Origin of the sequence: Streptomyces sp. CA-249302 (assembly GCF_050936785.1) — a bacterium.
Lineage (GTDB): Bacteria > Actinomycetota > Actinomycetes > Streptomycetales > Streptomycetaceae > Streptomyces.
In genome coordinates this window covers 10470040-10525409 of the sequence record NZ_JBNJMG010000001.1, presented here as the reverse complement: position 1 = coordinate 10525409, position 55370 = coordinate 10470040, and the positions used below count along the sequence as shown (strand labels likewise).

Below are 55370 nucleotides of genomic sequence, written 5' to 3'. Positions count from 1 at the left end.
TCGCCCTCACCGAGGTGCTCGGCTACGCCACCGCCCGCTCCCGGCCCGACGAACCCACGACGGCGGTGATCGTGGCCGGCCAGGGCCACGGCGACGCCGAGGCCCTGCGCGCCGCCCTCGACGCGGGTGTCCCCCACATCGCCCTGGTCGCCAGCCGCCGCCGAGGCTCCGCGCTCCTGGACGAACTCGGCCTCGACGAGGCTGAACGCGCCCGCGTGCACACACCGGCCGGCCTCGACATCGGTGCCCGCACAGCACCCGAGATCGCGCTGTCGATCCTGGCGCAGGTGGTGGAGGCCGTGCACGCGCGGCCGGCGCTCCGCTCCGATCGACCGGTCGAGGCGGTCGACCCGGTGTGCGGCATGACGGTGACCGTCCGGCCCGACACCCCTCATCTGGTCACCGACGAGGGCGAGTTGTGGTTCTGCGGCACCGGCTGCCGGGACCGCCGCGCCGCGGAACCGGTGGGCTAGCGCGTGAGCGAGCTGTTCACCGACGCCGACGACGTACGCGGGCGCCTCGACGCCGTCGGCCACCTGGTCGACGAGGGCACCGCGACCGCCCTCTTCCTGGCCACCGTCCTCGACCGGCCACTCCTGGTGGAGGGCGAGCCGGGTGTCGGCAAGACGAGCCTCGCCAAGGCCCTCGCCCAGGTGCTGGACACACCGCTGATCCGCTTGCAGTGCTACGAGGGGCTCGCGCCCGGCGAGGCCCTGTACGAGTGGAACTACCAGCGCCAGCTGCTCGCCATCCGGCTGGCCGAGGCGCGCGGCGGGCAGCTCGCCGACGCCGACGTGTTCACCGAGGAGTTCCTGCACGACCGGCCGCTGTTGCGGGCGGTGCGTCATCCGGGCCCGGTGCCGCCCGTCCTGCTGATCGACGAGATCGACCGGGCCGACGACGAGTTCGAGGCGCTGCTCTTCGAGTTCCTCGGCGAACGGTCCATCACCGTACCCGAGTTGGGCACCTTCGCCGCCGTACGGCCACCCGTCGTCGTGCTCACCTCCAACCGCAGCCGCGAACTCCACGACGCCCTGCGCCGCCGCTGCCTGTACCACTGGATCGACTTCCCCTCCCCCGACCTCGCGGCGCGGATCCTGCGCCGTTCGGTACCGGCCGCCAACGAGCCGCTCATCGCCTCGGCGACCCAGTTCATCGGCCGGGTACGGGAGTTGGACCTGGACAAGGCACCCGGGATGGCGGAGGCGATCGACTGGGTCTCGGCGCTCGCCGCGCTGCGGGTGGCACGGCTGGCCCGCGCGGACGTCATCGGCACGCTCAGCGCCGTCGCCAAGAGCCCCGACGACCGGACCACCATCACCGATGCCCTCGAGGAACTCGGCTTTCCCGGACAGGCGAGGAGACCATGAAGATCGACCAGGAGTTCGGCGTCGACGTACCCGTGGAACGCGCCTGGCAGGCGCTCACCGATCTGGAGGCCCTTGCCCCGTGCATGCCCGGCGCCGAGCTCACCGGCGTGGAGGACGACGTCTACAAGGGCCGGGTGAAGGTCAAAGTGGGCCCCGTGGTGAGTCAGTTCGCGGGCACGGCCCGTTTCGTGAAACGGGACGACGACGCCCACATCGCCGTCATCAGCGCGGCCGGAAAGGACACGCGCGGGGCGGGAACGCCTCCGCGACGATCCACGCGCGGCTGCGCCCCGAGGGCGTGGGCACGGTCGTGACGGTCAGTACGGATCTCAACATCAGCGGGCGGCTGGCTCAGTTCGGCAGCGGCATGATCAAGGAGATCTCGGAGAAGCTGTTCACGCAGTTCGTCGAGAACGTGGAGAGCCGGCTGCTGGGTCCCGCCACCGCCCCCGAGGAAGAGGAGGAGGAGACACCACCTGCTCCAGAGCCCGAGGAGGCGCCGGCGGGCGAGCCGCTGGATCTGATGCGGCTGGCCGGCGGGTCCGTGTACCGGCGGCTGGTCCCGGCGCTCGTGGTGGTCGTCGTGGTCGTGGCCGTCGTAGTCCTGCTGCTGGCCCTGTGAGCCGGGCCGGGCCACTGCTCCCGGCCGTCGACCGGGCCGCCTTCGCCGTGGCGTTCGCCGGCCGGCTCCGGGAGCGGGGCGTGGGCGTGGGGCTGACCGCCACGCAGGACTTCGTGCGGGCGCTGGTCGCGGTGCCGCCCCTGTCGCGCACGGCGTTGTACTGGGCGGCGCGGGTCACCCTCGTACGCCGGCAGCCGGATCTGGCGCGGTTCGACGAACTCTTCGACGCCGTGTTCGGGGAAGCGCTGCTCTCGGTCGATCCGAACGCCCGGCGCGGCGGCGACCGTTCGGCGGTGCGCGGGGGCGGTTCCGGCGCGCCCGCGCTGCCGTACGACGGCGACTCCTCCGTCAACGGTCGCCAGGGTCTGCCCTGGGTGACACTGGCGCCCGTCATCGCGGCGGCCGGCCGGCACGACGAGGAGACGCTGTCCGTGCCGGAGCGGCTGCCGAGTGATCTCGCCGGGACGTTGGAGACGCCGTTCGAGCAACTGGACGCGCGGGAGGCGGAGTTGCTGGGCCGGTGGCTGGAGGGGGCTCTGCGGGAGTGGCCCACGCGCCGGTCGCGCCGGTACGCGGTGCGGCCGGGTGGGCGCCGGGTGACGCTGCGGGAGACGGCGGCGCGGGCCCGGCGTACCGGCTGGGATCCGGTCCAACTGGTGCGAACGGGGCCGGTGGCGCGGCCGCGCCGGGTGGTGGTGCTGTGTGACGTGAGCCGGTCGATGCAGGCGCAGGCGGTGGCGTATCTGCATCTGATGCGGGCGCTCACGCTGGCCACGCATGCCGAGGCCTTCGCGTTCGCGACACAGCTGACCCGGCTCACCGCGGCGCTCGGACACCGTTCCGCGCAGACCGCGCTGGAGGAGGCGACGGAGCGGGTCGGCGACCGTTTCGGCGGTACACGGATCGCGCACTGTCTGTCGACGCTGCTCGCCTCGCACCACGGCGGCGCTCTGCGGGGCGCGGTCGTGCTGATCGGTTCGGACGGCTGGGACGGTGATCCGCCGGAGCGGCTCGCCGCCGCGATGGCCCGGCTGCGGCGCCGGGCACACACCGTGATCTGGCTCAACCCCCGGGCCGGGACGCCCGGTTACGTCCCCCGCACGACGACGATGGCCGCCGCGCTGCCTTACGTCGATCTGCTGCTGCCGGCGGACACCTTCGGGGCGCTGCTGCGGGTGCCGGACGAGGTGGCACGGCTTGCCCGGCGCGGCTGAACGGCCCGGAGCCGGTCCGGGCCGTGTCCGCACTCGGAGGTGCTCGGCGTCAGCCGAACATGCCCGGCCGGTAGTCGCCGGCGGGCTGCTGCACGAGGACGTTGAACCGGTTGTACATGTTGATCAGGGCGATGGTGGTCACGAGGGCGGCGAGCTGGTCCTCGTCGAAGTGCTTGGCGGCGTTCTCCCAGACCTCGTCCGGGACCCCGCCCGCGGCGTCCGCGATCCGGGTGCCCTCCTCGGTCAGTGCCAGGGCGGCGCGCTCGGCCTCGGTGAACACCGTGGCCTCCCGCCAGGCCGAGACCAGGAGGAGCCGCTGCACGTCCTCGCCCGCGGCCAGGGCGTCCTTGGTGTGCATGTCGGTGCACATCCCACAGCCGTTGATCTGGCTGGCGCGGAGCTTCACCAGCTCCTGCGTGGCGTGCGGCAGCGTCGAGTCCGAAACGGCCTTGCCCGCCGAGTTGATGTGCCGGAAGACCTTGGTCGCGACCGCGTTCTCGAAGAGGTTCAGACGCGCTTCCATGATGTGCTCCTGTGTCGTCGTCGTTGGCTACACCTCATTGACGGGACGGCACGACGGGTTGTGACACTCACGAATGTGACCTGCGTCTCCCCAGCAGCCTGCGAGCGGCCCGGCCCTAGCTCCACAGGGTCACATGGATGGCCGGCCGGAAGCGGCCCGCGGTCACGCCCGCGCCGCGGAGCATCGCCTGGGTGGCCCGGGGTGTGGTGACGAAGCGGCGCAGCTCCGCGGCGGCGGGCGGTGCCTCGCGGTCGGCGAGGGCGAGCAGGTTCCAGGAACCGCGGGCGGGCAGGTGCGGGCCCTGGAGCCGGCACAGGTCCCCGTCCGTAAGGTCCTTCGCGACCGCGAACGCCACGGCCAGCGCGATCCCCTTGCCGCGCTTGGCCTCCTCCAGGGCGGCGGCATGGCTCTGGAAGATGCGCTGGTTGTGCTCGGGGACGCTCAGCCGGCGCAGCACCGCGGGCACGAGGCCGGTGCGGCCCGCCGCGGAGGGGCCGAGCAGCCAGGTCTGTTCGCGCAGTTCGGCAGGACCGGCACCGCCTGCTGCCATGGGGTGGTCGGGGCCGACGACGGCGATCACCTGGTAGTTGAGGAAGTGGGTGCAGGTCATGGACTCCTCAAGCGTCGCGGGCCGGGGGCCGATGGCCACGTCGACCGCGCGGTTGACCAGCAGTGAGGCGAAGTCCTGCGGGTCGTGGACGCTGAGTTCGACGTCCAGGTCGTCGGCGCGCCCGGCGAAGAGTTCGATGAGGCCGGGTGCCGCGTGCTCGGCGAACAGGCTCGACGCGGCGACGCGCAGCAGCCGGCGTCCGGACCCGGCCCCTCGAACCTCGAGAATCGTGCGGTCCTGCAGGCCCAGCATCTCGGTCGCCCGGCTCGCGAGGCGCAGCCCGCCCGGGGTGAACGCGAGCCCGTGCGCGGTCCGGGTGAACAGCTTGTCGCCGAGTTCCCTGCGCAGATGGGCGATGTGGATCGAGACGGCGGCCTCGGTGACGGCGAGATCCGCCGCGGCCGCCTTCACCGAACCGAGTCGGACGGTCGCCGAGAAGGCCCGCAGTTGTGCCGGGGTCAACGAGAACCTCCCGCGCTCCCCACGGGTGCCCATCACCTGTGAGCTGCACCTCAAATTAGCGCACCAGTTCCCCGAGAGCCACTGTCACGCACGGGGCTTCGGGAGGCTCAAGTGACCCTGGGGACAAGGGAGTTCGGAGACCTCAAGGAGGTTCGGGTCAGTCCAGCAGTCCAGCGGCGAGCGTCGCGCCCAGCTCCCAGCAGGCCTCGGCATCGGCCTTCGTCGGCTCGCCCGTGACGGTCACCGGCTTCGCCGCGAGTCGCCAGCCCAGGCCGGTGGTGATCGTCTCGATGCCGCGCACCGCGCCCGTGACGTCGCTGCCGCCGTGCACGTAGTACCCGAAGGGCCTGCCCTGCGTCGCGTCCAGGCAGGGGTAGTAGATCTGGTCGAAGAAGTGCTTGAGGGCGCCCGACATGTAGCCGATGTTGGCCGGGGTGCCGAGCAGACAGGCGTCGGCGGCCAGCACGTCGGAGGCGGTGGCGGCGAGCGCGGGGCGCCGTACGACCTCGACGCCCTCGATCTCCGGCGCGGTCGCCCCCGCGACGACGGCCTCCAGCATGGCCTGGCAGTTGGGCGAGGGCGTGTGATGCACGATCAGCAAGGTGGGCACACCCGCACCCTAGTTCAGCCCTCACTCGGCCCTCATTCAGAAGAGACGGCACTGAATCCGATGAAAGGGAGTTGTTGGACTTCAGAATCGTCCGCGAGCACAGTGAACCCCATGAACCACCTCGCAGATCCCGCCCGCTACGACGGCACCATGCGGTACCGGCGCACCGGGCGATCCGGCCTCGACCTCCCCCTCCTCTCCCTGGGCTACTGGCACAACTTCGGGGACGACCGGCCCTTCGAGACGCAGCGCGAGATCGCCCTGCGCGCCTTCGACCTCGGGATCACCCACCACGACCTGGCGAACAACTACGGCCCGCCGTACGGCTCCGCGGAGAGCAACTTCGGCCGGCTGATGAAGCGGGACCTCGCCCCGTACCGCGACGAGCTGGTGGTCTCCACCAAGGCCGGCTGGGACATGTGGCCCGGCCCGTACGGCCAGGGCGGCGGCTCCCGCAAGTACGTGCTCGCCTCGCTCGACCAGTCCCTCGATCGCATGGGCCTGGACTACGTGGACATCTTCTACTCCCACCGTCTGGACGCGAGCACCCCGCTCGAGGAGACGATGGGTGCGCTCGACACGGCGGTGCGCCAGGGCAAGGCCCTCTACGTCGGGATCTCCTCGTACGACGCCGAGCGCAGCCGGGAGGCCGCGGCGATCCTGCGCGAGCTGGGTACTCCGCTCCTGATCCACCAGCCGTCGTACAGCATGCTGAACCGCTGGATCGAGACCGACGGTCTGCTGGACGCCGCCCAGGAGGAGGGCTTCGGGGTCATCGGCTTCACGGCGCTCGCGCAGGGGCTGCTGACCGGGCGCTATCTGAACGGTGTGCCGGAGGGTTCGCGGGCCGCCGCCGGGACGTCGTTCGACACGTCGTGGCTGTCGGAGGACATGCTGGTCAGGCTGCGCGCGCTGAACGACATCGCGGCCCGGCGCGGGCAGACCCTGGCCCAGATGGCGCTCGCCTGGGCGCTGCGGGACGAGCGGGTCACCTCGCTGGTCATCGGCGCGTCGCGCACCGAGCAGCTGGAGCAGAACGTGGCCGCGCTGGAGAACCTCGACTTCAGCGCCGAGGAGCTGGCCGAGATCGACAAGTACGCCACCGACGGCGGCGTCGACCTGTGGCGGGACGCCCGGACCGGCAACCTCGGCTGACCTCGCGGTTCAGCACAGCACGCGCAGCGCTCCGGGCAGGACCCTGACCGTGACGGGCAGCACGGCCTCGACCTCGCCGTCGGCGCCGTAGGGCACGTCGCGGTCGGCGGAGATGCTGATCTCCCGCCCCCGCAGAATGCGCACCTGGGGCCGGTCGACGTGGGCGCCGGTCTTCAGGTCGTTCATCAGGGCGAAGAACAGCCGCCGGGGCGCCTCGCTGATCATCACCACCTCCAGCAGCCCGTCGTCCACGCGGGCGTCGGGGGCGATGAGGCGGCCCGAGCCGTAGTAGCCGGAGTTGGCGGCGACCACGGTGTAGCCGGTGTGCCGGTGCTCCTCGCCGTCGACGGTGACGCGGTAGCGGGCGGCCCGCCAGGTGGTGACGGCCCGCAGGCCGCCGGCGTAGTAGGAGGCCGCGCCGCGCAGCAGTCTCGCCTGGTTGGCGTGGCGGTTGGCGAGGGCGTCGACGCCGGCGTAGACGCTGCCAGGACGACGGTGCGGTCGTGGACGGCGGACTCGACCTCGATGGTGTCGACCGGGCGAGGCTCGTGGTGGAGCAGCACCTGGGCCAGCTCGGCGGGGTCCGAAGGCAGTCCGAGGGCACGCGCGAAGTCGTTGCCGCGTCCGGCGGGGACGAGCCCCAGCACGGCTCCGGTGCCGCTGAGCGCGCCGCCGATCCCGCCGGCGATGCCGTCCCCGCCGACGGCGAGCACGACCCGGCCCTTGTGGCCCGCGTCCCGGGCGAGTTCCTGGGCGTGGGCGAGGCTGCGGCTGTACTCGGTCTCCAGCTCGGCCCCCGCCTCCCGCAGCGGCCGGGCCACGGCGAGCAGCGCGGCGGCGCCGGTGGAGCCGCCCGCGGTGGGGTTGACGACGGCGGTGAACTGTCGCATCGGTGTGGCCTCCGGTCAGTCTTCGAGGGGCAGCAGAACACCCGGGTTGAGCAGCCCTTCCGGGTCCAGTCTCCGCTTCACGGCCCGCAACGCGTCGACGGCCAGCGGCCCGGCCTCCCGGACGTACCAGTCGCGATGATCGGTGCCCACGCCGTGATGGTGGGTGATGGTGCCGCCGGCCGCGAGGATCGCCTCGTTGGCGGCGTGCTTGGCCCGCGTCCAGTGCGCCACGGGGTCGTCGCCCTGTGCGGAGACGACGGTGAAGTACAGCGAGGCGCCGTTCTCGTAGACGTGGGAGACGTGGCACATGACCAGGGGCGGGGTACCGGCCTCGGTGAGGGTGCCGGTCAGCGCGTCCCGCACGGCCGCGTACAGCTCCGGAATCCGGGACCAGAAGGTCGCCGTCTCCAGCGTCTCGGCGAAGGCGCCCGCGTCGAGCAGGGAGTCGCGCAGATACGGCGCCGAGTAGCGGCCGTGGGCCCAGCGCTCGCCGGGTTCCGTGCCGAGGGGCGTGCCGCCGCACTCGCTCAGGACGGCAGCGGCGCGTTCCCGGCGGTACGAGACGTCCTCCTCCGTACCCTCGTATCCCGCGATTGCCGTGCATCCGGCGGACGTCGAGGCGTCCGCGGACCCGATCGCGTCGGGCTGGGCGAGGCCGATGAGGGTCTCGGTCTCGTCGGACAGCCGCAGTACGGTCGGGCGCGGCCCGTCCTGGGCGAGCCGACGCAGTGCCGCGGAACCCTCCTCGAAGGAGGCGAAGCGCCAGCCTTCGTACACCCGGGTCTGCGGGACGGGGCGGATCCGGACCGTCACGGACGTGATCACGCCGAACGCTCCCTCCGAGCCGAGGACGAGCTGGCGGAGGTCGGGTCCGGCGGCCGAGCGCGGGGCGCGGCCCGTGTCGATCGTGCCCTCGGGGGTGGCGAGGGTGAGGGCTAGGACCATTTCGTCGAAGCGGCCGTAGCCGGCGGAGGCCTGGCCGCTGGAGCGGGTGGCGGCGAAGCCGCCGATGGTGGCCCACTCGTAGGACTGCGGGAAGTGGCCGAGGGTGAAGCCGTGTTCGGCGAGCAGCGCCTCGGCTTGCGGGGCGCGCAGGCCCGGTTGCAGGGTGGCGGTACGGGAGACCGGGTCGAGGGCGAGCAGCCCGTCCATGCGGCGCAGGTCCAGGGCGACGAAGGTGCGCCGCCTGGGCGCGAGGCCGCCGACGACGGAGGTTCCGCCGCCGAACGGGACGACGGCCAGGCCGAGTTCGGCACACGCCCGCAGCACGGCGAGGACCTCGTCGTGCCCGGCCGGGAGCAGGACGGCCGCCGGGATGTCGTCGACCTCGCCCTCGCGGATGCGCAGCAGATCGGGGGTGGACTTGCCGCGGGTGTGCCGGATCCGCGTCTCGGCATCCGTGCGCACATGCTCCTCGCCGCCCACCGCGGCCGCGAGCGCCCGGTGTGCTGCAGGGTCCAACTGCCGCTCCGGTACGGCGATGTCCGCCAGCTCGACCGGATCGACGGCGCGCGGCTTCACACCGAGCAGATCGCGCAACAGCCCGATCACCGAGTCGGGCAGCGGCGTCGCCCTGGCCGGATCGCCCCAGCCGCTCCACAGCATGTCCATGACTGTCGTCCTCACCGGTCGATTCGAGCGATTCCCGTCCGCCGACGGCACCCGGGGCCCGTCGAGGCGTTACACTGTGACACATGACGCCTATTCGTCACAACGGCTCGGACAGCGACGCGGTGCTCGACGCGGTACGGGACTGCGTCCTGGCCGTCGGGGTCCGCCGTACGACGCTCACGGACGTGGCCCGCCGCGCGGGCGTCTCCCGGATGACGCTGTACCGGCGCTGGCCCGATGTGCGCACGCTGGTCGGCGACCTGATGACCCGCGAGTGGGTCGGCGTGGCCACCCGGGCGATCCCCGAGCCCAGACCGGGGGCGGACGCGCGGAGTCTGCTCGTGGAGGGCCTGGTGGCCGGAGTGGACGCCTTCCGCGCCCATCCGCTGTTCCGCAAGATCGTCGACGTCGACCCCGAACTGCTGCTCCCCTATGTGCTGGACCGGCGCGGGGCCAGCCAGATCGCGCTGCTGGAGCTGCTGGCCGGCGGCCTCGAGGAAGGGCACGCCGACGGGTCGGTGCGCGCCGGCCATCCCGAGCGGCAGGCGCGGTCGCTGCTGCTGATCGTCCAGTCCTTCACCCTGTCCCTGCGGACCATGACCGACGAGGACGACGCCGAGCTCGACTCCCCCGCCTTCCTCGCGGAGTTGGGCGACATCCTGGAGAGGACCCTCACGCCATGAGCAGCGACCCCGCCCCCGGCTCGTCCCTGTCCGCCGCCCGCCGCTCGCGTGAACTCGCCGGGGCCGTCGGCGGTCCCGTCGTGGACGTCCTCGTCGTCGGGCTCGGCGCGACCGGTGCCGGAGTGGCGCTGGACGCCGCGGCCCGCGGGCTGTCCGTCGTCGCCGTCGACGCCCACGACCTGGCCTTCGGCACCTCCCGCTGGAGCAGCAAGCTGATCCACGGCGGGCTGCGCTATCTCGCCGCCGGCCAGTTCGACGTCGCCCACGAGAGCGCGGTCGAGCGGGGCGTGCTGATGGAGCGCACCGCGCCCCATCTGGTCCGCGCCCAGCCGTTCGTGCTGCCCCTCACCCCGCTGGTCTCCCGCGGCCAGGCGGCGCTCGCCTGGGCCGGCTTCAAGGCGGGCGACACCCTGCGCCTGACGGCCCGCACGGCCCGGGCCACGCTCCCCGCGCCGCGCCGTCTCTCCGCGGTGGAGACCCGTCATCTGGCCCCCGCTCTGCGCAACGGCGGCCTTCGCGGCGGACTGCTGTCCTGGGACGGCCGGCTCGTCGACGACGCCCGCCTGGTCACCGCCGTGGCCCGCACCGCCGCCGCGCACGGCGCACGGGTCCTGACCCGCGTCCGGGCCCTGGAGCTCACCGGCTCCGGCGCCCGCGTCCGCGACGAACTCACCGGTGAGGAGGGCGAGATCCGAGCCCGCGCGGTCGTCAACGCCTCCGGCGTCTGGGCAGGCGCCCTGGTGGACGGCATCCGGATCCGGCCCTCGCGCGGCACCCACCTCATCCTGCGCGCCGAACACCTCGGCCCGCTCCCGGCCGGCCTGCACATCCCGGTCCCCGGCGAGACGAACCGCTTCGTCCTCGTCCTGCCCCAGGGCGACGGCCGGGTCTACGTCGGCCTCACCGACGAACCCGTCGAAGGCGGGATCCCGGACGTGCCGGAGGTGCCCGAGACGGACATCGGCTTCCTGCTCGACGTGCTCGGCTCGGTGCTGGACGCCCCGGTCCGGCGCGAGAACGTCGTCGGCGCCTTCGCCGGGCTGCGCCCCCTCCTCGACACCTCGACCGGCGAGGCCGCCAGGACCGCCGACATCTCCCGCCGGCACGCGGTGCTCACCTCGTCCGAGGGCGTGATCACGGTGGTCGGCGGCAAGCTCACCACGTACCGGCGGATGGCCGAGGACGCCGTCGACGCGGCCGTCCGGACCCGCCGCCTCACCGCGGGCCCCTCCCCCACCGCGTCCCTCCCGCTCGTCGGCGCCGCGTCCCCACGGGCCCTCGAAGCGCTGCCGGCCCCCCGCCACCTGGTCCGGCGCTACGGCACCGAGGCACCGGCCGTGCACGCCCTCGGCACGGCCGACCCCCGACTGGCCGAACGCGTACTGCCGGGACATCCCGTCACCGCAGCCGAACTGCTCTGGGCGGTACGCCACGAGGGCGCGCTCGACGAGGCCGACGTACTGGACCGGCGCACCCGGATCGGCGTGGTGCCGGAGGATCGCGCGGCGGCACTGGACGCCGTACGAGAGCTGCTGGGTGAGGCCCTGGCCCACCAGGACTGAGGTTTGCGGATCCCCGCCGCCGCGGCTCACCGCGCGGGATGCGAATTGCCCGCTTATGCTCCCTTTGCGTGACGCACACGTTCGACGAACTCGTGGAGAAGCAGCGCGCGGCCGACCAGGCCCACAACCGGGTCGAGGAGCTGCGGCACTCGTACGGCCCACCGACTCAGCCGGGCGGCTGGAGCGGACAGCAGACCGAGACGTACGAGACGGCGTGGCGCGCCTGGCGCGACCTGGCCCGTGAGGCGCAGTCCTCGGTCACCGAGTACGCCAAGGAGTCGGGGAAGCCGCGTACCGACGTCGAGGCCGAGGTCAAACAGGCGGTCCGGCATTCCGAGCCGGAGACCTGACCGACGCCAGGGGGCGCCCGGGCCGACGGTCGGTCCGGGCGCCCCCTGGTGTGGTGTCAGCGCACGTAGCGGCGGCGCGTCCGTGTGAGCAGGAACAGGCCCGCGATCAGCAGGGCCGTGCCGGCCGCGGCGGGCCACAGGGTGGTGCCGGTCTCGGCCAGGCCGCCCTGGACGGCCTGCGGTTCGGTCTGGTTGGCGGCGGAAGCGTCGTTGCCGCCCGTGGACTGGGCGGAGTTGTCGCCGGTGTTGTTGGAGCCGTCGTCCGAGGAACCGCCCTGCGCGGCCGCGGTGCTCTTGGACGCGGAGGGCTTCGCGTAGACCTTGGGCTCCGAGGTGCTGGACATGGTCGGCGCGTCGTCGGAAGCCGGCTGCTCGGTCGCCGGGGCCTGGGTCGTCGGGTCCGCGGACTGCTGCTGGTCGGATCCGTCACCGTTGTCGGAACCGCCGTTGTCGGAACCGCCGTTGTCCTGGCCCGAGTTGCCGTTGTCGCTGCCGGAGTTGCCGTTGTCGTCACCGGCGGGCGGCGTGGTGGGGTCCTCGGTGGGCTGGTCCGTCGGCTTCTCGGTGGGCTGGTCGGAGGGGTTCTCCGTCGGCGGCTGGGTCGCCCCGTCGTCCGAGCCCGGGTCCTCGCCGGTGCCCGCGCCGCAGTTGCGGCCGCCGTTGATGCAGGAGACGACCTCCTTCATCAGGCCCGCGTCGAAGACGTTGATGAAGTCGCCGTGGTCGGTGACCGGCTTGTGCAGCTGCTCGGGGAAGGAGTCCACCGCGAACAAGGGAGTGGTCTTGCCGCCGTCGTTCAGGCTCGGCGCCTTGACGTCGTAGACGATGCGCTGCACCAGCTGCGGGATGGCCTCGAAGCCGCTGGGGCAGTTGCCCTGGGCGTCCGCGAAGGCCACGTGGGTGCGGTGGTTGGCGCTGTCGATGTTGCGGCCGTCCCAGCAGCTCTGGAAGCGGAAGGTGCGGACCACGTCACTGCCCTGCGGGCACAGCGGGTACTTGTCCTTCAGCTGCCGGTCCTCGAACCCGGTGCAGCTCCAGGAGGCGTTGGCGTTGGCCGGGCCGTTGACGAAGGCCTTGGCGTCGCCGGTGATGATGCGCAGCAGGCGGGGCATCTCGGTGACCTTGCTGCGCGGGCTGCCGATGAAGGTGAGCGTGACCTGCTTGGCCTGGACGATCTGACCGGCGTTGCCCTCGATGCCACCGCCGGGCTTGTTGGCGTCCTGCTCCTGGGTGCCGTTCTGAAGTCGCAGCACGGGCCAGTAGTACGTGGACTTGTCGCCCGGGTTCTCGCAGCTGGTGTCGGCGTTCGCGAGGTCGTCGTCGCTGGCGAAGGCGCTGTTGGACTGGTTGCCGATGTAGTCGTGGAAGTGGTGGGCGCCGTTGGTGACACCCGGGGCCACGATCACGTTGTCGGAGTTGAACAGCCCGTTGGCGTTGACACCGCAGCTGGTGGTGAAGGTGCCCTTGGAGACGAAGGAGTTCAGGTTCGGGGCCGGGGCGTTCGGCTGGACGGAGTTGATGTCCTGATAGTCCCCGGCGACGGGCCCGTTGCCGGCCTGCCCGCCGTTGCCGTTCTGCTGACCCCCGCCGTTCTGACCGTTCTGGCCGTCTCCCTGGCCCTGTTGCTGACCCTGTTGCTGACCGTCCTGGGAGTCGCCGTTGTCCTGACCGGCGTTCTGGTCGTTCCACGTCCGCATCGAGCAGTCCGCCATGGAGTCGAGCCCGTCGGCGCTCTGCCCGGCCTGTTCCATGGCGCCGCCGATGCGGTCGAGCGTCTGGGACCGCTGCTCCTTCAGAGGCTTCATGACGGCGTCGTCGGTGTAGCCGCTGTCCTGGCGCTGTTCCGGCGTCGCCGACTGCAACCGCTGGTAGGCCTCGGCTATCTGCTGGTCCAGCGAGGCGAGTTGCTTGTCGACCTCGCCCCGTGCCTGGTCCGGCACCTCGGTCAGCTTGCTGCCGACGTCGGGACAGTCGATGGTGCCGGCCGCCGCGCTGCGGGTCGACTGCTCAGTGCCCGAGCCGCCTTCCGTCGCCGAGGCGTAGACGTTGGCCGCGACGAGCCCGCCACCACCCAGCATCAGGGCGAAAGCCGCGAAGGTTGCGCGGCGCGGTCCTGTCGGGCGTCTGCGCGTGTTGCGTCCCACGAGAGTTCTCCTACGGATCATGGCGGTCAGGCATGGAAATCCCTCGACCCCATACGGACACCGGCACAGGCGTGTTCAACCGCACCACAGATTCATAGGAACCTCTCAGTAAGCGCGTGCACCCGGACGCGCACGCGTGGCACGACCGAAGCCGACGCGGCTGACTACAGACATGGGCGAACAGGACTTCGACGTATGGACCGCCGGGAATGCGTACGAGCGGTACATGGGCCGTTGGAGCAGGCTGGTCGCCGACGACTTCCTGAACTGGCCGGCCCGCCCGTCCGGTGGGCGCCGACTGGACATGGGCTGCGGTTCGGGGCGTTGACGGCGGCGGCACGATGGACGGGGTCGTGAGCGGGCTGCTGCTGGACTTCCGGCCCGAGCCCTCCGTCGCGATCGCCGAGGCGGCGCGCGTGGTAGCGCCGGGCGGTGTGGCCGCCGCGTACGTGTGGGACTACGGCGAAGGCATGGAGTTTCTGCGGCACTTCTGGGACGCCGATTCCCCACGCTCTTCGCCGACTTCGCGGATCTGAGCGAGTGACGGCGCACCCATGGGCCGTTCGCCGCCCAAAGCCAGGTGGCTGACGCCGGTTCAGACAGTGGCCCGTTCTGCGATCTTGGAGCACGACGGCCACACCAACCCATCTGCGCGTGTGCTCAACTCCCTTGTTTCACCGAGGCGTTACACCTCCAGCCAGAAGCCGGTGCGGGTCAACCAGAGGTCGAGCAGCGCCGTGTCGCCCCGGGTTTCGACGGCGGGGACCGGGCGGCGGTAGAGGAACAGGAGCAGCTCCGTCGCCGATCCGCGGACGCTCACCGCGGCAGCCTCGCCACCGGATCGCCATACGGGACGCTCGCCGGTGAGGTCGACGAGCCATTCGCCGGCGCCGGTCGCCTCGAAGCGGAGCGTGCGCCCGGGGCCGAGCAGGCCGGGCGCGTCCGGTCCGGGCTCGTACGCCTCGGGGACCGTCGAGAACGCCAGCCACTCCTCGACGCCGTCGACCGCGAGCCCCTCGCCGAGGGTGAACTCCCCGCCCGTCGCCAGCACCGCGTCGGCGCGGTGGACGACGGTCTCGTGGGTCATCCTCCTCGCCCAGAACGACGTCGACTGCTCTACGAGTTGCTCGTCGGCCGGCGTCCACACGGGCACCCCCGGCCCGGCACCGCGCAGGGCGGCACCGAGCTCCGCGGCACCCTCGCCGAGCCAGGCGCCGAGTGCGTCGCCGTCCAAGTGGGCATATGCGGCCGGGTCGTTGACGCCCGCGTCGGGAAGCGGCCCGGCGGCTCGCGTCCGTACGATCTCCCCCGCCCATCGATGGTCGCCGCCCACGTGCCGCAGCAGCCGGCCGAGGTCCCAGCCCGGGCAGGTGGGCACCGGAGTGGTGGGGTCCGCGCCTCCGACCTGGGTTCTGAGCAGGTCGGTCTGGGAGACGATCTCGCGACAGTGGTCGTCGAAGGTCAGCGAAGTCACCCGCCCATCATGGGCCACTTGTCCGCACCCTTGACGTGTTTGGTTCAGACCTTTAGGTTCCCGGACACACGGCTTCACGTGTACGACCCAAGTTCACCCACGTGAACCGCTCTGTGCTGCCACCCCCCCCACCGTCCGCCGCCTGCGAAAGGCTGTGAACCCACTCATGAGAGCCCAACCCCCCACCCGCCGCGCCCTGTTGCGCGGCAGCCTCGCCACGGCCCTGCTCACCCTGCCCGCCGCGTTCGTCGCCGCCCCGTCCGCCGACGCCGCCGCGCCCGCGCCGATGGCCGTCGCGCCGTACCTCTACAACGGCTGGGGCAGCCCGCCGAGCCCTACCACCATCACCAACGCGACCGGCGTGAAGTGGTTCACGCTCGCCTTCGTCCTCAGCAACGGGCACTGCAATCCGCAGTGGGACGGCTCCCGTTCCCTGACCGGCGGTGTCGACCAGCAGACCGTCAAGACCGTCCGCGCCAACGGCGGTGACATCATCCCCTCCTTCGGCGGTTACAGCGGCAACAAGCTGGAGAGCTCCTGCTCCAACGCGACCGAACTGGCCGCCGCCTACCAGAAGGTGATCAACGCCTACGGCCTCAAGGCGATCGACATCGACATAGAGGCCGCCGCCTACAGCGGCGGCGCCGTCCAGCAGCGCACGGTCGACGCGTTGAAGACCGTGAAGTCGAAGAACCCCGGGCTCAAGGTGTACATCACCATCGGCACGGATCAGAGCGGCCCGGACACCAGCCTCATCAAGCGTGCCGCCTCGTCCGGTCTCTCCGTGGACGCCTGGGCGATCATGCCGTTCGACTTCGGCGGCGCCGGCAGGAACATGGGCACGCTGACCAAGCAGGCCGCCGAGGGGCTCAAGTCCGCACTGAAGAGCGCCTACGGCTACAGCGACGACCAGGCCTACCGGGACATGGGCATCTCGTCGATGAACGGCATCACCGACGACAACGAGAAGGTGACGGTCGCCGACTTCCGCACCATCCTCGGCTACGCCCAGCAGCACCACCTGGCCCGTCTGACCTTCTGGTCCGCGAACCGCGACCGCCCGTGCACCGGCGGCCCCGACGACAGCTGCTCCGGGGTGAGCCAGCAGGCCTGGGACTACACCCGCGTCTTCGCCGGATACACCGGCTGATGCACGCAGTGAGAACCGGCGCCGTACGCGTCCTCGTCCCGCTGGCCATCCTGCTGACAGGACTGTCCGCGCCCCGGGCGCACGCGGCCGCGCAGCCCTTCAGGCCGCGCAGAACGGCTTCGCCAGGTCGTCCTGTGCGTCGAGGACCGCACCCAGCCCTCGACGAGGAACCTGCCGGCGACCTTCACCTCGTCCGTCAGCGAGTGCTGGTACAGCGGCTACTGCCCGATCCTGTGGACCAACACGAAGTACCGGATGCTGTACGCCAACTTCGGCCACAACGCGATGAATTACGAGACCGACACCACGTTCTCGTCGACGTTCGCGAGCCAGGCGCAGAACCGGTTCCTGCTCGACGGGCTGAAGTGGCTCGGCGGCGTCACGGGTCCGCACCTGACCGCGCACCCCTGAGCCGGTGCGCAAGGGGCCCCGACCGCGGCGAGGGCGCGGTCGGGGCTCGCACCGCCGAGGTGAGCCGGCGCGGGGATCCGCCCTAGCAACTGGACCGCCGCCGGTGCTTGGCCCGCACTGGCGTTCCCTACGATGACCGGGTGACGAGTGACACCCCCACACGGGCCGGCGCCGATGAGGACGTCCGCCCGGCCGCGGAACCCGAGACCACTTCCTGGGCGCAGCGCCTGCGCCGGTTCGGGTACACGCCGGCCCCACGGACCGACACCCGCGAACGCCTGGTGCCCCCGTTCCCGGAGCCGAGCACCCGGATCTGGGAGTTCCTGGGCCTGGGCCCGGCGCTCGCCCGGCGCCTCGCCGGATCCATGGCGTGGGTCGGCCCGCTCCTCGTCGCTGCCGTCGCCGGGGCGATGCGGTTCTGGCGGCTGGGCCAGCCGCACGACCTGGTCTTCGACGAGACGTACTACGCGAAGGACGCCTGGTCGCTGCTGAAGCTCGGTTACGAGGGCACCTGGCCGGACCGCAAGATCGCGGACCCGAAGATCCTTGCCGACCCGCAGGTGATCCCGCTCTCGGACGCCGGCAGCTTCGTCGCGCATCCGCCGATGGGCAAGTGGGTGATCGCGTTCGGCGAGAACCTCTGCGGCCTCGACCCGTTCGGCTGGCGGTTCATGACGGCGCTGCTGGGCACCCTGTCGGTGCTCATGCTGTGCCGAATAGGCCGCCGCCTGTTCCGCTCGACGCTGCTGGGCTGCCTGGCCGGGGCCCTGATGGCGGTGGACGGCCTGCACTTCGTGATGAGCCGCACCGCGCTGCTCGACCTGGTCGTCATGTTCTTCGCGCTGGCGGCCTTCGGCTGTCTGCTCGTCGACCGTGACCGGGCCCGCGCCCGCCTCGCGGCCGCCCTGCCCGTCGGCCCGGACGGCTTCGCGCGCCCCGACCCCCAGACCGGCGAACACGCCGGCACCGGCCTGCGCCCGTGGCGCCTGGCGGCCGCTGTCTTCCTGGGCCTGGCGGCCGCGAGCAAGTGGAACGGCCTCTACTTCCTCGTCTTCTTCACCGCCCTGACCCTGCTCTGGGACGTCGGCGCCCGCCGTGTCGCGGGCGCGTACAGCCCGTACCGGGCGGTGCTGCGCAAGGACCTGGGCTGGTCGGTGGTCTCGATGGTGCCGGTCGCCGTGCTGACGTATCTGGCGACCTGGACCGGCTGGTTCCTGTCCGACAAGGGTTACGACCGCCACTGGGCCGACGGCCGCGGCGGCACCTGGTCGTGGATCCCGGCCCCGCTGCGCAGCCTGTGGCACTACGAGCACGCGGTCTACGAGTTCAACATCAACCTGCACTCCTGGCACCGCTACAAGTCCAACCCGTGGAGCTGGCTGGTGCAGGGCCGGCCGGTGTCCTTCTACTACGAGTCCCCGAAACCCGGCCAGCAGGGCTGCCGCACCAGCGTCGACTGCTCCCAGGAGATCCTCGGCCTGGGCACACCACTGCTGTGGTGGACGGCCTGTTTCGCGCTCGCCTACCTCCTCTACCGGTGGGCCATGCGCCGCGACTGGCGCTCCGGTGCCGTCCTGTGCGCGGTGGCGGCCGGCTATCTCCCCTGGTTCAACTACCAGGACCGTACGATCTTCTCGTTCTACGCCGTCGCGTTCGTCCCGTACCTGTGTCTGGCCGTGGCCCTGCTGGTGGGCGCCCTGCTGGGACCGCCGGGGGCGAGTGAGCGACGCCGGCTCGTGGGCATGGCGGGCGCGGGCGTGCTGGTGCTGCTGATCATCTGGAACTTCATCTACTTCTTCCCGCTGTACACGGGCCAGACGATCCCCTACTCGGACTGGCACGCTCGGATGTGGCTGGACACCTGGATATAGGCGCGGGGTCTCGTCAGAGGGAGTCCAACTCCCCTGTGGTACGGCCGAGATAGGTGACCGGACCGGGGTCCGGCACCTCGATCTCGTGGAAGCCGAGGCGGTCGTAGAAGGCCCTGGCGGGGGTGTTGGCCGTCACCATGCACAGGTGCGCGGCGGCGACGCCCCGGTCGTGCAGGGCGCGCAGGAAGGTCCGCATCAGCTCGCGGCCCAGGCCGCGGCCCTGCCAGGCGGGGAGCAGGTCGATGTGCAGATGGGCCGGATACCCGGCGACTTCGGGGACGATCATCCGCTCAGGGTTGTACAGCAGCGGGATCATCGCCTCGTCGGCGGTGCCGGGCGGTCCGGCGGGCTCCGGGTAGCGGTCCGCCACCAGGGGCAGCCACTTGGTGCGGAAGGCCTCGACGAAGCCGGGGGTGTCGGCGGTGCCGAGGACGTAGCCGACGGCCCGGCCGTCTCCGTCGTCCAGGACGAAGGCCAGCTCCGGCTCCAGGTGGGCGTACGGCGCCGCGAAGAGCACCGGGAAGATGCTGGGATCCGCGTAGAAGGGGCGGCTGTCCTGGCCGAGATGCGCGGTGCGGACGCAGATGTCGTCGAGGGCCGCACGGTCCTCGGGGCGGTACGGGCGGATGGCGGGAGACGAAGTCACACCGGCATCCTGCATCGGATGGGAGCGCTCCCACAAGGGTCCGGCGCAAGGGTCCGGCGCAAGGGTCCGGCGCGAGGGCCCGGTCGCGCGGCCGGGCCCTCGTCCGTGCGTCACACGTGCGGGCGGCGCCCCCGCTCCTGGTGCGGGAAGGTCTGGTCCGCTCCCGGCAGGGTCGGCTTTGGCAACGTTGCCACTTCCTCCTTGGCCTTCTCCAACTGCTCCGCGGTGTCCTCGGGCAGCCGCGGCGGGCGCGGGCGGGAGTCGCGGAAGCGGAAGGCGGTGGTGAGGTCGCCGAAGGTGTCCCGTCGCCAGTCGCTGACGTTCGGCTCCTCGACCCCGGTGAAGCGCTCCAGGAACTGGAGAGCCGAGGTGTGGTCGAAGGCCTCCGAGGCGACCCAACCGCCCACGGTCCACGGCGAGATGACGATGGCGGGCACCCGGAAGCCGCCACCGATCGGCAGGCCCTGGATGTACTCGTCCTTGGTGCCGGCGGGTGCGGTTGGCGGGGGTACGTGGTCGAACAGGCCGTCGTTCTCGTCGTAGTTGAGGATGAAGGCGGTCTTGCGCCACACCTTCGGGTTGGACGCGATCGCCTCGATCTTGGAGGCCACGAAGTCCGCGCCGGCGGCGGGCAGGTAGTCCGGGTGCTCCGACTGGTAGCTGGTCGGCATGATCCAACTCACCGCCGGAAGCCGGTCGTTGCGGGCGTCGTCTTCAAAGGTGCCCTCGGGCTGCCGACGCACGCCCCGCTCGTAGAGGTCGGACCCGGGCCGGGCGTCCTTGAAGGTCTGGAACTGCTCCAGCATGTTGCAGCCGTAGTTGTCGTCCTCCTGGTACACCTTCCAGCTGACGCCGGCCGCCTGGAGCCGTTCGGCGTACGTCGTCCAGCGGTACGGCGTCGGCGCGACGTTGCTGATGATCGGGCCGCCCTTGGTGCCGCCGGGGTCGATCGTGCCGGTCATCCACATCAGGCGGTTGGGCCAGGTAGGGCCGAAGACCGAGCAGTAGTAGTTGTCGCAGACGGTGAAGGTCTCGGCGAGCGCGAACTGGAACGGGATGTCCTCGCGCGTGTAGTAGCCCATGACGTAAGGGCCGTTGACGCCGTCGGCGGCACGGTGGGCCGGCAGCCACTGGTCCATCTTGCCGCCGTTCCAGGCCTGGTGCTGGACGGACCAGGCGTGGCTGGTGGACGGGATGGCCTGGGCGCTCGAGGTGTGGGTGTCGAGGTGGAAGGGCAGCAGGTAGCCCTTGGGGTTCACGGCGTCCGGCTGGTAGAAGACGGACCGTCCGGTGCCGAGCTTCAGCGCGTGCGGGTCGGCGAAGCCGCGGACGCCCGAAAGGGTGCCGAAGTAGTGGTCGAAGGACCGGTTCTCCTGCATCAGCATGACGACGTGCTCGATGTCGCGCAGCGAACCGTTCTTCGGAGGTTCGGCGGCGACGGCCTTCTGGACGCTCGGCGGGAGGAGGGAGAGGGCCGCGGCGCCGCCCAGCGCGCCCGCGGCGGAACCCAGGAGTCTACGACGTGTCAACTCGGCCATGATTGCCCCTTGTTGAGCGGGAGAAGCTCTGCGGAGTGGTGGCCGGCCCGGCGCAGCAGGCGGGCCACCGATCACTCTCCGCTCGAAGCGGCGGGGCACATCAGGGGTGGGTGGTGAACATGTGGCCAACGTGCAGTAGGGAGTTGGCCAAGCCATGACCGGGGATGGTTGGCCGCTACATGGACGTTGCCCTGTGTTGGTGGAACTCCACGGCCAGGGCGTCGGGTTCGACCGTGACGACCGCCGGGACTCCACATGACGTCGGCACCCTCGGGTATGAGGTGCCCCCGAGGACGCTGTCGCGGGCGGCGGTCCGCGTGACCATCCAGATGGCGGGGTTGCCGGCGATCTCATACAGCAGCCGAATGCGTGCCCATGGCACCTATCACCCGATGCACCGGAACGGTGATCTTTACGTCACCTCCCGTTCTGTCCGATGTCTCCGTCCGCCCAGGTGCGCCGCAGCCCCGTAGTGGCGCATTCTTGCTGTGTCGCCCGCTGGACGGCGCACGGACGAGGTAGGACCGATGACTGGGAGCGCGGAGGACGCACACCGGACGCCCGGGCAGCTGGCCGCGCTGCTGGTCGACGCTTCGACGGAGGCGATCGACACGGCCGGCGGCCACGCGGGAGGGGTCTATCTGCGCTCCGGCACGCCCGGACTGCTGCGGCTGGCCGTGCTCGCGGGGCTGCCGGGCCCCCTCTTCCGGCCCTGGTGGCGGATGCACGTGGACCGCCCGTTCCCGGTCGCCGACGCCTACCGGCTCGGCGTGCAGGTGGTGCTGCCCAACGCCGCCGAGACGATGCGCCGCTATCCCCAGTTCGCGGCCGGGCTGCCGTTCCAGTTCGGGTCGCTGTACGTGCCGGTCGTGGGCGGGTCCACGACCTACGGGGTGCTGACCGTGCTGCGCCCCTCGGCCACCGACACCACCGAGCTGCTCCAGCACCGCGACCGCCTGGTCCGGCAGGCCGAGGAGCTGGGCGCGGCCCTGTGCCGCCTGGAGGACCGCGACCGGCCACAGGTCGCCTGGGACGGCGAGCCGGTCTGCGTACGGCCACCGGGCGCGCGTCCGCCCGTGGGGCGGGCCGGCGGCTTCGCCTGGGATCCCGTGACGGACGTGGTGACCGTGGACGAGCGGCTGCCCGCCCTGCTGGGCCGGCCGGCCGGGACCTTCGGGGCGTCGGTGGAGACGCTCGCCGAGGCCGTGGCCCCGGGCGAGACGGAGCGGGTGCTGGCCGCGCTGCGGGAGACCGCCGCGGGCCGGCCGCCGTCGCTGCCGCTGTACGTGCGGGACGGGGACGGTGCGCTGCGGCTGGTGGAGCTGTGGAGCCCGTACGCCGGACCCGCCCGGCGCGGCTCACCGTCGGGCGCGCACCCGGTCCGGGGCTCGGTCGTCGAGCCGGGTCCCGGCGCGGCGGCCGACGCCGCGGCGGACCTGCTGCCCGAGGGCGTGCTCTGCGTGGACCGGCTGGGGCTGATCCTGTACGCCAATCCGCGCGCCGGACAGCTGCTGCGCCGCCCGCGGTCGGAACTGCTCGGCCGGTCGTTGTGGGAGGGCGTGCCCTGGCTGAACCAGCCGAACTGCGAGGACCATCTGCGCAGCGCGCTGCTGTCCCCGGAGCCGGTGCGCTTCCACGTCGGACTCCCCGCCGCCGACGGGGCTCCGACCGACACACCGCCCTACGAGGGCTCCTGGCTCGACGTGTCCGTCTATCCCGGACCGGACGCCCTGACCTGCACGTTCACCCCGGCGAGCCCTGTGGCGGACGCCGCCGCCGACCTGGTGCCCCTGACCGAGCCGGAGGGGACGGGCCAGGTGTCCACGCCCGGTGTGCCGTCGATGGCCCCGCTCTACCGGCCGATCGTGCTCGCCATCGCGCTGACCGAGGCGGTCACGGCACGGCAGGTGTCGGCCGTGGTCATGCGGGAGCTGCTGCCCGCGTTCGGCGGCCGCCGGCTCGCCATCTACCTCCTCCAGGACCGGCACCTGTACCTGGCCTGGGAGACCGGCTTTCCCAAGGGGTTCCTGGCCCCCTTCGAGGGCGTGGGCCTGGACGCCCACCTCCCTGGAGTGGAGACCCTCACCTCCGGACGGCCGCTCTTCTTCGACTCGATGCAGCAGCTGACGGCCGCCTACCCGGGCATCGCCCTGGACGCCGCGGAGGGGGCCCGCGTCTTCCTGCCGCTGATCGCCTCCGGCAGACCGGTCGGTTCCTGCATCCTCGGCTTCGACCGGCCCCGCACCTTCAACACCGAGGAACGGACCGTGCTGACCGCGCTGGCCGGGCTCATCGCCCACGCCATGGAGAAGGCCCAGCGCTACGAGAGCGAGGCGGCTCTCGCCCGCGGCCTCCAGCAGGCCCTCCTCCCCCGCCGCCTGTCGGCCCACCCGCTGGTGGAGACCACCGGCCGCTATCTGCCCGGCACCCAGGGCATGGAGATCGGCGGGGACTGGTACGACGTCGTGGAGGCCGGCGACGGTCTGGCACTGGTGATCGGCGACGTGCAGGGGCACGGCGTGCAGGCGGCGGCCACGATGGGGCAACTGCGCAGCGCGGTACGTGCGTTCGCGCTCGGCGACCGGCCGCCGGACGAGGTGATGAGCGGCACGAACCACCTCCTCATCGATCTCGACCCCGGCCAGTTCGCGAGCTGCTGCTACATCCGGCTCGACCCGGTCTCGGGCGTGGCTCGGGCGGCCCGGGCGGGCCATCCGCCGCCGCTGCTGCGCCGCCCGGACGGCCACACGGAGGTCGTCGACCTGCCCGGCGGGGTGGTGCTCGGGGTGGATCCGCAGGCCCACTACCCGGTCGCCGAGCTGCGGATCGAGCCCGGCGCCGTCCTGGCGCTGTACACGGACGGCCTGGTCGAGCGGCCGGGCACGGACATCGACGAGGGCATCACGGCCCTCCGCGTGGCCCTGGCGAAGGCGGGCGCCCCGGCCACCCGCCCCGGCCGCCGCCCCCTCGCCGGCATCGCCGACCGCCTCACCGCCACGGCCCGCCATACGGCCGACCGCCCCGACGACATCGCCCTGCTGCTGGCCACCCGGCGTGTCGCACACCCGGGGCGACGCTGAGTCCGACGCAGCCGCCCGTCCGCGGCGTGCCGACCAGGGGCGTGCCGTGTCACCCACTGTGACGCCTCTCGCCTCCTGGGGCCGGGCAGTGTAGACATGGGCACATGGTCCGACTTCTGGGCCGCTCCGGGGCCGGGTCGAACCGTCGCCCCAGCGGTGCCCGTGCCGAGGGTGCGCCGGACGGCGCCCATGGAGCGCACGGACGGCGAACGGCGCGGACGCCGGGCGGTGCGACGGCCCGGCGGCTCGCGCACGCGGGGCGGCCGGACGAGGGTCGGTTCGCGGGGCTGCGGTCGGCGCTGACCGGACGCAGCGTCGCCGGTCAGGTGTTCGTCCTGCAGGTCGTGATCGTGCTGCTCCTGGTGGTCGCCGCGGTCGTGGCGCTCTACCTGCAGGCGCGGCACGACAGCACGCAGGAGGCCCGCAACCGCTCGGTCGCCGTGGCCGAGGCGTTCGCCAACGCGCCGGGCACCCGCGAGGCGCTCGCCGGCCCGCATCCCACGGCCGTCCTGCAGCCGCGCGCGGAGGCCGCCCGCAAGGCGACCGACGTGGACTTCATCGTCGTCATGAACACCGACGGCATCCGCTACACCCACCCGAAACCGGACCGCATCGGCAAGAAGTTCGTCGGGAACATCGCCCCCGCGCTGGCCGGCCAGACCGTCACCGAGGAGATCAACGGCACGATCGGCCGCCTCGTACAGGCCGTCGTACCGATCAAGGCGGACGACGGCAAGGTCGTCGGCCTGGTCTCGGCGGGCATCACGACCGCGAACGTCGGCGGCGCCGCCAACCGCCAGCTGCCGCTGGTCCTGCTCGCCGCGGCCGTCGGACTCGCCCTGGCCACGGCCGGCACCGCGCTGGTCAGCAGACGGCTGCTGCGCCAGACGCACGGCCTGGGCCCGCACGAGATGACCCGCATGTACGAGCACCACGACGCCGTGCTGCACGCCGTCCGCGAGGGCGTGCTCATCGCCGGCGACGAGGGCCGGCTGCTGCTCGCCAACGACGAGGCGCACCGCCTGCTCGACCTGCCCGAGGACGCCGAGGGCCGGCACGTCCTCGACCTGGGCCTGCCCGCCGACACCGCCGAGCTGCTGGCCTCCGGCCGGATGGCCACCGACGAGGTGCACCTGGTCAAGGACCGGCTGCTGGCCGTCAACCAGCGCCCCACGGACGTCCAGGGCGGCCCGCCGGGCAGCGTCGCCACACTCCGCGACTCGACGGAGCTGCGCGCCCTGTCGGGCCGCGCGGAGGCGGCCCGGGAGCGGCTCAACATGCTGTACGACGCCGGAGTGGGCATCGGCACCAGTCTCGACGTCACCCGCACCGCCCAGGAGCTCGCGGAGCTCGCCGTGCCCCGGTTCGCCGACTTCGCGACCGTCGACCTGTTCGACGCGGTGCTCGACGGCGGCCAGCCCGAGGCGGTGACCCCACTGCGCCGTACCGCCGTCGGCGGCATCCGCAAGGACGCCCCCCTCTACCCGGTCGGCGAACAGATCAGGTTCGTCGACTCCTCGCCGCACGCCCGCAGCCTCCGCTCCGGCCAGGCCGTCCTCGAACCAGACCTCGACCTCGCGCCCGGCTGGCACGCACAGGACCTGGAGCGGACCGCTCAGGTCGTGGGGTACGGCATCCACTCGCTGATCACCGTGCCGCTGCGGGCCGGGACACTGGTCCTGGGCGTGGTCAGCTTCTGGCGCTCCGAGAAGCCGGAGCCGTTCGACGCGGACGAACTCGCCCTCGCCGAGGAGCTGGTGGCCCGTGCCGCGGTCTCCATCGACAACGCCCGCCGGTACACGCGCGAGCACAGCATGGCCGTGACCCTCCAGCGCAGCCTGCTGCCCCGCAACCTCCCGGAGCAGTCGGCGCTGGACATCGCCTACCGCTATCTGCCGGCCCAGGCCGGCGTCGGCGGCGACTGGTTCGACGTACTGCCGCTGTCGGGCGCCCGCGTGGCGCTGGTCGTGGGCGACGTCGTCGGGCACGGGCTGCACGCCGCGGCCACCATGGGCCGACTGCGCACGGCGGTGCACAACTTCTCCGCGCTGGACCTGCCGCCCGACGAACTGCTCGGCCTGCTGGACGAGTTGGTGGGCCGCATCGACCAGGACGAGACGGCCGAGGACGGCAGCGCTCCGGTCACCGGTGCGACCTGCCTGTACGCGATCTACGACCCGGTGTCCCGGCGCTGCTCCATCGCCCGCGCGGGCCATCCGCCGCCCGCCCTCGTCCGGCCCGACGGCACCGTCGAGTTCCCCGAGGTGCCCGCCGGTCTCCCGCTCGGCCTCGGCGGCCTGCCCTTCGAGACGGCCGACCTCGAACTGGCCGAGGGCAGCCGGCTCGTGCTGTACACCGACGGCCTGGTCGAGAACCGCGAGCGGGACATCGACGAGGGGCTCGATCTGCTGCGCGGCGCGCTGGAACGCTCCGGCGAGTCCCCCGAGGACACCTGCCGGACCGTGCTGGAGACCCAGCTGCCCAACAAGCCCAGCGACGACGTCGCCCTGATAGTGGCCCGCACCCGTGCGCTCGCCGCCGGCCACGTCGCCGAATGGCAGGTCCCCTCGGACCCGGCCGCCGTGGGAGAGGTGCGCGCCTCCGTCACCGGGCGGCTGGCCGAATGGGGCCTGGACGAGCTGACGTTCGCCACCGAGCTGATCCTGAGCGAGCTGGTCACCAACGCGATCCGCTACGGCGCCGATCCCATCCGCGTCCGGGTGCTCCTCGACCGCACCCTGATCTGCGAGGTCTTCGACAGCAGCAGCACCTCGCCGCATCTGCGGTACGCGGCGATGACGGACGAGGGCGGCCGCGGGCTCTTCCTGGTGGCGCAGCTCGCCGAGCGATGGGGCACCCGCTACACGCCCGAGGGCAAGGTCATCTGGGCCGAGCAGCCGCTCCCCTGACGCTTCGCCTTTTCGTTCTTCCCTACGAAGTTTTCACGCGATGGGTGCCGCTCGTCACAGTCTTCTGATAGGAAACCTTCCTATCAGAGTCACGCACGGCCAACTCCCCACCCCCACCTCCACTTGGAGTCCCCGTGAGGCATCCGTCCAACGACCTGCCCCGCCCCGCCCACACCTCGCGCCGCACCGTCCTCGCACTGCTCGGCGCATCCCTGGTGGCGGCACCCCTGCTGCGCCCCTCGCACGCCTCCGCGACCGCCGCCGCGGGCTGTGTCGGGCTCGACGACCCGGCGAAGAAGGAGATCGCCATGAAGCTGGTGTCGAGCGCGGAGAACTCCTCGCTCGACTGGAAGGCGCAGTACAAGTACATCGAGGACATCGGCGACGGCCGCGGCTACACCGCCGGCATCATCGGCTTCTGCTCGGGCACCGGAGACATGCTCGACCTGGTGCAGCTCTACACCGACCGCAAGCCGGCCAACGTTCTTGCCAAATACCTGCCGGCCCTGCGCCAGGTGAACGGCAGCGACTCGCACGACGGACTGGACCCGAACTTCCCCAAGGACTGGCGCAAGGCGGCCCAGGACAGCGCGTTCCAGCAGGCGCAGAACGACGAGCGCGACCGCGTCTACTTCAACCCGGCCGTCAAGCAGGGCAAGACGGACGGCCTCGGCACGCTCGGGCAGTTCACGTACTACGACGCCATCGTCATGCACGGCGACGGCGACGACCCGACCAGCTTCCGCAACATACGCAAGCGCGCACTCAACAAGGCGAAGCCGCCGACCCAGGGCGGCGACGAGACGACATACCTCAACGCCTTCCTGGACGCGCGCGTGTGGGCGATGAAGCAGGAGGAGGCGCACAGCGACACCACGCGGGTCGACACCGAGCAGCGGGTCTTCCTGCGCAAGGGGAACCTGTGCCTGAACACCCCGCTGGACTGGAAGGTGTACGGGGACAGTTACCACATCGGCTGATCCGACAGGTAAGCTTTCTATGGGCTCATAAAGTTGATTTATGAGCCCATAGACCGGACCCGCGTACCGACTTAGGCTTGCCTTAGCTTAGGCTTCCCGTTCGAGTCGATCTATCGCCGCTCGAAGGGAACCTGATCATGCCCCGCCCCCTGCGGGTAGCCATCGTCGGAGCCGGCCCCGCCGGGATCTACGCCGCCGACGCGTTGCTCAAGTCCGACGTGGCCGCCGAGCCCGGTGTGTCCATCGACCTCTACGAGCGCATGCCGGCGCCCTTCGGACTGATCCGCTACGGCGTCGCCCCCGACCACCCCCGCATCAAGGGCATCATCACCGCCCTCCACCAAGTGCTCGACAAGCCGCAGATCCGCCTGTTCGGCAACGTCGACTACCCGAACGACCTCAGCCTCGACGACCTGCGCGCCTTCTACGACGCGGTGATCTTCTCGACGGGCGCGACGGCCGACCGCGAGCTGCGCATACCCGGCATCGAGCTGCACGGCTCGTACGGCGCCGCCGACTTCGTGTCCTGGTACGACGGCCACCCGGACGTGCCGCGCACCTGGCCGCTGGAGGCCGAGAAGGTCGCCGTGCTGGGCGTCGGCAACGTCGCGCTCGACGTGGCCCGTGTCCTCGCCAAGACGGCGGACGAGCTGCTGCCGACGGAGATCCCGCCGAACGTCCACGAGGGCCTCAAGGCCAACAAGGCCCTGGAAGTCCACGTGTTCGGCCGCCGCGGCCCGGCGCAGGCGAAGTTCTCGCCCATGGAGCTGCGGGAGCTGGACCACTCCCCCAACATCGAGGTCATCGTCGACCCCGAGGACATCGACTACGACGCGGGCTCGATCGAGACCCGGCGCGGCAACAAGCAGGCCGACATGGTCGCCAAGACCCTGGAGAACTGGGCGATCCGCGACGTCGGCGACCGCCCGCACAAGCTGTTCCTGCACTTCTTCGAGTCGCCCACCGAGATCCTCGGCGAGGACGGCAAGGTCGTCGGCCTGCGCACCGAGCGCACCGCCCTGGACGGCACCGGCAACGTCAAGGGCACCGGCGAGTTCAAGGACTGGGACGTCACCGCGGTCTACCGCGCGGTCGGCTACCTCTCCGACAAGCTCCCCAAGCTGCCCTGGGACATCGACTCGGGCACCGTCCCGGACGAGGGCGGCCGGGTCGTCCAGGAGAGCGGCGAGCACCTTCAGTCGACGTATGTCACCGGCTGGATCCGGCGCGGCCCGGTGGGCCTCATCGGCCACACCAAGGGCGACGCCAACGAGACGGTGTCGAACCTGCTGGACGACTACGCGAACGACCGCCTCCAGACCCCCACCGCGCCCGAGCCCGAGGCCGTGGACGCGTTCCTCGCCGAGCGGGGCGTCCGCTACACCACCTGGGACGGCTGGTACCGGCTGGACGCCGCGGAGAAGGCGCTGGGCGAGCCGCAGGGCCGTGAGCGCGTGAAGATCGTCGAGCGCGAGGACATGCTCCGGGAGAGCGGCGCCTGACGGTCGCTCAGGCGGGCTTCCGGGACGACAACGCGGAGACGGTGCGGTGCACCGTCTCCGCGTGACCGAACAGTCCCGGCAGCCCTCCACTGTGCAGGAACACGGTGAGCTCCCCCGGCGCGATGTCACCGTCCCGCACGGCGGCGAGCAGCCCGGCCATGGCCCGCCCCGTGTAGACGGGATCCAGGACGATGCCCTCGGTGGCGGCAGCCGTCCGCATCGCCGCCAGGACGGGTTCGGTCAGGACGCCGTATCCCGCGCCGACCTGGTCGGTGCGCACCCGAAGGGACCCGGGGTCCACGCCGGCGAGTCCGGCGACGGTGGCGACCGGATCCTCCACGGCCCCGCAGTGAACGCCGAGCACCCGCTCCGCCCCCAGCGCGCCGACGAGACCGGCCATGGTGCCGCCGGAGCCGAGCGCCACCACCACATGCGCAACGTCCGGCAGTTGGGCCAGCAGTTCCTCGCCCCCGTCCACGTAGCCCCGCGCCCCCAAGGGACTTGAGCCTCCGAAAGGGATCAGGAAGGGCCGGGCTCCTTCCCCGCGCAACTGCTCGCAGACGTCCTCCGCCACCCGGCCCAGGCCGCTCGGCGCCCCCGGGCCGGCCCAGTGGACGCGAGCCCCGAAGAGACTGTCGAGCACGAGGTTCCCGGAGCCGTGCGCCGCACTGTCGGGCGTACCGGGGAAGACGAGCACCACGTCGAGCCCGAGCCGGGCGCCGGCGGCCGCGGTCAGCCGGGCGTGGTTGCTCTGCGCGGCCCCCGTGGTCACCAGCGTGTCCGCGCCCGCCGCCAGTGCGGCGCCGACGGTCCACTCCAGCTTGCGCACCTTGTTCCCGCCCCCGCCGAGGCCGATCAGGTCGTCCCGTTTGATCCACAGGTCGCCCTCGTGCAAGCCGATTCGGTCGGCTAGACGGGGTGCGGGCTCCATCGGGGTGGGCCAGGTACTCAGCGCGATCTTGTCACTCATGGCACCCATCGAATCAGGACGCCGGTCAAAGGCAGTTGCGCACGAGCCACTCGTCGGCGTTGTACGCGTCCCTCGCCGGATCCGGCACCGTGGCGGGTCGCTCCTCGACGGTGTCCTCCAGCCGGATCCGCTCCGGCAGCGCCCCGAACCGAGCCCGCCGTCCGGCCTCTGCGGCGTCCGCCGCCCTCTTCTCCTGCATCGCCATCTCACGCTCCTGCGCTCGAAGCTCATTCGACCGTTACCGGTTCGACTGGTGACCATGCTTGCAGCCGATGCGTCACCAGTCAAGACGGTGACGAATGGTCCGGAACCGCAGCCCGCGCTCGGACGTTCCTCTCTGTGCATGTGCGACCACAGAGGTCACACGGAGACGAGCGAGGTGGGGCGTGGCGCGGGTACTGGTCATCGGTGGCGGAATCGCCGGTACGACGACGGCTCTGGCACTGGACAAGGCGGGCTTCGACGTCTCCGTGCACGAGGCGCATCCCGACTCGGCCGAGGACCTGGGCGCGTTCCTCACGCTGGCGAGCAACGGCATGCGGGCCCTCGCGCAGATCGACGCCTCCCCCGCGGTCACCGCGCTCGGCTTCCCGCTGACCTCGATGCGCGTACTCGACGACACCGGCAAGGAATTGGCGCAGGCACCCCTCGGAGAGGCGGGCGATCCGCTCCTCCGGTACCGGTGTCTGCGCCGCGGCGACCTCAACTCCGCGCTCCAGGCGGAGGCGGCACGGCGGGACATCTCCATCCGGCACGGCGCCCGGCTGACCTCCGTCCAGGAGGACGGCACGGGCGTCACCGCACACTTCGCCGACGGCGGCACCGCGACCGCCGACGTCCTGATCGGCGCCGACGGCCTCAACTCGACGGTCCGGCAGGCGATCGCCCCCGACGCGCGCCCTCTCTACGCGGGCCAGCGCGTCTTCTACGGTTACACCGGCGCCGGGCCCGTGTCCGCGGGGAACGCGCACATCACGATGGTGCGGGGCAGCGAGGCCGCTTTCGGCTACGCGGTCTCGCCCACCGGGGAGACGTACTGGTTCGCGCGCGTGGCCGGTGACCCGCTGCCCGCCGAGGCCATCGACCAGGGCACACCGGCCGGTTGGCGCGAACTGCTGCTTCCGTCATTGCGCAAGGACTCCGCCCCCGCCGCCGAGATCGTCGCCGCCACCGCCGAGGACGTCCTGGTCACCAACGCCACAGAGCTCCCGCCGGGCACGCCTTGGCGCTCCGGCCGGATCCTCCTCCTGGGCGACGCGGCCCACGCGGCCTCTCCCGCGACCGGACAGGGCGCCTCGATGGCGATGGAGGACGCCGTGATCCTCGCCAAGTCCCTGCGCGACGCCCCGGACACCGATTCCGCGCTCTCGCTCTACGAGGAGCTGCGCCGGCCGCGCGTGGAACACAACATCACCGTGAGCGGAAACATCTCGCGCGGCACGCACTCCCCGTCCGCCGCCACCCGGAGCGGGGCACCTGTCAGGCCCGGCGAGGACGAACTCGTACGACTCCTGGACTGGAACACATCAATTCGGTGAAGTGAGCCCTCGCGCCCCCGTGGTTGTATACGCTCCGTTTCTTCACGGAAAATCCACACAGGGGGGATGTTTCACATGCGCATACGCCTTGTCGCGGCAACTGCGACCGCCGCGGGGACGCTGGCCGTTCTGACGGCAGTTCCGGCGCACGCCACCGAGTACTCGTCCGCGCTGAAGATCAAGGGCATCCAGTACGACGCGCCCGGCAGAGACTCCAACAGCTGCACGACCGGGAACACCAAGGACGAGTACCTGACGATCAAGAACTACTCGGCCCACACGACCGTGAACCTCAAGGGCTACGTGGTCAAGGACAAGGCCGGCAACAAGTTCACCTTCACCAAGAACCACTCCCTCCAGCCCGGCGACTACGTGAAGCTCCGCGGTGGCAAGGGCACGGACTCCGACAGCAAGAACGTCGTGTACCGCAACAACTGCAACTTCATGTGGAACAACGACAAGGACACGATCTACGTGTACAAGCCGTCCGGCGCCGGCGCCGACTCGCACGCGTACACGAAGAGCGGCAGCGACGCCGACGGGAACGGGTACATCACGTTCCACGGGTGACCGCGGAGGCGCGGGCGAGCAGCACGCGCCCGCTCGCGCCCGCGAGGAACAGGCCGCCCACCATGCAGACCAGGCCGAGCGCGGGGCCGGAGGACCAGTCGACGCCCGGCGCGCGGAAGGCCAGTACCAGGGTCACCGCGGCGCCCGCGCCGGGCAGCGCGAGCAGGGCCGGGCGGGTGCGGTCGAGGTCGTCCTCCGCGAGGGCGCCCAGGATGCCGACGCCCAGGGCCAGCGCCCACACGCCCAGGGCCTGGGCGTCGAGCCGGTTGGTGCTCCAGGGGACGAAGTCGGCCCAGAATCCGGGGCGGGTCACCAGGCCCGCCCCGATGCCGAGCCAGGACGAACCCAGCACCGCCAGCGCCGGTTTCGACCAGCCCGGAAGCGGTGCCGTGCTCGCGGCGAGGGGCGTGGCGGGGGTGAGGTGCTGCCAGGTCAGCAGGACGGCGGCGGCGATCGTCAGCGCGCCCAGCGTCAGCAGCCAGCCGAGGCTGAACAGCACGGGGACGATGTTGCCACCGGTCGCGAGGTAGAGCCGGTCCGCGTCGAGCAGGCTGACCAGGAACAGGCCGACCAGGACAACGGCCAAGGGGTACAGCAGAGTTCGGGCCTGCTGCCAGAGGCGGGCCCGGTTGACGGTGAACAGGGCCGGTGCGGTGCCGAGCATGGCCGCACCGACCAGGCCCTGGCTCAGCGAGTCGGGCGAGGGCCAGGCGCCGAAGACGTGCCCGGTCATGTTCACGAGCGTCAGCAGTCCCCCGACCAGCAGGCTGATCACTGCTACGGCGGTGGCCAGCATCGCCACACCTGCGGTCAGCGGTCGGCCGTCCTCCGTGGCAGGAGCGGAAGTTGTCGAGGTCGGCGCGGCCGGTTCGGGGAGCTCGGACGGGTTCGGCATGGCCTGTTCCGTTTCCTGGGAGGGGTTCCGAAGGGAGGTTCCGGGAGCCGGCGCCCGACGGGGCCGAGCGACGGCCGACGGCTAGGCGACGGGCGCCGAGACACCGACGGCGGTCGTACGGTCGGCCGACACCGTGCGCTTGAGGACCTCGCGGGCGTGCATGACCCGCATGCTCACGACGACGTTCGCGGCGAACGCCAGCATTCCGCAGCCGATGGCGACACCGGCGGTCAGCGCGGTGTGCGGGTCGAGGTCCAGACCCCGCTCCAGCACCGGTACGGCGCCCACGGACAGCACCGGCGCCAGGCACAGCGCCGTCAGATGCAGCCGCCACTCCTCGCGCGCCCAGCCGCGCCCCTCCCGTCCGGCCCGCCGGGCTCCTGCGGCCATCACCGCGTACGCCACGGCGTACGGCAGCAGGTAGGCCACCAGCAGCCGGTGGCCCGTGGCGCCGAAGTCCAGGTAGGAGCGGGCGATCCAGAACAGGCCCGCCGCACCGGCCAGATGGGCCGCGACCAGTACCGGCAGCGGCGCCCACGATCCCGTCACGCCGTCGATCCGTGACCGCCGGTCAAGCGTGCGCGAGGCGATCAGCGCACCGAAGACGACGAGTGAGCCCAGGTGCTGGATGGCGACGAGGTTGATCGCCGTCATCGGCAGACCGGGCAGCAGCCTCGGCAGGGCGCCCCACTCCAGTCGCAGCAGCGGCGCGGTGAGCAGATAGCCGTAGCAGAGCAGCATCCAGCGCTGATGCAGGTCCGGGTAGCCGCCGATCGCGGCCAGGACACCGAAGGTCACGCTGAGCACGGTGCCCAACAGGATGGTGGCGAGGACGATCCAGAAGGCCGCTCCGCTGAAGGCGTCCTCGGGCGCGGTGCGGGCCAGGTACAGGGCGGCGCTGGCCATCGAGGCGTACACGGTGACCGCGAACAGCACGCCGAGGATCCGGTGCAGCCGGGTCCGCCGACGCGAGGCGGTGAACAGCTGGGCCGGACCGAGCAGCATCAGCACACCGCCCAGCACCGAGTGCACGATCATCGGGATCAGGCTGTGCCGGTACGGCGCGATCCTGGTCGCCAGCGCGTCGGCGACGTAGCTCGGCGAGACCATGCGGCCGAGGAGCCACTCGCCGAACGCAGGCGCTCCGGGGCGGGCGTACGGCCACAGTTCGGTCATCGCGACCGGCGCGTAGGACACGCACACGACCGTCAGGGAGACGACGGCCACGCGGCGCCAGGTCCCCTTCGTTGGACGACGCACGACGACTCCTTGCCCAGGGATCGGCCCGACCCCGCAATAGTCTCTTCTGGACCATCGAGAAGGTAGGGCCCGCCCCGGCCGAGGTCAACCGTCCGTCGTGCGCTCCTCCCGGCGCTCCACCCACTGCCAGAAGTCGGCCATCATGCGCTCGTAGCGGATGCCGAACTCCAGGGCCTCGCGCTGCCCGGGTGTCAGCAGTTCGCCGACGCTCGCGGCGAGTTCCTCGTACTCCCCCAGGGTCCGGACGTGTTCGTCGACCTGGGTGGGGGCGAGCACATCGGGCCGGCCGCCGAACCAGAGCTTGAGGATGCCGCGCTCACGGGCCTCGACCGGGACGAACTCCGGGTCGGCGAGCCAGCCTTGGAGCGCGGCCCGGCCCTCCTCGGTGAGCGTCAGCACCCGCCGGTTGCGGCCGCTCTCCTGCCGCACCTGGGAGAGCAGGTCCGCCTGGAGGAGGCGGTCGCACTGGGCGTACACCTGCGCGTGCGGCACCGACCAGAAGGGCGCCACGGTGCGGGCCGCCTCCACCTTCACGTCGTAGGGGCTCGCCTCGCCCAACTTGTCGATGATGCCGAGCACGAGATACGAGGAGGTGGTCAACCGGGCGTCAGACATGGGGCGACCGTATCGCCCGCGCGGATCAGCGCGTCGCGAGGTCGCGCCTGGCCACGAAGCCCAGAACGGCCACGACGAGGGTGAGTACCCCGGCCTGGGCGACCGCGCTGCCGACGAGCACGGCGGGCACCGGTACGCCGAGCCAGGTCCAGAGCATGGCCACGCGCACCGCGAGCAGGACCAGTCCGAGCACGGCGAGGGCCAGGGCACCGCAGGCGGCGCTCCGGTCGGCGCGGCGGGTGTGCCACACCAGCCAGCCGAGGGCTCCGACGACGAAGCACATGGCGGGCGCCCAGGCCGCGTCGGCCATGGCGGGCAGCAGCACCTCGGAGCCGCCGGTCACCACACAGCACGCCGCGAAGACCAGGCCGGGTGAGCCGACCGGCAGCAGGGCCGCGGGGGCGTCACGGTGATGGCCGACGCACAGGGCGAGGGCGGAGAGCCAGGCGAACAGGGCGAAGGAGGCGGCGAACCACGGCGCACCCAGCCCGGTCCCGCTCAACAGCGGGGCGGCGAACGGCCACAGCGACGGGAGCGCCGCCAGCAGCACCGACACGCGGGCCAGGTGCCTTCGGTCGTGCACGAGGGCGAAGAAGCCGACGGGCCACAGCAGCGGCAGTACCCATACGGCGATCTCGACGACGGCGGGCGTGGGCCCGTGCCCGGAGAAACCGGACAGGAAGACGTCCCACTCGCGTGCACCGTGCGTCGACGCCCAGGTCAGTTCAAGGACCCGGTCGACGACGACGGTGGCCGCCTGGAGGAGCACGGCGAACAGGGCGAAGTGGCGGACGGCCGAGCCGAGCAGCACGTAGGGCCGGGGCGCGCCGGTGGCGGCGAGCCTGGTGCGCACGGCGAGTGCCGCGACGCTCGCCACCTCGCCGAGGGTGGGCCTGCTCTGGTCCTGGGTGTCGCGGTCGAGGTCCCACAGGTACACCTCGACCATCTCCTCCTCGCGGTCGCGCCGGTAGTAGGCGGGGAGCAGCCGCAGCACCGTGCGGTAGCGGGCTTCGAGCAGCGTCGTCATGCGAGACCTCCCGCGAGTCCGGGGCCCTGGGCGGGGTTGGTGACCGCGCCCGGTGCGCCGCGGCCCTCGGCGATGCGCTTCTTCGCGGCGCTGGCGCCGGCCGCCATCCGCTCCGCCTCCGCGTCGAGGGCCCCCATGCCCTCTTCGGTTAGACGGTAGTAGCGCCTGAGCCGGCCTTCGTGCACCTCCTCGCGGTCCAGCACGATCAGTCCGTCCGCGGTGAGCCGGTCCAGCACCCCGTACAGAGTGCCGACGCGCAACTGCACGGCGCCGTCGGACAGTTCCTCGACCTCGCGCAGGATGCCGTAGCCGTGTCGCGGCTGGTCGGCCAGGGCGGTGAGGACGAAGAACGCCGCATTGGTCATGTTCCTCGATGCCATGCGGCCATGATATCTCGGCTTCCGATATATAGCGCGCCGCGGAGCCATGTTGCGCGTGTCGTGGCGGAGGGGGCGGCGTCCGTGCGGTGCCGGCCGGACTCCGGCACCGCCGGGCTCGGTGGATGCGACCACCGCCGCCGCGAACAGGGCCCGCCCCGAAGCGGATGGTGGGCGGGCCCTGTTCGGGGCGTCATTCTCGCGGCCGGAGTGCGTGTGGGGCACGAGTGAAACGCCGCGGCGTGGAGTGTTCCGCTCGCACCCCGAGTGCGCCGCGCACATCCCGTGTGAGACACCCCGCCCGATCTCCGCGGAACCGCGCGGACGATACTGGTGGCTGCACGTGCCCCCGCCACCTGATGGACTCATGCGCTTCTCCTCCACCGCCCGCCCGACGCCCTCCCCGACCCTGTGGCTGGCCCACGGCCACCATCCCGGATCCGACGCGCCCGACGCGGTTCGCCGGACCCTGCGACGACTGCGGAGCAGCGGGGTCGTCGACGACCACCTCGAGCTGCCCGCGGCCGAGGACACCTCACCCCTCGCCTTCGAGACGCGTTGGCGGGTCGCCGGGACGGTGACCGTGCGGGCCCGGCTGACGCTGACGCCCGGCGCGGAGGGCGGTCACGCATGGACGCTGGCCGCGGAGGCCGAGCGCCCCTGGGACCAGGAGTGGCCTTCGCCCGCCACCATGTTCTGGCCCGACGAACCGGACGCCGACTGGGACCACGAGCCCGGCACCGGGCTGCGCCTCCGGCGCGTCAACCACCTGCCCACGGACGACGACAAGGAGATCCGGCAGCTGCTGCGGAACTCCGTGCGGGACGGCTGGACGATCAACCTGGTGGTGCACGAGGCGATGACGCCCGACGCACACGGCCGGGGTCCGCTCGGCCCGCTGCTGCCGCCGAGCCTGCGCCACCGCGTCCTCGAACACCGGGCCGCCCCGGACCAGTTGCGGATCGTCAACCGCGCGCTGCGCGAGTTCGGCGTGCAACTCCCCCGCGGCGGCGCCGTGCTGCTGCCGGCCGACCGACACGCCTTCGACGCGGCCGACTTCGCCGTACGCACGGTGTTCCTCGACGGCTCGCGGCCGACGGACCTCGTCGACGCCCTGAGCCGCCTGGCCGCGCTTCCGCCGCCCCTGCCGGACGGCGCCGAGGAGGTCGTGGCGGCGCTGCGGGAGGAGTGGCGGCTGATGACGCTCGAAGAGGAACTCGCCCGTGAGCGCGGGCTCGTGGCGATGTACGCCGAGGCCCTCGAGTCGATGACGAAGTCCCGGGACCTGTACCGCGAGGCGGCCGAGCGCGCCCACGAGGCGCTCGAGGCCTACCGCGAATCCGGCACCCCGGCCCCGGCGCACCCGCAGCCCGCGGCCGGAACCGCCGGTTCGCCCTTCCAGGGGCTGACGCGGACCTTCGAGCGGCTCAAGGAGACGGCAAGGGGGCTGCGCCCCGCACCGGACACCGACACCGCCGACACCGCCGACAAGGACGTAAAGCCGAAGCAGGACGATTCCGGCGAGCCTTCCGAGTCGCCCGGCGCCTGACCCGGATTCGGCGGGCGAACCGCCGGGCGCTCCAGACGGAGCCGACGGCCGAGCCGCCCGGTGCTTCAGACGGAGCCGACGGCCGAGCCGCCCGGTGCTTCAGACGGAGCCGGCGGCCGAACCGCTCGGCGCCCGAGGCGGATTCGGCGCCGGATCGATCCGCACCACCGCGTGTTCGACGACCGGATCGGCTCGCCCCCGCCGCGGTTCGACGGCGGTCAGTCCGCCCGGCGGCGCGCCCCGACCAGTGGACGTGCCGCCGCGTTCACCATCGGCACCTGGGACGCAAGCCGCACCAGCAGCGCCGTCAGGGCCGCGAGCGACGCGCATACGGCGGCCAGGCCCGCGATCCAGTTCGGGGCGAGTGTGAGGTCCAGCGCCCGTGACAGCCGTGCCGAGTGGAACCGCCCCTCGTACAGCTGGGCCGCCGCGAGCAGCGCCGGCACCACGACCGCGACCGCGAGCACGGGCAGGCCGGGCCGCAGGGTCAGCAGTACGGAGACCACCGCGCACAGGGCCGACAGGCCGAGGGCGAATCCGTAGGTGCGCAGCGACGCGCCGTCGCGGTGCACCGGGAACCACAGCAGGGCGCAGGCGAGCAGCGCGGCGGCGGCGACCAGGCCGGGCCACTGGACGCGGGCTGCGGGCCGGGCAGGCGTGCGGGCGAGCCGGCGCGGGGTGCGGGCGTCCACGGCAGCGAGCGCGGCCTCGGCTTCGGGTGGCGGGAAAACGGCGGGGAGGACCGATTCCTCATGTCCCAGGGCGCCTGGGAGGAGCTCCTCCCCGAACGGCCGCGGCGGCGTCTGGGCTGCGAGCCGGGTGGCCTGCGCCTCGCGCTCCTCGCTCAGCCGTCCGATGAGTTCCACGAGTTCCTCGACCGGTCGCGCGGTGGCGGCGGCGCGAGCCGCCTCCTGTCCGCAGTGGGGTTCCATCGGCGACTGGTGCAGCAGCGCCATCAGCCGGGTCACTTCCTCCACCGGACGGCTCCCGGCCGCGGCGCGGATCGCCTCGTCGGCGCTGTCGGCGTCGCGCGGCGGCCGGGTCAGCAGCGCGGCCAGGCGGGTGACGTCCTCCACGGACCGGTCCGTGCCGACCGCGCGGAGCGCGTCGACGGTGGCCTGCGCGTACTGGGGGGACTCCTCCAGCAACGTGATCAGCCGGGCGACCTCCTCCAGCGGGCGGTCGGCGACCGCGGCGTGCACGAGGGCGCTGACCGGGTCGTCGTGAGCGGTGGTTATGGAGGGATCGTTGGGCTGAGGTGATGAAGAGCGGGTGCTCATTCTCTGCTCCATGGGAGAGATGGAAGAGTTCGGCGAGCTCTCGCGCCACCCGAGTGCGCTCACGCGACGTTACGTGCCATTACTAAGCGCCACCCTCGTACCGTGCCACTCGGGTGAGCCACGGGAATGAGACGTGTCGCCCGCGGGCGACGTACGAAGGGTGGATGCGGGAATCCGAGATGAGGGCGCGCCGTTCGGGCCCGCCCGTCCTAGGAGGACCCGTGGATACGACCACAACGGTGATCGTCGTCGCCGTGGCCCTTGCGGCACTCGTCCTGACCTTGGCAGTCGTGCTGTTGGTGCGGCTGGTGCGGACCCGGCGCGATCTGCGGCGCGCCGGACTGCCGACCGGCCCGCGCTGGGTCTTCTGGGGTGCCGTCCTCTATCTCGTGCTGCCCACCGACCTGCTTCCGGACCCTGTGTATCTGGACGACATCGGCGTCCTCCTTCTCGCACTTCGCACCCTCAGTGCGCCTTTACGGACACCGAATAACGATAAATCCCCCATGGTCACGCAGAGTAAGGAAACCAATCACTCGTTCGATTCGTATAAGTGACTGGAAGGGCAAGGCAGTCGGCGGACCGAGGGGCTCCACAGGGCAGGGAGCGGTCGGTCGGCGCAGCACCGACGAGGGAGAAACGATGCAACCGTTCGCGCTCAACTACGCACGTCCGGCCGTGGAGTTGGAGGCCACGACTCCGTATGTCTACGACTCCGGACTGCAGTTGAACGTGCTCAGCGACGGCCGGGTCGCCGCGCGTGACCTGGCCCTGCTCAGAGAGTTGGGGACCACGACCTCCACCGCCGGCTCCAAGACTCACTTCGACGACTGAACGCGGAACCGCCGACCATGACCGTGCTGATACTTACCTGTGAAGAAGATGTCACCGCCGACATGGTGGTCGTGCATCTCAACGCGTCCGGGGTCCCGGTGGTCCGGCTCGACCCCGCCGACCTCCCCGGCGGTGTGGCGCTGTCCGGTGAATACGTGCACGGCGCCTTCCGCGGCCATCTCCAGTCCGCGGGCCGCCTGGTGAGCATCTCCGGTCTGCGCTCCATATGGATGCGCAGGCCGGGCCCGGCGGCCACCCGGGCGCCCGAGCCCTCGGACTGGCTGACCGAGGAGTCCAACCAGGCGCTCTACGGCCTGCTCCGCGGCTCGGACGCCCGCTGGATGAACCACCCGGACGCGGCCCGCCGGGCCCGCCACAAGCCGTGGCAGCTGAGGGCGGCGCAGGGCTGCGGACTGCCCGTCCCGGCCACTTTGATCACGACGTTCCCGCAGGCGGCGCGGGAGTTCGCGGAGCGCTATCCGGACCTCGTGGTCAAGCCGGTCTCCGGGGCGCACCCGCAGGACCCGCCGCGGGCGGTGCCGACCAGCCGGGTGACGCCGGACGCGGACTTCTCGGCCGTGGCGTTCGGACCGACGCTGCTGCAACGGCGTGTCGCCAAGCGGGCCGACATCCGGCTGACCGTGGTGGGCGAGCGGCTGCTGGCGGCCCGCAAGGCGACCGCCGAGGACGCCGACCCCGACCAGGTCGACGTCCGTTTCGCCTCAGCGGACATACCGTGGCAGGCCGCAGAGGTGCCGCCGCGGATCGCCGGAGCGGTGCAGGCCTACATGCGGCGGGCCGAACTGGCCTACGGCGCCTTCGACTTCGCCGAGGACGCCGACGGGACCTGGTGGTTCCTGGAGTGCAACCAGTCGGGGCAGTTCGGCTTCGTCGAGGTGGAGACGGGCCAGCCGATCGCCCGGACCATCGCGGAGTGGCTGGCCCACGACGGCCCCGAACCGCGGTCGCATGTCAACGGCTCCAGTACGAAGGTGTGTTGAGGCCGGTCAGTGCGGCAGCGAGCCCGGCAGCAGCGCCGTCCGCTGCCAACCCGCGCCCGGGGACGCGGGCCGCTCGGGGAGCGGTCCGGGAGCGAAGGACTGCAGCGGTCGCATGGCGTACTCCAGTTCCCGGTTCACGCGCTCGGCCTCACGGCGAGTCTGGGTGGGGACGTCGCCGCGCTCGGCGACGAGTCGGTCGTAGATGGGGGAATCCTGGAACACCCGTCGACACGCCTTTCGTGTGCTGGCCCATGCGTATGGGCACAGCTGACGAGTGTATGCGCCCCGGCAGACCGCAGTGTGAATTACTCAGGAGTACTTGACGGCCGCGGAGGGGGTGTGCGTCACATCAGGCTCCGGTCGTCGAGCCGGGCCGGACGATCATCAGGACGGTGACGGTCGCCCACAGCAGGTTGAAGACGCCGGTGAACATGGCGAGTCGAGCGGTGCCGGAACGCTCCACCGGCTGCTCGGCGGCCAGTTGGTCCAGCAGCTCGTCCTGGCGGGGCAGCACGAAGGCGATCAGGATGCCGGCGGCGATCGCGGTCAGGGTGATGGACGCGATGAGCCACTTGTCGCCGAGCACTCCCATGGCCGAGGCGGTGGCGAAGCCGAAGGCGGGCACGGCGAGACCGATGCCGGAGTAGATGCGGCAGATGCGGTGCAGCAACCGGACCGTCCCCACCCCCGCCGCGTCGACGCCGGCCCGGCGCACGGCCGGCGGGAACATGCTGGCCGCCACCGCGACGGGGCCGATGGCGACAATGGCCACGAGCACGTGCAGGGACAGCAGGACCTTGGTCATCGAGAAGCTCTTTCCGTGGATCGATCAGCCGTGCGCGGCTCACGCTAGGGATCTTCGGCTCGGCCGCACAGGGGCTGAAACGACAGGATCCAACAGATTCCCGCCAATGCCCCTGCTAGCACTCCCTGACTCTGTCCCAGGTCACAGCTATGGCGGGAATCCGTCTATCGTGGCGTTCATGCACTCTGTGGCGATTCTCGCGCTCGAAGACGTGGTGCCGTTCGACCTGACGGCTCCCATGACGGTGTTCGAGTGGGCGCAGCTGCCCGACGGGCGCAGCCCCTACCGGGTCACCGTGTGCGCCGAGACCCCGGAGGTCCGCGGGGACGGGCTGGTGCTCCGGGTGGAGCGGGGGCTCGACGCGCTGGCGGACGCCGACACCGTCGTCGTGCCGGGCCGGAAACCCGGCGTGGGGCCGACGCCCGAGCCGGTGCTGGCGGCGCTGCGCCGGGCCGCCGCGGACGGCACCCGGATCGCCTCGGTGTGCTCGGGCGCCTTCGTGCTGGCGGAGGCCGGGCTGCTGGACGGGCTGCGGGCCACCACGCACTGGGCGGCCGCCGGTGAACTGGCCCGGCGGCACCCGCGCGTGCAGGTGCAGCCGGACGTGCTGTACGTGGACAACGGGCAGATCCTCACCTCGGCCGGGGCCGCGGCCGCGCTGGATCTGTGCCTGCACATCATCCGGCGCGATCTGGGCTCGGCCGTCGCCGCGGACGCCGCCCGCAGGTGTGTCATGCCGCTCGAACGGGAGGGCGGACAGGCCCAGTTCATCGTGCACGAGCTGCCGCCCGTGCCGCACGGCTCGACCCTGGAGCCGGTCCTGGAGTGGATCGAGGACAACCTGGCCGGCGAGATCACCCTGGGCGCGATGGCGGCCCGCTCGGGGATGAGTGAGCGCACCTTCAGTCGGCGGTTCCGCGAGCAGACGGGCACGACTCCCTTGCAGTGGCTGCTGCGGACGCGGGTACGGCGGGCGCAGTACCTGCTGGAGAACAGCGACCGCCCGATCGAGCGCATCGCGCAGCAGGCCGGGTTCGGCTCGCCGACCGCTTTCCGCGAGCGCTTCCGCAAGGTCGTCGGGACGACTCCGCAGGCCTACCGGTCCGCGTTCCACGCGAACGGGAACCCGGTGACGTCGGCTGCGACGTCCGGGACCCGATGACCGACTTCCTTACCCCGTACCGCAATTGACGCAATACCACCGACCCACCCGATTCCCCTCGGGCCGCCGGGCGTTGAACAGAGGGCAACCGACCCAGCACGAACGGTGACCTTCATGAACCGCTCCGGCCGCCTCCTCTGCGCCCTCTATCTCGCCACCAGCTGCGGACTCGCCTGGACCACGCTCCTCGAAACGCTGCACGGCCCCGCCTGGGCCGCGTGTCTGTTCGCCGCCGCGAGTCTGGTCCCGGTCATCGCCGTCGTACGCGAGACGCTGATCCGCGATCTGCGCGCGGCCGGTGCCGGGCCGCGCCGAACCGCGCGGTCGGCCGCCGACGAGATCGTCCGGGAGGAGCTCGACGCGGCCTGCTGCGAGCGCTGGTGGACGAGTCTCGGCACGGACCACGACGCGGCCTGTCCGCACCGGATCCCGCGCAGCAGCGCCGCCTGACCGGAAGCGGTCAGGCGACCTGTCCGCCGTGCAGGTGGGTGTACGCCCCGCCGTGGCGCAGGAGTTCGTCGTGCGTCCCGCTCTCCAGGATGCGGCCGTCGCCCATCACCACGATCCGGTCGGCGCCCCGCACGGTGGACAGCCGGTGCGCCACGACGAAGGTGGTGCGGCCGTGCAGCAGCCGGGCCAGCGCCTCCTGCACCAGCGCCTCGGAGCGGGTGTCGAGGGCCGAGGTCGCCTCGTCCAGGATCAGCACCCTGGGATCCCGGATCAGGGCGCGGGCGATGGCGAGGCGCTGGCGCTGCCCACCGGAGAGCCGGGCGCCGCGCTCGCCGACCACGGTGTCCAGGCCCTGCGGCAGCCGGTCGACGAACTCCAGCGCGTTGGCGTCCCGCAGCGCCGCCCGCACCGTCTCCTCGTCGGCCTCGTCCATGCCGTACGCCACGTTCTCCCGGATCGTGCCGTCGAAGAGGATCGACTCCTGCGGCACTACCGAGACGAAGCGCCGGTAGGTGCGCAGGTCGAGGGTGCTCATGTCGGTGCCGTCGAGCAGCAGCCGACCCGTCGTCGGCCGGATGAAGCCGATGACGAGGTTGAGCACGGTGGACTTGCCGGCGCCGGACGCGCCGACCAGCGCGACGGTCTCCCCCGGCACGACATCCAGGGTGAAGTCCCGTACCGCGGGCCAACCGCTGTCGTCGTACGCGTGCCCGACGTTCTCGAAGGTGACCGCGCCGCGCAGCGAGGTCAGTTCGGCCTTGCCGTCGTTCTCCTCCAGCTCGGGCGCCTGGAGCACCTCGCCGACCGAGCGGACCGACTCCAGGCCCTTGGTGATGACCGGGGCCAGACTGGCCAGCGTGGTCGTGGAGTTGGTGAGCGTGGTGAGGAACGCGCTGAGCATGACGACGTCTCCGGGGGTGACACCCCAGACGCCGTAGTACGAGACCAGGGCCGCGCCGGCCAGGACGAGCACGCCGACCACGTTGAGGACGACCCAGGCCAGCGAGCCGAAGCGGCCGTTGACGAGGTCGAGGCGATTGCCGGAGCTGAGCAGGCGGCGCAGGGTGCCGTCCATGCGGCGCAGGGCCTTGCCCTCCAGGCCGTGGGCGCGGGTGACCGGGATCAGGCGGGTCATCTCCGAGACCCGGGAGGAGAGGGTCTCGACCTCGTGACGGAAGTGCTCGTTGTGGGTGCGCAGCCGCGCCCGCAGCCGGGCCACGACGAGTGCGGCGGCGGGGACTACCACCAGGAAGACGGGCACGAACTCCGGTGTGCGTATGCCGATGATGACGAGTCCGCCGACGAGCACGGTGATGGCGCCGAGCCCGGTCTCGGCGGTCTGCTGCACCATCTGCTCGACCGTCTCCACGTCCCGGACGACCTTCGCCTGAAGCACGCCGGCGCTGACGCGGGAGTGGTAGCCGATGGACAGCTGCTGCATGCGGGTGCACAGCGCGGACCGCAGGGCGGTGCCCATGCGGCGCACGCTGCCGTACAGGAGGCGTACGTAGAGCACGTGCAGCGGGTAGTTGACCAGCAGGATGAACAGGATGATGCCGGTGCTCACCCAGAGCCGCTCGATCGGCTGGTGCTGGACGACGGTGTCGATGATGGACGCGGTGATGAGCGGCAGCAGCCAGACTGGGCTGTGCTTGACGGTGAACACGCCGACCGCTGCGATCAGTCGGCGGCGGTCGGCGCGGAACAGGTACCCGAGGGTGCGGATCGGGTGTTCGTCGCGGTAGCGGTGGTCGAGGGGTCTTTCCGACGACGACGCCATCGGCGGGGGTCCTCCGTAGGGAAGTGTCAGACGGCGTCGAGCTGCTGGAGTTCCTCGGCCGAGAGTTCGAGCTCCGTGGCGGCCAGTGAGTCGAGGATGGTCTCCGGGCGGCTGGAGCCCGGGATCGGCACGACGACCGGCGACTTGGCGAGCATCCAGGCCAGGCAGACCCGCTGCGGGCTCACGCCGTGGGCTTCGGCGATCCGGGCGAACGGCGCGTAGGACGAGCCGAGTTCGCTCGCGCGGGAGATGCCGCCGAGCGGGCTCCAGGGCAGGAAGGCGATGCCCAGCTCGTCGCAGAGCTCCAGTTCCGGCTCGCTGGAGCGGAAGGCCGGGGAGAACTGGTTCTGCACGGAGACCAGTCGGCCGCCGAGGATCTCCTGAGCCTGCCGGATCCGGTCGGGGTTCGCGTTGGAGATGCCCGCCATCCGGATCTTGCCCTCGTCGAGCAGTTCCCGGATCGCGCCGACTGACTCGGCGTAGGGCACGCGCGGGTCGGGGCGGTGGAACTGGTAGAGCCCGATGGCCTCCACGCCGAGCCGGCGCAGGGACGCCTCGCAGGCCTCCTTGAGGTACCGGGGGCTGCCGTCGAGGGTCCAGCTGCCGTCGCCGGGGCGCAGATGGCCGCCCTTGGTGGCGACCAGGACGTCCGAGCCGCGGTCGTGGGAGGCGAGGGCCTTGGCGATCAGGGTCTCGTTGTGGCCGACTTCGTGGGCGTCGCGGTGGTAGGCGTCCGCGGTGTCGATCAGCGTCACGCCGGCGTCGAGCGCGGCGTGGATGGTGGCGAGGGAGCGTGCCTCGTCGGGTCGTCCCTCGATCGACATGGGCATTCCGCCCAGGCCGATGGCGCTGACTTCGACGTCACCGATACGGCGGTTGCGCATCTGCTCGTGTCCTCTTTCGGCTGTCGCGCGGTCGGATGGCGTCCGGCCCGCCGGACGGGGTCGCGGCGGGGCCGGAGCTCGTTCCAGCCTGACCCGCCGCGCGGCCGGAGGTCCAATAGAGGAAAGAGAACGCATTCAGCAGCCGCGCAACTGAATCGTCCGGCCTGCGGAGAGGGCTTGCCGGACCGGCGGGTCGGTGTGCGAGGCTCACCCTCGATCGATCGTCACGACCTGCGGCGAAGTGGAGAGGCGGCGGCATGCGCATCGGACTCCTCGGTACCGGCCCTTGGGCGGGGATGGCTCACGCCCCCGCGCTGAACGAGCACCCTGGACTGGACTTCGTGGGCGTGTGGGGGCGCCGTCCGGACGCGGCCAAGACGCTCGCCGACCAATTCGGCGTACGGGCCTACGACGACGTCGACGCGCTGTTCGCCGACGTGGACGCGGTGGCCGTGGCGCTCCCGCCCGCCGTCCAGGCGGACCTCGCGGTGCGCGCCGCGCGGGCGGGCTGCCATCTGCTCCTGGACAAGCCGCTCGCGACCACGGTCGAGCAGGGGCGGGCGGTGGTCGAGGCGGCGCGGGAGGCCGGTGTCGCTTCGGTCGTCTTCTTCACCACGCGCTTCGTCACCGAGACCGCGGTGTGGATCAACGAACAGGCGGGCGCGGGCGGCTGGTTCACGGCGCGGGCGCAGTGGCTCGGCGCGCTGTTCGGCAGTGACAGCGACAGCCCGTTCGCGGACTCGCCGTGGCGGCAGGAGCAGGGCGCGCTGTGGGATGTCGGCCCGCACGCGCTGTCCGTACTGCTCCCGATCCTGGGCGACGTCCGCCGGGTGGCGGCCGCGGCGCCCGGTCCGGGCGACACGGTCCAAATGGTCCTCGACCATGCCGGCGGCGCGTCGAGCTCGCTGACCCTCAGCCTGTCGGCGCCGGCCGCGGCGGCGGGCGCGGGCGTCGAACTCCGGGGCGAGTACGGGGTGACGGTACTGCCGGAGGGCACCGAGGGAGCGGTCACGGCCCTGGTGCACGCCGCCGACGCCCTCATCGACGCGGCGCGCACCGGGGAGCCCCACGCGTGCGACGCGGCCTTCGCCCTGCGGGTCACGGAGATCCTGGTGGAGGCCGAGGCGCTGCTGGAGTCCAACGCCCGCTGAGCGCAGGTCGGAAGCAACCCCCTACTCCTCCTCGAAGGGCTCGTCGCTCCAGCGGAACCAGGCCCGGTCGCCCTCGATGTGCAGCAGGAACTCGGGGACCGGGCCGTCCGGGGAGGAGAGGGAGACGCTGCGTCTGATCTCGTCGTACGCCGTCTCCCACTCCTCCCAGTCGTCGTCGCGCTCGGCGAGGGCGAGTTCGCGGGCGAAGAGGTCGCGGACGGCGTCGAAGGCGGGATGTGCGGTGAAGCGGCCGGACAGCCAGGGGAAGTCGGCGTCGTCGATCAGGATGTCGCCGACCGCCTCCTCTCCGCTGCGCACCCGCCAGATCTCGCCCTCGAACGCCATGGCGCCTCCCCGTCACGCGTCGATCACGTCGCCGACCAGCATGCCAGTCGGCACTGACAGCGCGGTCTACCCGGCGTGCGGGGGCTCGAAGTTGATGCGCTCACGGACGATCGGATACCCGGCCTTGGCGAAGTTCGCCGCCATCGGGAAGTTCCCCTGGTCGGTCGCCGCGGACACGAACTCCGCGCCCTGTTCGACCAGGAAGTGCGTGCACTCCGCCAACAGGTCGTAGGCGTAGCCCTGTCCGCGGTGGTCGGGCAGCACGCCGATGAAACCGACGCACGGGCCCGAGGGATTGCGGGCCGGGATGTGGATGCCCGCCAGCTCCCCCGCGGGCGTGCAGGCGATCTGCCACCACTCCCGGGGCGACGGGCACCAGTGGAAGAAGTCGAGCTCTTCCTGCGCGGCCCGGTCCAGGCCGCCTTCCGCGATGGCCTTCAGCGCGTGCGCGTCCAGCGTGACGGAGTGGATGCGGCGCAGCGCGTCGAAGAACACCGCGTCGTCGGGCTCGGCGCGGAAGTCGAGCCGTCCGGGCCGATCGGGCAGCCCGCACTCCGGCGTCCACCGGTACAGGAACCGCTCGACGAGCAGCTCGTAACCGGCCGCCCGCGCGGCGCCGTAAAGGGCCTCGCCGGCGGGTCGTAGCCGGGCGTCCTCGCGCCAGCCGGTGGGCAGGTTCAGTTCGAGTCCGACCTGCCAGGGGGCGCTGCGCAGGAGTTCGGCGCCCGCCTCCTCCTCGCCTTCGAGCACGTCGAACCAGTTGACGTTGAGGGGTTCCTTGTCGTCGGGGCCGCCCCACCAGGCGCCGCGCGCGACGACCGTGCCGTCGCGCAGGGCGACCCGCTTCCAGTCGGGGCGGTGCCGGGTGCGCAGGTTCGCCGCCCGGGCGTCGAGCGGGTCCGGCATGGTGTCGAAAAGGTGGGCGTCGCTCTGGTCGAGCGCGCGGATGACCAGATCGGTCATTGATTCCTCCGGGATGCATACTGCGTGAAGCGCTCCCGGTTCAGGTCATTCGCGGCACGCCGGGGCAACGGAAAGGGAGCGCAGAGTGAGGTTGATCGGCACGGCACTCGCCTCCTTCCGCTGGTCTCGGGGCGTGGCGATCACACGTTACGGGTCTGTCGTGGGCACGTCCATCGGATTTCGCGCCTGGGTCTTCCCGGCCCCGGATCGGCGCGTCTCACGCCCGCGTGACCGGACGCTCCACGCCTTCCTCCGCCGCCGCCTGCTCCGACTCGCCCTCGGCGTCGATGTGCGGCAGGATCCGGTCGAGCCAGTGGGGCGTCCACCAGGCGTGCCGTCCGAGCAGGGTCATGACCGCCGGGACCATCAGCAGACGCACCACGGTCGCATCGATCAACACGCTCACGGCGAGGCCCAGTCCGAGCATCTTGACCACGATGTTGTCGCTGACGATGAAGGCGGCGAAGACGCTCACCATGATCAGTGCCGCGCAGGTGATGACGCGTGCGGTGATCTCCAGGGCATGGGCGACCGAGGCCTTCGCGTCGCCGGTGCGCAGCCAGGACTCGTGGACGCGGGAGAGCAGGAAGATCTCGTAGTCCATGCTCAGTCCGAAGATGATCGCGAACATCATCATCGGCACATAGCTCTCGATGGGCACCTTGCCGTGCACGCCCAGCGCCGGCCCGCCCCAGCCCCACTGGAAGACGGCCACCACGACACCGTAGGAGGCCCCGATGGACAGGACGTTGAGGACGGCCGCCTTCACAGCGACGAGCAGGCCGCGGAAGACCGCGAGGATGATCAGGAAGGCGAGACCGACCACGACGCCGATGATCAGGGGCAGCCGGCTCGCCACGATGTCACGGAAGTCGACCTGGGCCGCCGTGGTGCCGGTGACGTAGCCCTTGGCGTCCGTGCCGGAGACGGCGTCGGGGAGGGTGTGGTGGACCAGACGGTTCGTCAGGTCCGTGGTGTCGGCGCTCTGCGGGGACTTCTGCGAGTAGACGGTGCCGATCAGGACGTCGCCGTCCTTGGTGGGCGACAGCGGGGTCACCGTGGCGGCACCCGCCACGCCGTTGAGGGTCTTCTGCGCCTGGTCGGAGAGGGCGGAACGCTGGTTCGACGGTACGGCGGTCTGGTCGATGACGACGGTGAGCGGGCCGTTGGAACCCGGACCGAACGCGTCGGTCATCAGGTCGTAGGCCCGCCGGTCGGTGAAGGAGGTGGGGTCGGCGCCGTCCCCGATGTGGCCGAGCTGGATGGAGAGCACCGGGATGGCGAGGACGATCACGGTCGCGACGCCCGCGGCCAGGAACTGCCAAGGCCGTCGCTCCACGCGCTGGGCGTAGCGGTGCCAGGTGCCCTGGGGCTCGGCGCCCGGCACGGCGTCGGTCTCGGCGACGGGTCGGCGCACTCGGTAGCGGTCGATACGTGTGCCGATCAGCCCCAGCAGCGCCGGGACCAGGGTCAGGGCGCCCGCGACCGCCGAGACCACCGTGACGGCGGCGGCGAGGCCGAGTTTGCCGATGAAGGACACGCCGGACGCGGACAGCCCGGCCAGCGCGATGATCACCGTGCAGCCGGAGACCAGGACGGCCCGGCCGCTGGTGGCGGTGGCGTGCCCGGCGGCGTGCACGGGGTCGGCGCCGTCCATGAGGTTCTGGCGGTGACGGGTGATCAGGAACAGGGCGTAGTCGATGCCGACGCCGAGCCCGATCATCGTGGCGAGGGTCGGCGAGACGGTCGCGAAGGTGAACGCGGCGGCGAGCAGTCCGAGGCAGGCGAGTCCGCCGACGGCGCTGAGCAGCGCGGTCAGCAGGGGCAGTCCGGCGGCGATGAGGCTGCCGAATCCGACCAGCAGGACGATGATCGCGACCGCGAAGCCGATGAGCTCGCTGACCCGGTCGTCGGGGGCGGGCCGGGCGAGTTCGCCGAGCGGTCCGCCGTACTCGACCTGTGCGCCGGCCGCCCGCAGCGGCTGCACCGCCTTGTCGACACCGTTCAGGTAGTTGTCGCCGAGGGTCGAGGGCTGGACGTCGAAGCGGACGGTGATGTAGGCGGTCTTCCCGTCGGAGGACAGGGGGCCGACCTTCGAGGCGGGGGTGGACAGCGGGTTCTGGGCGGACAGGACGTGCGGCAGTTTCTGCAGGTCGCCGACTGTCGTGGACATCTGCGAGCTCAGCGCGCTCAGGGACTTCTGTCCGTCGTGCAGGACGATCTGGCTGCCGTAGCCGCCCGCGGCCGGATCGTGCTTCTTCAGGACGTCCAGGCCCTGCTGGGACTGCACGCCCGGCAGGGAGAAGTTGTCCGAGTAGTCCCCGCCGAAGGACCGGTTCAGGACCTGTAGCGCGACCAGGGCCACCAACCAGCCCACGATCACGATCACGAAGTGCCGGGCGCACCACTGCCCCAGCCGTCGCAGTACCCCGCCGGCGGCGGTGCCCGCTCCCCCTGTGCTGGTGCGAGTCGGTGACATGGCCGTCTCCAGGATCGATCTCTCCCCATTACACGCCCGTCCGATCCCACCGGCATCTCGGGCCGGTGGGAGGTTCAGCACGCCTCCGGATGCACGCCGGGCTCCCGCGATGAATGGTGATAGGAGACCCGGACCACGGCTCCGGGGCCGAAGAAGCGATCCGGACCCGAGGAGCAGAGATCATGCCGACGTCACAGCCCGACGCGTCCGGGTCGTCCGAGGACCGCGTCACCCCGGACGACCTGCTGCACACCCGTACCGGCACCGAGGTGTCACCGGAGGACCTCGTGCTCGCCACGGGCCGGGACCTCACCCCGCGCAATCTGGAGTGGGCCAGGCACAAGCTGGAGACGGAAGGCCCCGCGGCCATGGAGAAGCTGCTCCCCTGACGCCCGCGCATCAGTCGGTTTCGGGCTCCAGGCACAGCACCGGCACCCGCTGGACGAGGTTGTTGACGAAGCCGCCGCGGTTCCAGTGCTGGTCCAGCGGCTGGGTGTGGCCCTCGGCGTCGGTGGCCCGCGCGCTCAGCACATGCTCGCCGGGGCTCGCCGTCCAGTCGTACCGCCACCGCCGCCAGGCCCATCGCCGCCCGCTGTCGGGCTCCAGCTCGGCCTCCTGCCAGGTGCGTCCGGCGTCCGTGCTGACCTCGGCCCGGGTCACCGGCGCCCGCCCCGACCAGGCGCGGCCCTCAAGGGTCACCGGGCCGGGCCGTACCACCCGGGCCCGGGACATGAAGTCCGGGAAGCCGGGCGGGATCAGCAGGGCGCGCGGCGCGATCCGGGTGACCGGCTCGCCCTCCTCGCCGGACTCCTGCCGCAGCCGGTAGGCGACGGCCTGCTGGAAACCTGTGAACGGGGCGTCGGTGACGGTGACTTCGCGCAGCCACTTCACGTGCGCCATCCCGTACCAGCCCGGCACGACCAGCCGCAGCGGATGCCCGTGCTGCGGCGGCAGCGGGCCGCCGTTCATCTCGTACGCGACCAGCACCTCGGGCTCGGATCCGGTGGCCACGGCGACGGGCAGGGAGCGCTGGTAGTCCTGCTCCACCCCGCGTTCCACGCCGTGGTCGGCGCCGGTGAAGACCACGTCGACGGCATCGGAATCGACCCCGGCCTCGGCGAGCAGCAGCCGCAGGGGTGCGCCGGTCCACTCGGCGGTGCCTACGGCCTCCACGAGCCAGGGCTGGCTGACCGGGCGGGGCGTGAGCAGCGCCCGGCCGTTGCCCGCGCACTCCAGCGTGACGCGGGCGGTGGCCCGGGGCAGGGCCCGCAGATCCGCGAGGCCGAACTCCAGCGGGCGGCGGACGCGGCCTGCGACAGCCAGCCGCCACGGGGTGTCCTCGGGGACGTACGGGATGTCGTAGTGCACAAGTACGTAGTGCAGGCCCGGCGGGGTGACGTCGTAGCGGAGCGCCTCCAGCGGCAGGCCGTGGTTGCGGGTGGCCAGCGCCAGTTCGTCCCGGCCGACACCCTCGTCGGGGGCGGCCAGCCGGGCGGGGGCGCTCGCATCGCCGAGTCGATGGCCCATGGGCGCATTATCCCGCCGGGCGACCGGCGCGGCACTTCCTCGGCGTCCTCCGCGTCCTCGGGCGGGGACACAACTGTCCGTCGATCAAGGAGAGTTCCGATCGATCAGCGGAGGGTCGTTGCCCGTTCGCCCTTTCGAAGAGGGCCGTCGGGCTGACAGACTCCGGAGGGTGCCCGACTTCGACATGCTTGTCATCGGATCCGGCCCGGGTGGCCAGAAGGCCGCCATCGCCGCGGCCAAGCTCGGCCGCCGGGTCGCCGTCGTCGACCGCCCCGACATGGTCGGCGGGGTCTCCATCCACACCGGAACCATCCCCTCCAAGACCCTGCGCGAGGCGGTGCTGTACCTGACCGGTCTCACCCAGCGCGATCTGTACGGCCAGAGCTACCGGCTCAAGGAGGACATCACCGTCGCCGACCTGACCGCGCGCACCCAGCACGTGGTCGGCCGCGAGGTCGACGTCATCCGCAGCCAGCTCTCCCGCAACCACGTCTCGCTGTTCGCCGGCACCGGCCGCTTCGTCGACCCGCACACCGTCGCGCTGTGCGAGGTCAACGGCGAGGAACGGCTGCTGACCGCCGAGAACATCATCATCGCCACCGGCACCCGCCCGGCCCGGCCGGACACCGTCGAGTTCGACGGCCGTACGATCATGGACTCCGACAACGTGCTGGCCCTGGAACAGGTCCCGCGGTCCATGGTCATCGTCGGTGCCGGGGTCATCGGCATGGAGTACGCGTCCATGTTCGCGGCGCTCGGCAGCAAGGTGACCGTGGTCGAGAAGCGGGCCGGGATGCTCGACATGTGCGACATCGAGGTCATCGAGTCGCTCAAGTACCACCTGCGGGACCTCGCCGTGACCTTCCGCTTCGGCGAGACCGTCGCCGCCGTCGAGCGGCATGCCCGGGGCACGCTCACGATCCTGGAGAGCGGCAAGAAGATTCCGGCCGACGCCGTGATGTACTCGGCGGGCCGGCAGGGCCTGACCGACGAACTCGATCTCGGCAAGGCGGGGTTGGCCGCCGACCGGCGCGGCCGGATCACCGTCGACGAGCACTACCGCACCGAGGTGCCGCATATCTACGCCGTCGGTGACGTCATCGGCTTCCCGGCGCTCGCGGCGACCTCCATGGAACAGGGCCGGTCCGCGGCCTACCACGCCTTCGGGGAGCCGGTCGGGCAGATGCACCACCTGCAGCCCATCGGCATCTACACCATCCCGGAGATCAGCTTCGTCGGCCGGACCGAGGACCAGCTCACCGAGGACAGCGTGCCCTTCGAGGTGGGCGTCTCCCGCTACCGGGAACTCGCCCGCGGCCAGATCATCGGCGACTCGCACGGCATGCTGAAGCTGCTGGTCTCCCCCGAGGACCGCACCCTGCTCGGCGTGCACTGCTTCGGCACCGGCGCCACCGAGCTCATCCACATCGGGCAGACCGTGATGGGCTGCGGCGGAACGGTCGACTACCTGGTGGACGCGGTCTTCAACTACCCGACGCTGGCCGAGTCCTACAAGGTGGCCGCCCTCGACGCGACGAACAAGCTCCGGCAGATCGACCACATCGGGGACTGACCCGGGCGTCACTTGCGGCGCAGGAGGTTACCGCTTGGTCAATCTTGAAAGGGCAACAAGTAGGGCTATCATCACTCGCACACACGGCGTGACCGAACGGCAACGCAGGCCGCCGTGCGCTCTCCACCACCCCTTTTTTGTTTTTCGCTGCCCCTGCCGGGTCCGAGGCCAACCCTCCACGGTCCGGGGCGGGTTCGTCACCCCCCACCTCCCCCTACGTCGTCGGGGCGCGGGTCGCCCTTGCGTCGTGCAAGAAGGAAAGCAGCACAACCATGAGCAACAGCAGGGGCAGAGGGCTTCAGGCCAATGCCCTCGGTACGTTCGACACTGTGGTGATGGCCGTCGCGGGCAGCGCCCCGGCGTACTCGATCGCCGCCACCACGGCGGTCCTCGTCGGCGCGGTGGGGCTCGCCAGCCCGGCCGCCCTGCTGTACTGCGCGATACCCATGCTGGGCATCGCGCTGGCGTTCAGCTACCTCGGCCGCATCGACGTGAACGCGGGCGCCAGTTACTCCTGGGTGGGGCGCACCCTGCACCCCTTCCTCGGTTTCATCAGCGGCTGGGCGCTGGTGATCTCGGCAACCATCTTCATGGTGGCCGGCTCGCTGCCGGCGGGTTCGATGACGCTGGCCCTGTTCGACGACGGTCTCGCCGACAACACCGCGCTGTCCACGGTGGTCGGCGCCGGCTGGTTCATCGTGATGCTGCTCGTGGTGCTGGGGGGCGCCCGGCTCACGGTCCGCGCACAGCTCGTCATGTCCGGCATCGAGCTCGCCATCCTGGCGCTGTTCGCGGTGCTCGCCTTCTTCCACACCGGCAACGCCCGGGCCTTCGACTGGTCCTGGCTGGGCTTCTCCCACTTCGACGGCATGTCGGGCTTCGCGTCGGGCGCGCTCGTCGCGGCCTTCTACTACTGGGGCTGGGACGTCACCAGCAACCTCAGCGAGGAGACCCGCAACAGCCGTCGT

The 55370-nt window shown here is 71.7% G+C and carries 53 protein-coding genes and 2 pseudogenes (2 of these 55 only partly in view); 30 read left to right on the top strand and 25 right to left on the bottom strand.

All coding sequences use genetic code 11. The annotated features are described in order from the left end of the window. The 5 genes in view from ACQEWB_RS47660 to ACQEWB_RS47640 are tightly spaced (at most 3 nt apart) and all read left to right on the top strand, a layout consistent with a single transcriptional unit that may run on beyond the window. Positions 1-473 carry the 3' portion of an XdhC family protein gene (locus ACQEWB_RS47660; protein WP_432842853.1) on the top strand. 391 nt of this gene lie to the left of the window's left edge, so the window shows 473 of its 864 coding nt (coding positions 392-864); its start codon lies off the left edge, out of view; it ends in the stop codon at positions 471-473. Between the two features lie 3 nt (positions 474-476). After that, positions 477-1370 carry an AAA family ATPase gene (locus ACQEWB_RS47655; protein ID WP_432842851.1) on the top strand — a complete coding sequence of 298 codons (894 nt, stop codon included), beginning with the start codon at positions 477-479 and terminating at the stop codon, positions 1368-1370. Beyond that, complete coding sequence (locus tag ACQEWB_RS47650) at positions 1367-1684, top strand: SRPBCC domain-containing protein (protein WP_432842849.1); 318 nt, start codon at positions 1367-1369, stop codon at positions 1682-1684. The genes ACQEWB_RS47655 and ACQEWB_RS47650 overlap by 4 nt, the downstream gene beginning before the upstream one ends. Beyond that, on the top strand, positions 1681-1992 hold the full coding sequence (locus tag ACQEWB_RS47645) for a hypothetical protein (RefSeq protein ID WP_432842847.1): 312 nt from the start codon (positions 1681-1683) through the stop codon (positions 1990-1992). Before ACQEWB_RS47650 ends, ACQEWB_RS47645 begins: the two co-directional genes overlap by 4 nt. Further along, positions 1989-3206: a vWA domain-containing protein gene (locus ACQEWB_RS47640; RefSeq protein WP_432842845.1), complete on the top strand. Its 1218-nt coding sequence runs from the start codon at positions 1989-1991 to the stop codon at positions 3204-3206. The genes ACQEWB_RS47645 and ACQEWB_RS47640 overlap by 4 nt, the downstream gene beginning before the upstream one ends. Positions 3207-3255: 49 nt before the next feature. Here ACQEWB_RS47640 and ACQEWB_RS47635 read toward each other — a convergent pair whose 3' ends face one another. From ACQEWB_RS47635 to ACQEWB_RS47625, 3 genes are all read right to left on the bottom strand, one after another. Next, positions 3256-3729 (bottom strand): carboxymuconolactone decarboxylase family protein, encoded by a 474-nt coding sequence (locus ACQEWB_RS47635; RefSeq protein ID WP_432842843.1) that lies wholly within the window; start codon positions 3727-3729, stop codon positions 3256-3258. Between the two features lie 115 nt (positions 3730-3844). Then, the gene (locus tag ACQEWB_RS47630; RefSeq protein ID WP_432842841.1) at positions 3845-4801 is read right to left on the bottom strand and encodes a LysR family transcriptional regulator; all 957 of its coding nucleotides are present in this window, start codon (positions 4799-4801) and stop codon (positions 3845-3847) included. Positions 4802-4958: 157 nt separating this feature from the next. Beyond that, the gene (locus tag ACQEWB_RS47625; protein WP_432842839.1) at positions 4959-5411 is read right to left on the bottom strand and encodes a flavodoxin family protein; all 453 of its coding nucleotides are present in this window, start codon (positions 5409-5411) and stop codon (positions 4959-4961) included. Positions 5412-5522: 111 nt separating this feature from the next. Between ACQEWB_RS47625 and mgrA the strand changes: the two genes are divergently transcribed. After that, complete coding sequence (gene mgrA / locus ACQEWB_RS47620) at positions 5523-6566, top strand: L-glyceraldehyde 3-phosphate reductase (RefSeq protein ID WP_432842837.1); 1044 nt, start codon at positions 5523-5525, stop codon at positions 6564-6566. Positions 6567-6575: 9 nt separating this feature from the next. Here mgrA and ACQEWB_RS47615 read toward each other — a convergent pair. Continuing rightward, positions 6576-7456 (bottom strand): annotated as a pseudogene (locus ACQEWB_RS47615) (YegS/Rv2252/BmrU family lipid kinase). Positions 7457-7471: 15 nt separating this feature from the next. Continuing rightward, positions 7472-9067 carry an FAD-binding oxidoreductase gene (locus tag ACQEWB_RS47610; protein WP_432844381.1) on the bottom strand — a complete coding sequence of 532 codons (1596 nt, stop codon included), beginning with the start codon at positions 9065-9067 and terminating at the stop codon, positions 7472-7474. An 83-nt stretch (positions 9068-9150) separates the two neighbouring features. Between ACQEWB_RS47610 and ACQEWB_RS47605 the strand changes: the two genes are divergently transcribed. From ACQEWB_RS47605 to ACQEWB_RS47595, 3 genes are all read left to right on the top strand, one after another. Further along, complete coding sequence (locus tag ACQEWB_RS47605; RefSeq protein WP_432842835.1) at positions 9151-9750, top strand: TetR/AcrR family transcriptional regulator; 600 nt, start codon at positions 9151-9153, stop codon at positions 9748-9750. Continuing rightward, positions 9747-11312, top strand: coding sequence for a glycerol-3-phosphate dehydrogenase/oxidase (locus ACQEWB_RS47600; RefSeq protein WP_432842833.1), 1566 nt, complete (start codon positions 9747-9749; stop codon positions 11310-11312). The genes ACQEWB_RS47605 and ACQEWB_RS47600 overlap by 4 nt, the downstream gene beginning before the upstream one ends. Positions 11313-11380: 68 nt before the next feature. After that, positions 11381-11662, top strand: coding sequence for a hypothetical protein (locus ACQEWB_RS47595; RefSeq protein ID WP_432842831.1), 282 nt, complete (start codon positions 11381-11383; stop codon positions 11660-11662). A 56-nt stretch (positions 11663-11718) separates the two neighbouring features. Here the strand turns inward: ACQEWB_RS47595 and ACQEWB_RS47590 are convergent, their stop codons facing one another. Continuing rightward, a complete protein-coding gene (locus tag ACQEWB_RS47590; RefSeq protein WP_432842829.1) occupies positions 11719-13806 on the bottom strand; it encodes a DUF1996 domain-containing protein in 2088 nt (695 codons plus the stop codon). 172 nt (positions 13807-13978) lie between these two features. On the opposite strand from ACQEWB_RS47590, the gene ACQEWB_RS47585 reads away from it, so the two are divergent. Together ACQEWB_RS47585 and ACQEWB_RS47580 are read left to right on the top strand one after the other, a co-directional pair. Beyond that, positions 13979-14134, top strand: a complete 156-nt coding sequence (locus tag ACQEWB_RS47585) for a hypothetical protein (protein ID WP_432842827.1) — start codon at positions 13979-13981, stop codon at positions 14132-14134. 13 nt (positions 14135-14147) lie between these two features. Next, positions 14148-14342, top strand: a complete 195-nt coding sequence (locus ACQEWB_RS47580; protein ID WP_432842825.1) for a hypothetical protein — start codon at positions 14148-14150, stop codon at positions 14340-14342. Positions 14343-14491: 149 nt separating this feature from the next. Here ACQEWB_RS47580 and ACQEWB_RS47575 read toward each other — a convergent pair whose 3' ends face one another. Further along, on the bottom strand, positions 14492-15280 hold the full coding sequence (locus ACQEWB_RS47575) for a maleylpyruvate isomerase family mycothiol-dependent enzyme (RefSeq protein WP_432842823.1): 789 nt from the start codon (positions 15278-15280) through the stop codon (positions 14492-14494). A gap of 166 nt (positions 15281-15446) precedes the next feature. Between ACQEWB_RS47575 and ACQEWB_RS47570 the strand changes: the two genes are divergently transcribed. From ACQEWB_RS47570 to ACQEWB_RS47560, 3 genes and pseudogenes are all read left to right on the top strand, one after another. After that, the gene (locus tag ACQEWB_RS47570) at positions 15447-16430 is read left to right on the top strand and encodes a chitinase (protein ID WP_432842821.1); all 984 of its coding nucleotides are present in this window, start codon (positions 15447-15449) and stop codon (positions 16428-16430) included. Positions 16431-16559: 129 nt separating this feature from the next. After that, a pseudogene (locus ACQEWB_RS47565) lies at positions 16560-16808 on the top strand (1,4-beta-xylanase); the annotation flags it as partial. Between the two features lie 173 nt (positions 16809-16981). Further along, on the top strand, positions 16982-18712 hold the full coding sequence (locus tag ACQEWB_RS47560) for a dolichyl-phosphate-mannose--protein mannosyltransferase (RefSeq protein ID WP_432842819.1): 1731 nt from the start codon (positions 16982-16984) through the stop codon (positions 18710-18712). Positions 18713-18725: 13 nt separating this feature from the next. Here ACQEWB_RS47560 and ACQEWB_RS47555 read toward each other — a convergent pair whose 3' ends face one another. Both ACQEWB_RS47555 and ACQEWB_RS47550 read right to left on the bottom strand, forming a co-directional pair. Further along, positions 18726-19358: a GNAT family N-acetyltransferase gene (locus ACQEWB_RS47555; protein ID WP_432842817.1), complete on the bottom strand. Its 633-nt coding sequence runs from the start codon at positions 19356-19358 to the stop codon at positions 18726-18728. 110 nt (positions 19359-19468) lie between these two features. Beyond that, positions 19469-20896, bottom strand: coding sequence for an alkaline phosphatase family protein (locus tag ACQEWB_RS47550; protein WP_432842815.1), 1428 nt, complete (start codon positions 20894-20896; stop codon positions 19469-19471). A gap of 527 nt (positions 20897-21423) precedes the next feature. Between ACQEWB_RS47550 and ACQEWB_RS47545 the strand changes: the two genes are divergently transcribed. From ACQEWB_RS47545 to ACQEWB_RS47530, 4 genes are all read left to right on the top strand, one after another. After that, positions 21424-23976 carry a SpoIIE family protein phosphatase gene (locus tag ACQEWB_RS47545; RefSeq protein WP_432842813.1) on the top strand — a complete coding sequence of 851 codons (2553 nt, stop codon included), beginning with the start codon at positions 21424-21426 and terminating at the stop codon, positions 23974-23976. 104 nt (positions 23977-24080) lie between these two features. Further along, the gene (locus tag ACQEWB_RS47540; RefSeq protein ID WP_432842811.1) at positions 24081-26885 is read left to right on the top strand and encodes a SpoIIE family protein phosphatase; all 2805 of its coding nucleotides are present in this window, start codon (positions 24081-24083) and stop codon (positions 26883-26885) included. A 134-nt stretch (positions 26886-27019) separates the two neighbouring features. Then, positions 27020-27865, top strand: a complete 846-nt coding sequence (locus tag ACQEWB_RS47535) for a chitosanase (RefSeq protein ID WP_432842809.1) — start codon at positions 27020-27022, stop codon at positions 27863-27865. 137 nt (positions 27866-28002) lie between these two features. After that, positions 28003-29367 (top strand): FAD-dependent oxidoreductase, encoded by a 1365-nt coding sequence (locus ACQEWB_RS47530; RefSeq protein ID WP_432842807.1) that lies wholly within the window; start codon positions 28003-28005, stop codon positions 29365-29367. Positions 29368-29374: 7 nt separating this feature from the next. Here the strand turns inward: ACQEWB_RS47530 and ACQEWB_RS47525 are convergent, their stop codons facing one another. Both ACQEWB_RS47525 and ACQEWB_RS47520 read right to left on the bottom strand, forming a co-directional pair. After that, positions 29375-30337: a D-cysteine desulfhydrase family protein gene (locus ACQEWB_RS47525; protein WP_432842805.1), complete on the bottom strand. Its 963-nt coding sequence runs from the start codon at positions 30335-30337 to the stop codon at positions 29375-29377. 25 nt (positions 30338-30362) lie between these two features. Then, positions 30363-30542 carry a hypothetical protein gene (locus tag ACQEWB_RS47520; RefSeq protein ID WP_432842803.1) on the bottom strand — a complete coding sequence of 60 codons (180 nt, stop codon included), beginning with the start codon at positions 30540-30542 and terminating at the stop codon, positions 30363-30365. A 181-nt stretch (positions 30543-30723) separates the two neighbouring features. Here ACQEWB_RS47520 and ACQEWB_RS47515 point away from each other — a divergent pair, with 181 nt between their 5' ends. Further along, positions 30724-31875 (top strand): FAD-dependent oxidoreductase, encoded by a 1152-nt coding sequence (locus ACQEWB_RS47515; RefSeq protein ID WP_432842801.1) that lies wholly within the window; start codon positions 30724-30726, stop codon positions 31873-31875. A gap of 75 nt (positions 31876-31950) precedes the next feature. Continuing rightward, positions 31951-32445 carry a lamin tail domain-containing protein gene (locus ACQEWB_RS47510; RefSeq protein ID WP_432842799.1) on the top strand — a complete coding sequence of 165 codons (495 nt, stop codon included), beginning with the start codon at positions 31951-31953 and terminating at the stop codon, positions 32443-32445. On the opposite strand, the gene ACQEWB_RS47505 is transcribed toward ACQEWB_RS47510, so the two are convergent. The 5 genes from ACQEWB_RS47505 to ACQEWB_RS47485 form a co-directional block, all read right to left on the bottom strand. Beyond that, positions 32429-33340 carry a hypothetical protein gene (locus ACQEWB_RS47505; protein ID WP_432842797.1) on the bottom strand — a complete coding sequence of 304 codons (912 nt, stop codon included), beginning with the start codon at positions 33338-33340 and terminating at the stop codon, positions 32429-32431. The two genes, ACQEWB_RS47510 and ACQEWB_RS47505, sit on opposite strands and share 17 nt — an antisense overlap. Before the next feature lie 81 nt (positions 33341-33421). Continuing rightward, positions 33422-34600 (bottom strand): DUF2306 domain-containing protein, encoded by a 1179-nt coding sequence (locus ACQEWB_RS47500; protein WP_432842795.1) that lies wholly within the window; start codon positions 34598-34600, stop codon positions 33422-33424. Positions 34601-34684: 84 nt separating this feature from the next. Continuing rightward, a complete protein-coding gene (locus ACQEWB_RS47495; protein WP_432842793.1) occupies positions 34685-35215 on the bottom strand; it encodes a PadR family transcriptional regulator in 531 nt (176 codons plus the stop codon). A gap of 25 nt (positions 35216-35240) precedes the next feature. After that, entirely contained in the window at positions 35241-36242 is a 1002-nt protein-coding gene (locus tag ACQEWB_RS47490) for a hypothetical protein (protein ID WP_432842791.1), read from the bottom strand. Next, positions 36239-36607 (bottom strand): PadR family transcriptional regulator, encoded by a 369-nt coding sequence (locus ACQEWB_RS47485; protein ID WP_432844379.1) that lies wholly within the window; start codon positions 36605-36607, stop codon positions 36239-36241. Before ACQEWB_RS47485 ends, ACQEWB_RS47490 begins: the two co-directional genes overlap by 4 nt. A 379-nt stretch (positions 36608-36986) precedes the next feature. On the opposite strand from ACQEWB_RS47485, the gene ACQEWB_RS47480 reads away from it, so the two are divergent. Beyond that, positions 36987-38168 carry a hypothetical protein gene (locus ACQEWB_RS47480; protein WP_432842789.1) on the top strand — a complete coding sequence of 394 codons (1182 nt, stop codon included), beginning with the start codon at positions 36987-36989 and terminating at the stop codon, positions 38166-38168. A 218-nt stretch (positions 38169-38386) separates the two neighbouring features. On the opposite strand, the gene ACQEWB_RS47475 is transcribed toward ACQEWB_RS47480, so the two are convergent. Further along, a complete protein-coding gene (locus ACQEWB_RS47475; RefSeq protein ID WP_432842787.1) occupies positions 38387-39448 on the bottom strand; it encodes a hypothetical protein in 1062 nt (353 codons plus the stop codon). A 179-nt stretch (positions 39449-39627) separates the two neighbouring features. Between ACQEWB_RS47475 and ACQEWB_RS47470 the strand changes: the two genes are divergently transcribed. From ACQEWB_RS47470 to tgmB, 3 genes are all read left to right on the top strand, one after another. After that, the gene (locus ACQEWB_RS47470) at positions 39628-40005 is read left to right on the top strand and encodes a YkvA family protein (RefSeq protein ID WP_432844377.1); all 378 of its coding nucleotides are present in this window, start codon (positions 39628-39630) and stop codon (positions 40003-40005) included. 85 nt (positions 40006-40090) lie between these two features. Continuing rightward, positions 40091-40282: a putative ATP-grasp-modified RiPP gene (gene tgmA / locus ACQEWB_RS47465; protein WP_432842785.1), complete on the top strand. Its 192-nt coding sequence runs from the start codon at positions 40091-40093 to the stop codon at positions 40280-40282. 17 nt (positions 40283-40299) lie between these two features. Next, on the top strand, positions 40300-41283 hold the full coding sequence (gene tgmB / locus ACQEWB_RS47460; RefSeq protein WP_432842783.1) for an ATP-grasp ribosomal peptide maturase: 984 nt from the start codon (positions 40300-40302) through the stop codon (positions 41281-41283). A gap of 6 nt (positions 41284-41289) precedes the next feature. Here tgmB and ACQEWB_RS47455 read toward each other — a convergent pair whose 3' ends face one another. Then, a complete protein-coding gene (locus tag ACQEWB_RS47455; RefSeq protein ID WP_432842781.1) occupies positions 41290-41505 on the bottom strand; it encodes a hypothetical protein in 216 nt (71 codons plus the stop codon). Positions 41506-41632: 127 nt separating this feature from the next. Further along, positions 41633-42088, bottom strand: a complete 456-nt coding sequence (locus ACQEWB_RS47450) for a hypothetical protein (RefSeq protein ID WP_432842779.1) — start codon at positions 42086-42088, stop codon at positions 41633-41635. Between the two features lie 178 nt (positions 42089-42266). On the opposite strand from ACQEWB_RS47450, the gene ACQEWB_RS47445 reads away from it, so the two are divergent. Both ACQEWB_RS47445 and ACQEWB_RS47440 read left to right on the top strand, forming a co-directional pair. Further along, on the top strand, positions 42267-43250 hold the full coding sequence (locus ACQEWB_RS47445) for a GlxA family transcriptional regulator (protein ID WP_432842777.1): 984 nt from the start codon (positions 42267-42269) through the stop codon (positions 43248-43250). Positions 43251-43364: 114 nt separating this feature from the next. Beyond that, positions 43365-43700 (top strand): hypothetical protein, encoded by a 336-nt coding sequence (locus ACQEWB_RS47440; RefSeq protein ID WP_432842775.1) that lies wholly within the window; start codon positions 43365-43367, stop codon positions 43698-43700. 10 nt (positions 43701-43710) lie between these two features. Here ACQEWB_RS47440 and ACQEWB_RS47435 read toward each other — a convergent pair whose 3' ends face one another. Together ACQEWB_RS47435 and ACQEWB_RS47430 are read right to left on the bottom strand one after the other, a co-directional pair. Next, a complete protein-coding gene (locus tag ACQEWB_RS47435; protein ID WP_432842773.1) occupies positions 43711-45480 on the bottom strand; it encodes an ABC transporter ATP-binding protein in 1770 nt (589 codons plus the stop codon). A 26-nt stretch (positions 45481-45506) separates the two neighbouring features. Then, entirely contained in the window at positions 45507-46364 is an 858-nt protein-coding gene (locus ACQEWB_RS47430; RefSeq protein WP_432842771.1) for an aldo/keto reductase, read from the bottom strand. A gap of 257 nt (positions 46365-46621) precedes the next feature. Between ACQEWB_RS47430 and ACQEWB_RS47425 the strand changes: the two genes are divergently transcribed. Continuing rightward, positions 46622-47515: a Gfo/Idh/MocA family protein gene (locus tag ACQEWB_RS47425; RefSeq protein WP_432842769.1), complete on the top strand. Its 894-nt coding sequence runs from the start codon at positions 46622-46624 to the stop codon at positions 47513-47515. A gap of 21 nt (positions 47516-47536) precedes the next feature. Here ACQEWB_RS47425 and ACQEWB_RS47420 read toward each other — a convergent pair whose 3' ends face one another. The 3 genes from ACQEWB_RS47420 to ACQEWB_RS47410 form a co-directional block, all read right to left on the bottom strand. Continuing rightward, on the bottom strand, positions 47537-47860 hold the full coding sequence (locus ACQEWB_RS47420) for a hypothetical protein (protein ID WP_432842767.1): 324 nt from the start codon (positions 47858-47860) through the stop codon (positions 47537-47539). 66 nt (positions 47861-47926) lie between these two features. Next, positions 47927-48823: a GNAT family N-acetyltransferase gene (locus ACQEWB_RS47415; RefSeq protein ID WP_432842766.1), complete on the bottom strand. Its 897-nt coding sequence runs from the start codon at positions 48821-48823 to the stop codon at positions 47927-47929. A 217-nt stretch (positions 48824-49040) separates the two neighbouring features. Next, the gene (locus ACQEWB_RS47410) at positions 49041-51302 is read right to left on the bottom strand and encodes an MMPL family transporter (protein WP_432842765.1); all 2262 of its coding nucleotides are present in this window, start codon (positions 51300-51302) and stop codon (positions 49041-49043) included. Between the two features lie 182 nt (positions 51303-51484). On the opposite strand from ACQEWB_RS47410, the gene ACQEWB_RS47405 reads away from it, so the two are divergent. Beyond that, positions 51485-51691 carry a hypothetical protein gene (locus ACQEWB_RS47405; RefSeq protein ID WP_432842763.1) on the top strand — a complete coding sequence of 69 codons (207 nt, stop codon included), beginning with the start codon at positions 51485-51487 and terminating at the stop codon, positions 51689-51691. A gap of 10 nt (positions 51692-51701) precedes the next feature. On the opposite strand, the gene ACQEWB_RS47400 is transcribed toward ACQEWB_RS47405, so the two are convergent. Continuing rightward, positions 51702-52829 (bottom strand): sulfite oxidase, encoded by a 1128-nt coding sequence (locus ACQEWB_RS47400; RefSeq protein WP_432842761.1) that lies wholly within the window; start codon positions 52827-52829, stop codon positions 51702-51704. A gap of 169 nt (positions 52830-52998) precedes the next feature. Between ACQEWB_RS47400 and sthA the strand changes: the two genes are divergently transcribed. Together sthA and ACQEWB_RS47390 are read left to right on the top strand one after the other, a co-directional pair. Continuing rightward, on the top strand, positions 52999-54402 hold the full coding sequence (sthA, locus tag ACQEWB_RS47395) for a Si-specific NAD(P)(+) transhydrogenase (RefSeq protein WP_432842759.1): 1404 nt from the start codon (positions 52999-53001) through the stop codon (positions 54400-54402). 272 nt (positions 54403-54674) lie between these two features. Then, positions 54675-55370: the 5' end (the start) of an APC family permease gene (locus ACQEWB_RS47390; protein WP_432842757.1), read on the top strand. Its footprint extends 777 nt past the window's final position; the window shows 696 of its 1473 coding nt (coding positions 1-696); its start codon is at positions 54675-54677; its stop codon lies off the right edge, out of view.

Bases quoted from the DNA above. Each gene is read 5' to 3' on its own strand.
- ACQEWB_RS47440 (WP_432842775.1), top strand. From the start codon at position 43,365: ATGAACCGCTCCGGCCGCCTCCTCTGCGCCCTCTATCTCGCCACCAGC.
- mgrA (WP_432842837.1), top strand. From the start codon at position 5,523: ATGAACCACCTCGCAGATCCCGCCCGCTACGACGGCACCATGCGGTAC.
- ACQEWB_RS47450 (WP_432842779.1), bottom strand. From the start codon at position 42,088: ATGACCAAGGTCCTGCTGTCCCTGCACGTGCTCGTGGCCATTGTCGCC.
- ACQEWB_RS47540 (WP_432842811.1), top strand. From the start codon at position 24,081: ATGGTCCGACTTCTGGGCCGCTCCGGGGCCGGGTCGAACCGTCGCCCC.
- ACQEWB_RS47400 (WP_432842761.1), bottom strand. From the start codon at position 52,829: ATGGGCCATCGACTCGGCGATGCGAGCGCCCCCGCCCGGCTGGCCGCC.
- ACQEWB_RS47650 (WP_432842849.1), top strand. From the start codon at position 1,367: ATGAAGATCGACCAGGAGTTCGGCGTCGACGTACCCGTGGAACGCGCC.
- ACQEWB_RS47530 (WP_432842807.1), top strand. From the start codon at position 28,003: ATGCCCCGCCCCCTGCGGGTAGCCATCGTCGGAGCCGGCCCCGCCGGG.
- ACQEWB_RS47570 (WP_432842821.1), top strand. From the start codon at position 15,447: ATGAGAGCCCAACCCCCCACCCGCCGCGCCCTGTTGCGCGGCAGCCTC.
- ACQEWB_RS47425 (WP_432842769.1), top strand. From the start codon at position 46,622: ATGCGCATCGGACTCCTCGGTACCGGCCCTTGGGCGGGGATGGCTCAC.
- ACQEWB_RS47580 (WP_432842825.1), top strand. From the start codon at position 14,148: ATGGACGGGGTCGTGAGCGGGCTGCTGCTGGACTTCCGGCCCGAGCCC.
- ACQEWB_RS47585 (WP_432842827.1), top strand. From the start codon at position 13,979: ATGGGCGAACAGGACTTCGACGTATGGACCGCCGGGAATGCGTACGAG.
- tgmB (WP_432842783.1), top strand. From the start codon at position 40,300: ATGACCGTGCTGATACTTACCTGTGAAGAAGATGTCACCGCCGACATG.
- ACQEWB_RS47545 (WP_432842813.1), top strand. From the start codon at position 21,424: ATGACTGGGAGCGCGGAGGACGCACACCGGACGCCCGGGCAGCTGGCC.
- ACQEWB_RS47490 (WP_432842791.1), bottom strand. From the start codon at position 36,242: ATGACGACGCTGCTCGAAGCCCGCTACCGCACGGTGCTGCGGCTGCTC.
- ACQEWB_RS47510 (WP_432842799.1), top strand. From the start codon at position 31,951: ATGCGCATACGCCTTGTCGCGGCAACTGCGACCGCCGCGGGGACGCTG.
- ACQEWB_RS47470 (WP_432844377.1), top strand. From the start codon at position 39,628: ATGAGGGCGCGCCGTTCGGGCCCGCCCGTCCTAGGAGGACCCGTGGAT.
- ACQEWB_RS47445 (WP_432842777.1), top strand. From the start codon at position 42,267: ATGCACTCTGTGGCGATTCTCGCGCTCGAAGACGTGGTGCCGTTCGAC.
- ACQEWB_RS47420 (WP_432842767.1), bottom strand. From the start codon at position 47,860: ATGGCGTTCGAGGGCGAGATCTGGCGGGTGCGCAGCGGAGAGGAGGCG.
- ACQEWB_RS47430 (WP_432842771.1), bottom strand. From the start codon at position 46,364: ATGCGCAACCGCCGTATCGGTGACGTCGAAGTCAGCGCCATCGGCCTG.
- ACQEWB_RS47435 (WP_432842773.1), bottom strand. From the start codon at position 45,480: ATGGCGTCGTCGTCGGAAAGACCCCTCGACCACCGCTACCGCGACGAA.
- ACQEWB_RS47495 (WP_432842793.1), bottom strand. From the start codon at position 35,215: ATGTCTGACGCCCGGTTGACCACCTCCTCGTATCTCGTGCTCGGCATC.
- tgmA (WP_432842785.1), top strand. From the start codon at position 40,091: ATGCAACCGTTCGCGCTCAACTACGCACGTCCGGCCGTGGAGTTGGAG.
- ACQEWB_RS47525 (WP_432842805.1), bottom strand. From the start codon at position 30,337: ATGAGTGACAAGATCGCGCTGAGTACCTGGCCCACCCCGATGGAGCCC.
- ACQEWB_RS47610 (WP_432844381.1), bottom strand. From the start codon at position 9,067: ATGGACATGCTGTGGAGCGGCTGGGGCGATCCGGCCAGGGCGACGCCG.
- ACQEWB_RS47475 (WP_432842787.1), bottom strand. From the start codon at position 39,448: ATGAGCACCCGCTCTTCATCACCTCAGCCCAACGATCCCTCCATAACC.
- ACQEWB_RS47605 (WP_432842835.1), top strand. From the start codon at position 9,151: ATGACGCCTATTCGTCACAACGGCTCGGACAGCGACGCGGTGCTCGAC.
- ACQEWB_RS47485 (WP_432844379.1), bottom strand. From the start codon at position 36,607: ATGACCAATGCGGCGTTCTTCGTCCTCACCGCCCTGGCCGACCAGCCG.
- ACQEWB_RS47480 (WP_432842789.1), top strand. From the start codon at position 36,987: ATGCGCTTCTCCTCCACCGCCCGCCCGACGCCCTCCCCGACCCTGTGG.
- ACQEWB_RS47635 (WP_432842843.1), bottom strand. From the start codon at position 3,729: ATGGAAGCGCGTCTGAACCTCTTCGAGAACGCGGTCGCGACCAAGGTC.
- ACQEWB_RS47520 (WP_432842803.1), bottom strand. From the start codon at position 30,542: ATGGCGATGCAGGAGAAGAGGGCGGCGGACGCCGCAGAGGCCGGACGG.
- ACQEWB_RS47405 (WP_432842763.1), top strand. From the start codon at position 51,485: ATGCCGACGTCACAGCCCGACGCGTCCGGGTCGTCCGAGGACCGCGTC.
- ACQEWB_RS47415 (WP_432842766.1), bottom strand. From the start codon at position 48,823: ATGACCGATCTGGTCATCCGCGCGCTCGACCAGAGCGACGCCCACCTT.
- ACQEWB_RS47410 (WP_432842765.1), bottom strand. From the start codon at position 51,302: ATGTCACCGACTCGCACCAGCACAGGGGGAGCGGGCACCGCCGCCGGC.
- ACQEWB_RS47505 (WP_432842797.1), bottom strand. From the start codon at position 33,340: ATGCCGAACCCGTCCGAGCTCCCCGAACCGGCCGCGCCGACCTCGACA.
- ACQEWB_RS47600 (WP_432842833.1), top strand. From the start codon at position 9,747: ATGAGCAGCGACCCCGCCCCCGGCTCGTCCCTGTCCGCCGCCCGCCGC.
- ACQEWB_RS47550 (WP_432842815.1), bottom strand. From the start codon at position 20,896: ATGGCCGAGTTGACACGTCGTAGACTCCTGGGTTCCGCCGCGGGCGCG.